Here is a 57,671-nt window from a genome sequence, read left to right on the forward strand (position 1 = left end):
CGATTAAAGAGTTGAGGATTTTCCCGTACTGGCGACGCATCCAGTGAGCCGAGGCCAACAGGTCTAATGCAGCACGTTTAGTCGGGACAGGTTTTGTATTGAATTTCTTTGCAGTAGAAATCGAGGCTGCGAAATCGTTGATGGCCGCGAACGCGCCAACTGGGTTAAGCAGAACATCGATGTTCCATTTTTTCAGTTCGACTTCTGAGCGATACCAAACCAAACCCGTGTTCGCGAGTTTCTGCTCAAGAGCCTTGTTGTAGATTCGCCAGTAAATACGAGAAGTACGAGAACCAATGGAGTATTGCTCTTTGGTGTAATCAGGACGGCCATCGCGAAAGCCCGCTATCGTGTGGTCAACATGCAGAACCGGATTGCGACCACGTTCAGCCGTTCGAAATGCATTGTCATTCCAAGCGGTACGCGCATATTCACAATCAAAAATACCGTCATAATCATCATAAGCGAGGTCAACACGCGCCAGAGTTTGAACGCCAAGCACGTTAGTGAGCCAATCATGCAGTGACCAAGGTTGGCGACGAGCAAAGACATGTTTGCAACCCGTACCATTGATCTGAAAATGCACGGTGTCATTGTTGCCGCCAATACCAACGAAGCCGCAGAAATCTTCACCATCTGGCGAAGTCAGTTTCATTGACTCAGAATAGAACTGAAAGCCAAGGCCACGTGGAGCAGAAAGCGACAATCCAAGCACCTGATTAGTAAAGATGCGAAGGCAATCTTCTAGGTAATTGCGGTAACAGATATCAAAGGCGTTGTTGTAAGCTTCAATCTCTTCAGCTGTGCCCGCAATGGTCGCATTAAACTTAGGTGGAGCAGGGAACTTGGGCGCTTTACAGTTACGCTGTAACAAAGATTTAGGCGCTAAACCTTTGTATTCCTCATGCTTATGCAGACGTTGAACAGCGTTATGACAATGGCGTAAGTCCTTGACTGCAAATGTAAAACAGAGGTAGTCGATATGAACGGATTGCTCATCAAACTTCTTAAGGATGTTAGTTGCAGTAGTCATCGAACACCCCCAAATCAACGCGTTCTTGGTAAGTCGTATTGGTGATGGACACCAACTCATAAGACACAAATTGAGACGAAGCCCAAGACTCAAGATGAGACATCGACTTAAGCAAATCCCATTCATCACAGCCTTTGACCAACACGGAAACCGTGTAATCAGGCAGCAAGTCGTAATAGATGATTTGAGCTTCGTTCATGGATTAAGCCTCTAAATTAGGCTTGGTGACGCTGTCACAGTTTTGATTGTTTTGGTTTTCAATCTGTGAGTTAACGGCGTGAATCAATCGACGAGTCATTTCACAATCAGCCAGTGCTCGGTGCGCCGTTAAGTCAGACACATCAACACTTTGTTGAGCACAGGCATTGGAAAGTGATTGCCACTTGTAATCTTCATGGTGTTCATTCCAAACACCGAAGAACTCGGCGTACCAAAGCATTGCACATTGGGGAACACAGAATTTGAAAAACAAATCGTGAACGGATTGGACGTAAGCAGCGTTACAGTGCTTATCCAAAGATTGGATGATTAAGCGCGTATCAAAATCTGAGTTGTAGATGATGATTGGACGACCGTTAAGAAGCGGAAGAAAGTGATTTGAAAAGACCAAATGAAAGTCGGGCGCGTCTTTAACGTCTTCATTGGTGATGCCATGAATAGCTGTCGCGTCAGCAGGAATAGAACAAGTTGGTTTAACAAGTTCGTTCACGATAACTTTGCCAGAATCAGCACAGATAGCAGTGAACTCAACAATTTCTGCGTCAGAGCCTAAGCCAGTAGTTTCTGTATCGATGATGATCGCATTTTCAGTAGACAGTTTTTTCATAGCAACACCTTGACCGTTGAGAGTGACCACCAAGACCAGACGCGAGCGTCAAGGGCAAACGCCTAAATCAAGGTGGTCAATACGAAATATTTCGTACAGTTAATACGAGATTCTTCATAGTGTAAATACGATAAATTCCGTACAAATGAGCTAGAATCGTTAATAACGATCTAAAGGCAGGATTCAAAAATGTATACAAACAAACTCATTGACGCTTACAAAGAGCAAATGAAGTATGTGCAATACAAGCAAATCGCCCCAGATTTAGGCATCAGTCCTCAAATGCTTACTGACGTGCGAAAAGGAAGAACATACTTAAAGGAAAATCAGATACTTATGCTTGCAGAAGCTATAGGTGAAGATAAAGAAAAGGCACTTGTTGGATTAGCATTAGATAAAGCGAAAACTTACGAAGCACAGACTTTGTGGACGAGCATAGCAAAAAAGTTTAATGGGCTTGGATTAACAAGTATTTCAATGGCTTGTGCAGGATTTGCCGTAGCATTTTCAAGCCCAGTGGAATCCTCAATTCAGTGCGCATTATGTATATTATGTTAAATGAAGTATCCACGTACGCCAATTCTTCTCTAGTTTGGTCTCCTATCCCTCTCAGATTTTAAAATACAGCGCTTTTTGTTGGTGTCATTAAACATAACCGTTATTTACCATAAAATAGCTAATATGGATCTATCAATCTACGATTGCTCGCTCTGCTATTAGCTGAGTTTCTTCAATAGACTTTCTGTGTTTGTTGTTCAGAGCTGATTGTTATCTGCTGTTTCGTTCTTCAAGTCACCACACAAACTACAGATACAAAAAGAGCGTCAATTGAGACGCTCTTTAAAATCTACTGAACAGTTTGAATTAACCACCGGCTAATTTTACTTTCATGCCTTTCTTCTCAAGATGTGCTTTGATCTTGTCACGAGCATCACCTTGAATTTCGATGTTGCCATCTTTTACAGAGCCACCGCAACCGCAGACTTTCTTAAGTTCAGCGGCTAGCAATTTAAGTGGCGCGTCATCCATATCCAAACCAGTTACGATACAAACACCTTTGCCTTTGCGGCCTTTAGTTTGCTTTTGAATACGAATAATACCGTCGCCTTTAGGACGTTCGACTTTTTCTTCTTCTGGTTTGATTCGACCAGTTTCTGTTGAATATACGAGAGTCATACTCTTATTTCTTTTGTTGTTGTGCTTGTAGCGCTTTTTGTTTCGCAACCAAATACGCTTCGATATGGCGTTGAATCGCAGGCTTCGCGCCCTTGATCAATTTGCCATTGAACATACAGTACCAAGCGTTGGGCTCGCCTGTATCATTCTTTATCGTGTAGCCGTTAAATACTTCAGATTGAGGACTGTTAGTGCTTTGCGCTCTTTGCCCAAGAGTTGCGAACTCTTTTGGGTCAATGATAGATGCTGTGTCACACCACCAATCTATGCTCTTTTTTACCGCCGTCAAACTGCCTTGTAAAACGTGGTTTTTGATCTTTACCTTCCAAACGCTACCGTCAGGTCCGCCTGATTGCAGGTTAAAACCTCTATAATTTGAAATTGCCATACCACTGAGCCATCTATTTAATGCTTTGATACAATCATAAATGCAACTGAGTAATATTCAAACTTTAACGCTGTCACATTACTCAGTTATGCTTAGGTTTACCACAAAATGAATGACGGTAACGTTAGTTAGATTGCAGTATGAATACAATCTGCTAGGAATTCGTGGAATTTGTGACCGTTGTTTTGCAGCATTTTAGGGAACATCGAAATCGGCGTCATACCCGGGAACGTGTTTACTTCGTTTAGGTAGATTTCATCATCTTCTGTTAAAAAGAAGTCGATGCGCGATAAATGACGTAAATTCATTTGCTTAAAGACGGTTTCTGAAGCTACGCGAATCGCTTCTACCTGTTCTTCCGTTAGGTTTTTCGCTTCTACTTCAGTCAATGAATGGCTCGAGCTGCTGTACTTTTCATCGTACGAGTAAAAAGCACCATCAGGCGCAATCACTTCACCAGGTTTGGTAATGAATAACTGGCCATTCATCTCATAAGCTGCAACTTCCAGTTCACGAGGTTTGACTGATTTTTCTACCAATACTTGCTCTGAGAATCCAAATGCATCGTTAACGGCTTGCGATAAAGCTTCCTTTTCGGTGACGCTGTAACAGCCAACTGAAGAACCTTGGCGAGCGGCTTTGACAAACACTTTACCCCATTTATCAAACGCTTGTGACGCTTGTTCATGGGCTTGTTCATCATTACGCGTTAAGAAAAGGTATGGTGTGTTTGGGATACCAATCGCATCGTACCAAAGCTTTGATGTGATCTTATTAAAGCTGTTGCTGCTCGCTTCAGGCCCACAACCTAGGTAAGGAATACCCGCGATTTCAAACATAGATTGGATATCACCAGTTTCACCCGGGAAACCGTGGATACAAGGGACAATGAAATCGATATCTAGGCTAAGGTTGTCTGAGCAAAGCTTTTTGGTATTAAGGTCCAAATAAACCAGTTCACCTTGGTTTGTCACCCAACCTTCATTTTTGATTTCTACGCGCGTCACGCTTACGTTTTCGATCAGATTTAACTGTTGCTCTACAAAGTTTGCAGAAAGCAGTGAAATCTCGTGCTCAGATGAGCCGCCACCGCATAGTAAAAGGATATTTTTGATCATGAATCAATCTTTCCGTGATTTCCAAAAGATACTATTCAGTATGATAAACCTTTGAGTAGTAACGTACAGTAATTTTACTGTGAGGAATACTGTTCGAATAGGAATTAACCAAAGAAAGAAGGGAGCATTTTGCTCCCTTCTCTTGTTCAATTAGTTTAGCTTGTTAAGCGTTGGATATGCCGAGTTTTTAATGGCATCAATGCTCTTAACGAAAGGCTTAAGTTGCTGGAAATGACCCGGCAATGTTGAAATCGCATTCTTCGCTTCTGCGCTTGTTGCGTAATCACCGTAAAGCACTGAGAACCATTTCGTGCCGTTTACCACTTTGTAGTTTTCCCAGATTGGCTGGCCGTTTTGAGGAAGTTGGCGTGCAAACTGGTCAACTTTCGCTTGGCTACCTACAGCAACAACTTGAATGGTGTAACCAAAGCGCTGGATACCCGCTTGTTTCTTGCTAGGCGGAATGATCTTAACTGGTTTCGCCTGATCTTTAGGGGTTAGTTTCACCACCTTTTTCTCTTCAGGCTTCGCAGTCATTTTTACAACTGTTGGTTCTACGTCTTTCTCAACCACTGCGTTCTCAGACGACATAATTGGTTTTGAAATTGACTGAGATTGGTAGTCTTCTCGGTAGCTTTCTGACGTTACGTCAGTGATGTAAGTTTCCGATGCACAAGCAGAAAGCAGTACAGACAAGCCGATGATTGCGATTTTTTTCATGAAGTAACAAACGCTCTGGATAAATATTACGATAAATCATGCCGATAGCAGGCTATTTTATCAAGCACCAAACACAATAAACTGTGATTTTGGTGTGATGAGTGACACAAACTCTGTACGCTTGGCTCAGTTTTAAGCCAATGTCTGGCCTGTTCATATTTCAACAGTGACTTATTCGTTTATGATTGTATGAGGAATGACCAACCGTTCTCGGTGTCAATGGCCAAGGAGTCACAATGAACAAACTACAAAAACTCTTTAAACCGAATTCTGTTGCAGTGATTGGCGCCTCTCAAAAAGAACTACGCGCCGGCCAAATCGTGATGCGAAATTTATTACAGAGTGGCTTTGGTGGCGCTATTATGCCCGTCACTCCAAAATACAAATCCGTCTCCGGCGTTATTGCTTATCCAAACGTGGCTTCCCTGCCCTATACGCCAGATATCGCCATACTCTGCACTAATGTTTCTCGCAATAAACAATTGTTGAAAGAGCTTGATGAACGCGGAACTGAGTTTGCGATTGTTATCTCTGACGATGCAGAAAGCTTAGATCTCTCACGCTTGAACATTCGCGTGCTAGGCCCTAACAGTCTCGGTATTATTCTACCTTGGCATCACTTCAATTGTTCCTTTTCTCCTGTTGCGGCAAAACCAGGAAAGATCGCCTTTATTTCGCAGTCCGCAGCGGTGTGTACCACCGTACTGGATTGGGCGAACGATAAAAACATCGGTTTCTCTTCATTCATCTCTATTGGACAAGGCCAAGATATCGACTTTGCTGAGCTGCTTGACTATTTGAGTATGGACGGCAAAACAGAAGCGATTTTGCTTTATGTCGACTCGATTAAAGATGCACGACGATTTATGTCTGCAGCACGAGCAGCTTCTCGTAATCGACGCATCTTAGTGCTTAAAGCAGGACGTTCGACTCAAGCTCGTACGCTTGGAGAAAAAGATATAGATTCTCTCGACGTTATCTATGATTCAGCAATCAGAAGAACCGGTATGCTGCGAGTTGGTAATACACACGAATTATTCGCCGCAGTGGAAACGCTCACGCATTCAGTCCCTCTAAGAGGTGAACGTCTCGCGATAGTAACCAATGGCGGTGGCCCAGCAGTCATGGCCGTTGACACCTTATTGGATAGAGGTGGCAAACTCGCAACACTAGATGAAGATTCAATTGCTAATCTACGAGGTCTATTACCGGATAGTTGGCGAGGTGTGAATCCAATCGACTTAGCTGGCGACGCGACGAAAAAGCGATACGTCGATACCATCAACGCATTAATGAACAATGACTGTGCAGACGCGATTTTGATTATGCACAGCCCTTCAGCCGTCTCAGATTCGTTAGAGACAGCAAGCGCAGTAATCGAAGCCATTCAAGCACATCCGAGGCACAAGCATTTTAATATTCTTACTAATTGGTCTGGCGAACAAACTTCTCGCGATGCACGCTTAGCATTCACTCAAGCAGGCATTCCTACCTACCGAACACCAGAGAGTGCGGTCGTTGCGTACATGCACTTGGTCGAGTACAGACGAAACCAGAAACAACTGATGGAAACACCGACCACGGCAGAACCGCTCCATTCCGGCAGTGTGAGTTCTGCTCGCGAATGGGTGAATGAACAACTACTGGATAAAAACACAGTCACCTTGGATACACACCAAACAAGCCCCCTATTTGAGCAGTTTGGTTTTGATATTCTCCCGACTTGGATTGCTTCAGAAGTCACAGAAGCCGTCCATATGGCAGAGAATATTGGCTATCCGGTTGCGGTAAAGCTTCGGTCTCCAGATATTGCTCATAAATCAGATGTACATGGTGTCGCGCTTAACCTGCGTAATAGCCAAGAAGTATCTAGCGCCGCACAAGCTATTTTAGATACCGCTAAGCTCAGTTATCCTTCTGCCAACCTTCAAGGCCTTTTAGTACAAGGGATGGCAAAGCTTGGTAGCGCAGAAGAGTTGCGTGTCAGTATTGCAGTGGATAAGGTTTTTGGCCCTGTAATCTTACTTGGACAAGGTGGTTCAGACTGGAACATTACTCAAGATGCTGTAGCAGCCCTGCCACCACTCAACATGAATCTGGCGCGCTATCTGATCGTCATAGCGCTCAAATCAGGTAAGGTGCGACTGCAAAAACACAAAGACGCTCTAGACATCACAGAGCTGTCAAAATTCTTGGTGCGAATCTCTCAGATGGCGGTTGAGTTACCAGAAATAGAAAGACTGGATATTCATCCAGTACTGGTATCTGGTAGCGATTTAACCATCATCGATGCGGACGTTACGCTGAAAAAATACGAAGGCGACGCGCAAGAACGATTAGCTATCCGCCCTTTCCCTGCCGAGTTCGTGGAGACGGTGACCTTGCGAGATGGCCAACCTATTTTGCTTCGTCCAATCTTGCCAGAAGACGAACCAATCCATGCGCAGTTCATCAATAGTGTATCTAAGGAAGATCTATATAACCGATTCTTCTCTGACGTCGGCGAGTTCAACCATGAGGCACTCGCAAACCTGACACAAATTGATTATGACCGTGAAATGGCTTTTGTCGCTGTCGCATTCGATGAAAATGGCCCATCAATCATCGGGGTGGCGAGAGCTTTAATAACACCGGATAATAGCGACGCAGAATTTGCCATTTTAGTTCGTTCAGATTTGAAGGGAAAAGGATTGGGTAAACTGTTGATGCAAAAGATCATCAGTTATTGCCAAATCAAAGGGACCAAACAGATGTCTGGTATGACTATGCCAACTAACCGCGGAATGTTGTCACTTGCGCAAAGTTTAGGTTTTGAACTAGATGTTCAGTTTGCAGATGGCACTGCCGATATGGTTTTACCTTTGAATTAATTGTGTTCATCTACGAATCAAACAACAAAAGAAGGACGCATCGACGCGTCCTTTTCTTTATTTTTGTATAAATTAGTGACAAGGTCACTTCATTTTCCAATTTTTCTTTAGATATTGTACGCACCAAGACTTCGCTTCACCCATCGTATTTCTACGCCACGCTAGAATGATATCTATCGGCTTACTTTCTGCGCCGTCAATGTACTTGAGCTGACCGCTTTCTACCAAAGGCTGTGCAACTTGCGTTGGCAAGGTACCGATCCCTAGTCCCGATAATAAAGCTTCAACCTTTGCTGAAAAGTTAGTAACCGTCAGACGGGGTTGTTTTTGCATTACATTGATCGACAGCGCTGGTTGTTCTCGCGCAGTATCTGCAATCGCGATGACTCGATACTTTTCCCTTGCCGCGTCATCAAACTCCCCACTGCGCTTATGAACATAATGATCAGCCGCTGCGACCCAAACCATACTTAGTTTGCCAATTTTTTCTGCTTTTACATCTTGTGGGAGCGTATCTAAAGCCGGACAAACCAATAAATCTGAACGCCCTGTATTCAATGATTCCCAGCAGCCAGCAAGAATCTCTTCTTGAAGTCGGATCCGTGTACTACTCACATTGGACAAGGCATCAACCATAGGGAAGAAATTGGCGATAGGAATAATGCCATCGAACGCAACGGTAATATCCAACTCCCAACCATTCGCTAACAAAGTAGCATCATTGACGAGTTTTTCGCTTGCTTGAAGGATTGCCCTGCCACGCTCAAGTATTAACTTACCGGCTTCGGTGAAATGTGCTTTATGACCAGAACGGTCGAAAATGATGATATCAAGGTCTTGCTCTAGCTTTTGAATCTGATAACTCAACGAAGACGGTGCGCGGTCTAACTCGTTGGCTGCAGCAGCAAAACTTCCTCTTCTATCAATAGCATCCAAGATATGAAGAGCTTCTAACGTGATTGGACTCTGCACAATAACTCCCTATTTATGTGATAGCTATCACAGTAGTGGTATTTGAAAAATCACTCAAAAAAACGACTTTAGACAATATAACACATTGATTATCAAAGACTAGGCGGTGCGTAGTACAAATTTCCGTTGATAAAAACAACATTAAACAACAATGGTAATGATAGTAATTACCATTTAGATCTACTAAGATACCGCACGTTGTTATTGCCTATTATGGATTTAAGGTATTGAAGCCAATGTATAAAAAATCAATTTTATCAGCCTCTATTGTCATCGCCCTCTCCCAAGGCGCTTACGCTGAAGAAACATCAACGTTCAATGAAGTCGTTGTTTCTGCCACTCGTACTAACCAAACTATGGATACTGTAGCAGCTTCTGTTGCCGTTGTTTCTGAGAAAGATCTCGAAGAAAACATGGCAAAAGATCTCAATGATGTATTCGAATACACACCAGGCGTTACTGTTAACGGTACTCAACGCCAAGGTGTTCAAAGCATTAACATTCGCGGCATGGAAGGCAAGCGAGTGAAAATCTTGGTAGACGGAGCGTCTCAGCCAGGTGTATTCGACGGCGGTCCATACTCTTTCATTAACTCTAGCGCCGTGACTGTCGACCCTGACATGCTAAAAAGCGTTGAGATTGTAAAAGGTGCGGCTTCTAGTTTGCACGGTAGTGATGCTATCGGTGGCGTTGTTGCATTTGAAACAAAAGATCCAAGTGACTTCTTGAAGGACGGCAAAGACTTTGGTGGCCAAGCTAAGCTTTCTTACTCTTCTGAAGATAACTCGTTTGCAGAGCACATTGCGGTTGCGAAACGATTTGATAATCTTGAAGCATTGGTGGCATACACACGCCGTGACGGTTCTGAGCTACAAAACTTTTCTAAAGCGCCTTACGACGACTACTCAGTGACGGACCAAGATTACTACAAGAACGACTTATTGGTTAAATTGCAGTCACAATTGAATGAAGACCACCGTTTGGAGTTTTTGGGTGAAGTAATTTACAACCAAACGGATTCAGACATCGCGAGCTCCTCATACAAAAACTTCAATGCTGAAGACCAAACTAAGCAAAACCGTCTTGGTTTGAAACACATCTGGTTTGCTGATCTAGCTATCTCAGACACCATCACTTCTCAGCTAACGTGGACAAGTAAAAAAGAAAATGGTGTAACAAACCGCTTTAAAGAAGCAAGTCCTGGCTTCCCACCGTGGGTTCCGCCTAATGGTGATAACCAGCAGAAAAAAGACTACGAATACACTGAAGACAAGATCGAATTTGAAACTCAGTTAGACAAAGAGATTCAAAACCACTACTTGGTTTACGGCCTGTCTTACAAACACAGCGACATCAGCAACACAAACCGCGAGTTTAACTCTGATCCAGGCACGCCTGACACGGTTTACATTTACACGCCAGATGCTAAAGAACAAAGCTTTGGTTTGTTCTTGCAAGATGAAATCGCACTACTTAACGACAAGTTAATCTTAACTCCTGGTGTACGTTACGATTACTTCTCTACTGATCCATCAGATACCTCTGAAGAGTCATTCAAGAAGTTCAGCGACTCTGCGTTTACTGGTCGTCTAGGTGCAACATATAAGCTGTCTCAGCCAGGTACGGTATTCGCTCAAGTAAGCCAAGGTTTCCGTGCACCATCATTTGATGAACTTTACTACACGTACGACAACCCAGGACACGGTTACACTAACCGCCCTAACCCAGACCTAGAATCTGAAAAGAGCTTGTCTTACGAATTAGGTTACCGTCACAACACAGCAGCGTCGGCAACAGAGTTCGCACTTTACTACAGTGATTTCACCGACTTCATTGATCAAACATCAACGAGTAATAATGGTTTAACTGAATACACCTTCATCAACATCAATGAAGCAACAGTAAAAGGTGTCGAGCTGTCTAATAGCCTTGACTGGCACGCTATTGCAAGCCTTCCTAAAGGTGTAACGACTCGCCTAGCTGCAGCGTACACTGAAGGTGAAGATGGTGATGGTAATCCGCTTAATAGTGTGAACCCTTGGAATGCTGTTGCTGCAGTAAACTACGATTCACCAAACGCACTTTGGGGTACAAGCTTAAAAGTTAACTACACAGCGAAGAAGTCTAACAGTGATATCAACTCAGATGGTGACAATGGCGGAACTCAAGACCAAGTTGCACTACCATCAGCGACAGTTGTTGATCTAACGGCCTACTACAAGCCAATGAAAGACCTAACCGTTCGCGCAGGTGTGATGAACTTGACGAATGAAGAGTACTACTTGTGGAACGATGTACGTGGTGAAACTGAGCTAAGCCGTGATATCACGCAAGCAGAGCGTAACTACAACATTAGTGTCAAATACGAGTTCTAAGTGTTACAAACACAAAAAAGCCAGCATTATGCTGGCTTTTTTTATGTGCTTTCATTTCAAAAATGTTAAGAAAAGAATGAAAAATGAAAGACTATTGTTTTGCCATCTCTTTTTTCACCATTACTGCTGCTGCAACGATGAATGCGATGATTAAACCAAGTTCCATGAACTACCCCGAATAGTTTAATGAAAATTTACGACCTAAATTAAGATTCGCACATAGTTTAGCATTTCTATTTATCGAAGCTACCTTTTAACCAGTAATTTACGAATTTTTCCGATTTAGATCAAAAAAGGCGCAGAAGCGCGCCTTTTTGTTACAAAAGTGTAAAACTTGAAGTTTTAAGCGTCTGGATAACCTTGAGGGTTATTTGACTGCCAGCGCCAAGTATCACTCGTCATCTCTTCAAGTGTACGGGTGGCCTTCCAACCGAGTTCGTTTGCTGCTTTTGAAGGATCCGCCCAACACTCTGCGATATCGCCAGGACGGCGATCCACCAGCTTAAACGGAACTTCTTTGCCAGAAGCGGCTTCAAATGCTTTCACCATTTCCAATACGCTGTAGCCATTACCTGTACCCAGGTTATAGATATGTAGGCCTGCTTTGTTGCCTACTTTATCAAGAGCAGCAACGTGACCATCAGAAAGATCCATTACGTGGATGTAATCACGAACACCTGTACCATCTTTAGTTGGGTAATCACTACCAAATACCGACAGGAATTCACGACGACCAACCGCAACTTGAGAAACGAACGGCATCAAGTTATTAGGAATGCCTTGCGGATCTTCGCCAAGCTCACCGGTTGGGTGTGAACCAACAGGGTTGAAGTAACGCAGAAGTGTGATACTCCAATCTGGGTTCGCTTTTTGGAAATCCGTTAGACACTCTTCTACCATCAACTTACTGCGACCGTATGGGTTGGTCGCACTTGTTGGGAAGTCTTCCATAATTGGCACAGAAGCAGGATCACCGTAAACCGTTGCTGAAGAGCTAAATACGATCGATTTAACGCCGGCTTCGCGCATAGCATCAACAAGAACAAGCGTACCGTTCACGTTGTTATCGTAATATTCAAGTGGCTTTTCTACCGACTCACCAACCGCTTTAAGACCAGCAAAATGGATAACGGCTTCAATGTTGTGTGTCGTCATTGCATCAACAAGCGCTGCTTTGTCGCGAATGTCTGCTTCAATGAATACTGGTTTTACGCCACAAACCTTTTCAATGCGCTCAAGCACAGTTGGTTTACTGTTGTAAAGGTTATCGAGGATAACTGGTGTCATACCAGCTTCGATCATTTGAATACAAGTGTGGCTGCCAATGTAGCCCATACCACCCGTAACAAGTACTTTCATTTTATCATTCCTTCTGACGCGAATCGGGCTAGTCTAAAGGCTTCTAGCCCGTTTTTAAACTGTATCTGGGGATTCGCAACCCATTAAAATTGCTTGGCCTTTGCCGGCTTTCTTCGCTTGATACATGGCAGTATCTGCGCTTTTAAGAATTCGGGTAGCGTCACGTTCGTTAACACCCACCAATTTCACACCGATACTAACGCCAACTTTTAACAAAGAACCACGATACTCTATTGAAGCACAAATCGTTTCTAATAACTGCTCTGCAATCCTAGTCACCACTTTTTGATTGGCAGGATTCACTAACATGACAAATTCATCACCAGACAAACGAGCAATCAAATCACTGTGTCTTGTGGCTCCGGTCATACGTTTAGCGACAATCTTAAGCACTTCATCACCAGCATCATGGCCATAAGTATCGTTGATCCCCTTAAAACCGTCCAAGTCGAGATAAAGTACCGCAAACTCATCACGCAGATAGCCTGATCTTTGTACTAATTCTTCCAATTCAAAATGGAACTTTGAACGGTTAGCAAGTCCCGTTAACGGATCGTGATGCGCTAAGTATTCTAAACGCTCCATCTCTTTTGCACTTGAAAGATCCGTTAGGATTATCACCATATCGAACGAGTTCTGATCTTCACTTTTAATGATACGATTCACTCTCGCAAACATTGGTATAAGCTGGCCTAGGTGGTTTTTTTCTATTACTTCACCTTGCCACATTCCATAGTTTTCAATCGATTCGATGATACTTGGCATCATTGCTTGCAGTTTCCGCCATCGAATTGATTTTATAAACGGCTGTCCAACCAGTTGTTCGGCGGTTAAACCAATCAACTTTGTCACCGCTGGGTTTACCATCGTAATAACACCTAGATGGTTGAGAACCACTAAGCCATCTTGACTGCTTTCAAATACACGCCCGGCAACTCGTTGTCGGTTCATCGCTTCTTCGATCTCGGTGATATCCTGAATCACAAAAAGAAGATAGCCGTGTTTTGCTAATCGGCGACTGGTTAAACTTAATTGCTGTTCATCTTCTGCATTTTGTAGATGGATGCCGTCACACTCTAAGCCTCGACTTAAAATTTGTCCTAATTCATTCGGTGCTTTAGTTTGGATCAAGTCGCAGATATTTGCCGTTTCTAATCCATGGTAAGTCTTTTCAAAAATCCTCTGCGTCGCCTTATTACAGTGAATTACGCGACCTAAGTTATCCGTTACGATAAGCGCATCTTGAATCGAATCTACCACTTCTTCTGCAAACGCTTTACGACGTTCCAGCACTTCCAAACTGTGTTTACGTTGTTTCTCTAGTCTTTTTTGCTTGTCTACCATCAGATTAAGCGAAGCAACGAGTTGCCCTACTTCATCTTTTGAACGGTGACTAATGCGGCCACTCAAATGATGGCCATTAGCGAAGTCTTGGAGTGCTTGATTGACTTCCACTAGAGGGCGAAGAACACGACGCTCGACACCGATATAGAAGGTCACGCCACCAGCAAGAAGAATGATTAGGAACAGAAGCCCATCTTGCAATAGCGCATCTCTTACCTGCATCAAAGGACGTTGAGACAATGTGACTCTGATCGTTCCAATCACTTGTCCGTCATGGATTATCGGTTCAAGCACATAAAGAAAATGAGCAGATAACGCATACCCCATTGCATGCAGATGACTTCGCTCATGTTTTGTTGGCGAAGGCGCTGAAAAACCGTCGAGAGCAAAAATCGCAAATGGTTGATTTTCTTTGTCGTAAAGCTTAACGCGTGATACGTTTGGCTCCTTCAGAAAGTCAGCCAAAATAGATTGAGCTTTTTGCTTGTTCTTTGTGGCCAGCGCATCTTTAATTGAGTGAGATACATCATTGATAAGCACTTTTGTTTGTTCAACAAGCTCATGTTTTGCTGACTGGTAGGTGATGTACGATGTGTAACTTTGAGATGTAACAAAGATGACCGTGATGAAAACGAGAATCGGCCATATTAGCTTTGCTCTTAATGACATATATATTCCTGTCGCAGAAAGCAACCAAAAGAACAAAAAGGTTGCTATGCAAACTATCACACAAAAAGAAGAGCCAAGACTAACACGACAGGCACTGAAATGAACCTGAAATTCTCAGATATTAGACTGATTAATCATGATTTTCTTGAAAATTCGGATCATTTCAAATAACCAGTCGATCATTTATGGCGTATTTTTTCGAACACCTGCATGAAAAATGACGTTAGTCACTGAACCAAAACGTAATTTCCTGCATTTTTAAGCATACTTTGGACACAATAAACGTATGACATTGAACAACCAGCAACTAACACTAAACTGCGATATGGGCGAAAGCTATGGCGCATGGACCATGGGTGCAGATGAAAGCGTAATGCCTTTTATAGACATGGCGAACATTGCTTGTGGCTTCCACGCGTCTGATCCTAATGTCATGCACGATACTATTACCCTCGCTAATCAACATGACGTGGAAATTGGTGCGCATCCTGGTTATCCTGACTTACAAGGGTTTGGACGCCGCAGCCTAAAGATGACCTACGAAGAAATCACTAATATGGTGATTTACCAAGTTGGCGCACTCCAAGCTCTGTGTAAGGCACAATATACTGATATTGGTTACATCAAGCCTCACGGAGCGCTCTACAACGATATGATGCTGAGTGATGGTATTTTCTTAGCGGTCGTTAAAGCCGCAGCCCTGTTTAAAGTGCCTCTTATGATATTGGCGTCCCAAGAAAACGAAAAATACCTAGAAATTGCCGATGATTTTGATGTACCTCTACTCTTCGAAGCGTTCGCAGACCGCCTTTATCAAGATGACGGGTTACTAACGCCAAGAACACAAGCTAATGCGGTACTAAACAGCGAACATGCAATACTAGAACAAGTCAGAATGCTGGCAGAATCAGGTCGAGTAAAAACGACATCAGGGCAATATATTTTGTTAGAGGCCGATACGATTTGTGTGCATGGCGATAATGATGAATCTATCGCGTTGATTCAAAAAATTCGTCAGAGTCTCTACACCGGAGGAAATTAATGAATCAAGGGCAGTTTTCGATCTCTCCTATATCTGAATGCAGCATTCTAATTCGCTTTGATGACACCATTACTGTTGAACACATAGGCGAGTTAGCGCATCAAATTGTGGATAAACTCAATCTCATCGTAATGAATGTGGTTCCTTCTTACCGAACCATTTTGATTGACTACCTGCCCTTTAGAATTCAAGAGTCTGTGATACTCCAAACGCTCAATGAGATCGTAAGTCGCTTTGATGTTCAGTCTATGGACAACAAACAGCCGAACTACATTTCTATTCCCGTTTACTATTCGAATGAAACGGCTCTCGATTTGGATCGATTTCAACAAAATGGGCTATCAATGGATAAGCTTATTGAACTGCATACCAAGCCTGTTTACACCGTTTCAGCCATTGGGTTCGCTCCGGGCTTTGCTTTTCTGTCGGATGTAAGTCCAGAACTTCACATGCCAAGACACCATACACCTCGTACCAATGTACCTGCCGGAAGTGTGGCGATTGCCGACAGTAAAACCGCAGTCTATCCATCCGACAGCCCTGGTGGATGGAACATCATAGGCCGTACGCCAATCTCGTTATTCACTGATACTCCACCCTTCATCCCTTTTGAAGTTGGTGACAAGGTCACGTTTGGTTCAATATCCAAACAAGAGTTTGTTAATTTAGGAGGCGTTTTATGAGCTTCGTAGGATTGTTAGTAGAAAAGCCGGGCCCACTCTCTTTGGTTCAAGATTTCGGCCGTTTTGGCCTTGCTCATATTGGGATAACTCAAAGCGGCCCTGTCGATGATTATGCTTACAGTTGGTCGAATCATCTTCTAGGCAACCCCGTTAACTGCTCTGTTATCGAAATCACATTGGGTAATGCGAGCTTTAAAGCCCTAGCCGATTGTCATTTGGCCCTTTGTGGCGGTGATCTTAATGCATCAGTAAACGGTGAGCCTATCTCTAATTGGTCTGACTTTTGCCTCAGAAAAGGCCAGACACTTAAGTTCGGAATGCCAAAGAATGGTTTACGCGCGTATCTTGCTGTTAAAGGTGGATTTAGTGTTGAGAAACACCTAGGGAGCACGTCTACGGTTGTGAGAGAATCTCTCGGCGGTATGACAAAAGATGGCGATCCTTTGAAAGCCGGAGATATTATTGGCTTTGAGCCACATTCGCTCCCAACGTCAAAACCCAAACAGATGACGTTCCGATTCAAACCAGATTACAACTTGCCATTAAAACTGAGAGTGATCGAAGGCTACCAGTTCGAAGATTTTTCCCAGCAGTCTATTGATGATTTCTATTCTGCTAGCTTTAAGATATCACCCAATTCAAATCGTATGGGTTATCGTCTTGAGGGTAAAACGATACAGCCGCCCTATGACGGCGTGCTTTCAGAAGGTATTGCACTGGGTTCTATTCAGATTCCAAACGATGGCAACCCGATCGTCTTATTGAACGATCACCAGACCATTGGTGGCTATCCGAAGTTTGGTTGTGTCGCAAGAATTGATCTGCCACGTTTAGCACAAGCTAAACCCGGGCAAGAAGTCAGTTTCGTCAAAGGAGACAGACAAGGTCTACAGGATGTGTGGTGTCAATGGGCTCAGTTTTTTGGTTACTAAGCCCATCTAAAGTCGTCATTAAATTGTGAGCGCTACATCCCGTAGCGCTCTGCCAATGCTTTTGGATAACCGCGCTCTTGAGTGAGTTTTACCGCAAACTGCTCTACGTCTTCTTCACTCCAATGTACCGTTACAGGATGTTCAAGTTCCACATTGGCATTCGGAGCTATATCAAACCAATATTGCGCCATTTTCTGAGCTGCTAGTAGCGTTGAAGAAGCTTTAACTACTTCAATTCGAGCATAGTTGTTGTCTTCAAATGTCACGTCTGCTGCACGCAATACAGGGTCAGTACCTGGGATTTGCTGCGCACCGAACAGTGCTTTCCCGCCTTTCACTGCACTTTGATAATCCGGAATGAATTGAGACATATGCTTAATCGCATTATCAGTACGCTCATCGAGGATCTCTTGTCGCCACCCGTTGCGTATTTTTGACAGTAAACTGGTTGGTAACTCAGGTTGTGCAGAGATTTTTGAGCTTTCCACCAAGCCATCATCAAACAATGTGATGCCTTTGGTCATTCCATGCAATTGGAAGTAGCCATCACCATATGGCGTTAACTGAGCCATCCCTTTGTCTGTACCGCGAGGACCATGGAAGATCACCTCTGGCCATTGCTGAGAACATTCGTTCCAACGGGTAACGTACGCCGCTTTGAATTCGACAAGTCGATCGCGCTTTACGCCAATCGCATCATCAACTGCGCCGGTCTCAAAGCCACAAGCATTGACTAAGTAATCACAACGTAGTGTCTTTTGTGCGCCAGCTTGGAGGTAAGCCAGTTCCCAATCAGAGCCACTCCAATGGGTTTGTTTTAGTTCTGCTTGCGTCAACACATCAACATTAGGAAGTTGTACTAGCGTCATGTTCGCGACAGCAGCAAGCCTAAATACACTCCATCCGTATTCCTGAACAGCGACCACTGGATACTTAAGCGCCTCAAGGTCTGCGTGCTGAGCAAAAGGGATAGTCCACTCGTCAATGCTTTGCGGGTGTTGTGGCTGTACAAGCTTAGAAAGCGCTATGAGCGCCTCTTTGGAGTACAACTTGTAATACTCGTCTGGTTCTCCCAACACCTGATTACTTGTGTCTTGTTCAACCAGAGATTGATAAGCACGTTTAATTACTTCTAATCGAGGTAATAATGCTTCTGGGTCTCCTCCATCTGAATGAGGCACAGCAATGATGGTAGGACGAATGTTCAGTGAATGTGGATACAATCGGATTGTGTCGATCGATTGAGTCAGAAGATCCAAACATTGCTGTTCGGAAATCTCACGATAAAGGTTTCCGCCCGCGTGTAGGTGGCAGATCGGAGGTCCATTTACTAATGAGACCCCTTTCTCGAGAATGGAGACTTTAAAACCTAACTCGGCAAAGTGGATTGCCGCGGTAGAGCCAGCGACACCGCCACCAACAATAGCGATGTGTTTATCTTTACGATTTGGAAACTCAGACTTCATTGCTTCACTGAAATTTTATAAGGAGAAATCTTTACTTAATGTGGATTCTACTCGGGTTTGACTATGATTAAAATCACAAAAAGTTCATGGGTTTGCATTTGTTAAAGGTATACGCGAAAAGTTACTTTCGAGAGCAAAAAATTTCCGAAAAAAGTGCTTGACGAGGTTGTTGGGAAAGCCCGATTTTGACCCTTTGTGAATAATAATTTAACGCTAACACCCATGGCGTAAAGCCTGCGGAAACACCCCACTTTATTAACACTTCAGTTATCCCAAAAGTTATCCACTGTTTTTGTGGATAACTAAAATAAAACTGTCATGGAGTGCTTCCGTTTTGGCTTATTACAAGCTAATTAAGTGTTTACTGGCGTTAACAATCTTTTCAAAAGACTCATAACGACCAAAGCGAGAACGGCAAACGTAGCAAATGGTAAAGCTATCCACAGTTCTGGGTGGATTTGCGCATTCAACTCGAAGCCATACTTCATCACCGCAGCGACACAAAGCTCAGCTGCAAATACCGCCACACCACTCGCGACGAGAGCCATAATTCCGTATTCCGCCCACAATGTCGTGTTAATCCGTTTTTTGCTAGACCCGAGAGTTCGATAAAGTCGAATCTCTTGCTGACGTTGAGACAAGCTCAATCGAAGCAATGTGAATATCAACAATAAGCCAGCGACAACACCTAACAACGCCAAGATGGTAATGGCTGACACAATCTGCTGAATAAGCGCTTGGATTTTATCGCCCATCGTTCGTATATCTAACACTGAAACGGTTGGGTGCTCACGTGACATAGACGCCAAGAGCGCTTCATTCTCTTCGCCAATGCGGTAACTAATCAGGTAAGAACCTGGCAAGCTCGCCATAACATCCGAAGAAAAAATAAAGTAGAAGTTTGGCTTCATATCTCGCCATTCAACATGACGAATGCTGTCTACCGTCGCATCGAAGTTCTGGCTGTTGATCACAAATCGTAATTTGTCGCCTAACTCAATGCCAAGCTCACTGGCCACTTCTGCTTCTACCGATACGCTACCTTTGTTTGTCCACTCTCCGGAAAGAATGTCATTGTACTCTGGTAAAGAACCTCCCCAAGTAAGGTTGAGTTCACGGCTTACTGCATCAGAGCCCTGACCTTCAGATTTGATCTCTTTGACGCTCACGTCATTAATCTCAGCCAACCGTCCACGAATAATCGGGAAAGCTTGTGACCGCGTCACGCCATTTTTATCTAACGTTTCCAAGTAGATATCAAGTTCGTAATCAGCAATGTTCAATGCAAAGACGTTAGGCGCATCCGCTGGGAGTGTTCTCGCCCAATCGGCAAGTATGTCACTACGTACAAGCCAGATAATAGAAAGCAACATCAATGACAGTGATAATGCACCAAACTGCAATCCGCTTGTCACGGGCGTACGGTTGATGCGGCTTAAGGCTAATTTCATCGCAGGTCGAGTTGAAACGCGAGCGAACAACTTGGTCAACATCACACTCATCATTGCGAGTACAACAAACAATGCGGCGATTCCCGCAAGTACAATCCAAACGAGTGTGTTGTTCGCGTAAAGGATAAGCAATGGCACCACAGGAACCAACACTAGCCACATACGCTTCCATGAACGTTTACCTGAACCTTGCTGCATAACTTCTAAAGCCGGCGTTTTGATCAAACCAAGTAACGGAATCCCCAGCGCAGGAACGGTAATCAGAACCGCTGAAACAACAGAAACTAAAAATGGAGTGACGCCGTAACTAGGTAGTGGATTTGGCAGTAAGTCCTTGAGTGGGATCCGTAACAAATACTCCAAACCGCTACCCAGCAACAAGCCTACAATACTTGCGCTAACCAGCAAAATGGTAACTTGAATCAATAACCACTTTTCAATCCAACGACGACTCGCACCTAAGCTTTTCAACATCGCGATAGTTTGCGTCCGGCTGTTTACGTAGCTTTGACACGTCAAAACCAACGTGGTTGCCGCCATGATGATGACAATCGCTACGGTCAAAGAAAGGTATTGCGTTGTACGTTCAAACACCTCATTGCTTCGACTTGCCGTATCTTGAGTACGCCAACGGTCGCTTGGCGAAAGCTCAGTGCTGTCTTGCAGTTGCGTCAGTGTTGCATCATCCCCTTTAAGGAATAAACGATACTGTACTCGGCTACCTACTTGAATCGCGCCTGTTTTATCAACGTCGCTGTTGTGGATGTAAGCCGAAGGCATTTGTTGGAAAGGGTTGAAACTCAATCCTGGCTCCATCAAAACGGCACCAGAAACCGTGAAATCGGCATCGCCTATAGTGACAACGTCACCCTTGTCAACATCCAATTGTGCCATGATTCGCTCATCCAACCATAACTGATTCGGCTTGATGTGCCCTGATGAGTCATTGTCCAAGACTAAGTCACCCATCAATGGGTATTGCTCATCGACTCCGCGTACCGAGATAAGCTGCATACCATTATCGCTGAACGCCATGGTTGCAAAACGGGTCATGGTCGAGCGCTCAAGCTCTTTAGTTGAAGTGAGAAGTGTATCCGGAATAGGGTTTGCTGAAACAAACACGGCATCGGCTGTTAATGCATCTTTGCCTTGCTTAACGATGACCTGCTCCATTCTCTCTGCCAACGCAGACAAAGCAAAAATACTGGCTATAACAAGAATGAGTGCGACACTTATCGGCCACAAGTTACCTTGACGTATTTCCCCAAAGCTCCAACGAACCAAGCTTTTATTCGGCGACTGATGAGCTTTTTTGTTTGATGCAGAGCTTTGTTCACTTGAGGAGATCACGGACATAGCACCTCCTCTTTTAGCTCACCAGCTTCCATACGGTAGACACGGTCACAGCGACTCGCTAAATGGCTGTCATGCGTAACTAAGATCAGCGTCGTGCCATGCTGCTCATTGAGGTCGAACAGAAGCTCAATGACTTTCTCTGCCGTTTGATGATCAAGGTTGCCCGTTGGTTCATCGGCGAATAACAGTTCTGGCTGAGTCATGAATGCACGAGCTAGAGCAACTCGTTGTTGCTCACCACCGGATAGTTGACTTGGCAAATGGTCAAGACGCTTCTCAAGCCCTACCGCAGTCAGTAGTTCTGTCGCTCGTGCATCATCTTCAGACTCACCACGTAAAAGACAAGGAAGAGTAACGTTACGCAGTGCGCTCAAACTCGGGATTAACAAGAAGCTTTGAAACACAAATCCCAGTGAATCTGCACGGATTTTAGCGCGAGCTTCATCGTCCAGTTTAGATAGCTCTTGTCCTAGTAACGTGATTTCACCAGACGTCGGCGTGTCTAGCCCAGCAAGCAACGTCATGAGCGTCGATTTACCGGCACCAGAGGTGCCAACGATAGCAATCTTCTCACCCTTTCTAATGTCAACATTTACATTTTTAAGGATTGTTAATTGTTCTTGATTAGTAGAGACTTGTTTAGAAACTAAATTAGCTTGAACAATAGGTGCTTTAAGTACAGGTGTTTGCATGATTCGTATACTTTCCTTAGTTCTCTTTTTCTGCCTTTCCGCCACCGCACATGCGAGCGAAAAGTTACTTGTTTTGGGCGACAGCTTGAGCGCTGGCTATCAGATGCCGATTGAGAAGAGCTGGCCTAGCTTACTTCCTGATGCCTTATTAGAACACGGCCAAGATGTAAAAGTTGTAAACGGCAGCATCTCCGGAGACACCACTGGCAATGGCTTGGCTCGTTTACCCTCTCTTCTTGAGCAACACACACCGGATCTTGTTCTTATCGAACTCGGCGCTAACGATGGCCTTCGTGGTTTTCCACCTAATGTTATTACGTCGAACTTATCGAAAATGATTACCATGATCAAAGATTCTGGTGCGGATGTTGTCATGATGCAAATCCGCGTCCCGCCAAACTATGGTAAGCGATACAGTGATATGTTCTACGACATCTACCCGAAACTCGCCGAGCATCAACAAGTCGCGTTAATGCCATTCTTTTTAGAGCACGTCATCGTCAAACCAGAATGGATGATGGACGATGGCCTGCACCCTAAACCGGAAGCTCAACCTTTCATTGCCGACTTTGTCGCCGAAGAATTGGTTAAACATCTCTAATTTTACTGGTCTAGCTCAATAAGTTTTACCTAACTTTACGTTACCCTGTCGAAAGTATTATTCACCAAGGTTAGATAATAAAAATGCAAATAGAACCGTTAATTCAAGGTGTTGTAGCTCGTTCGGCACATCCGTATGGGTGCCGCGCTTCCATCAAAGAGCAAATTGAATACGTTAAACAAGCACCGCAGATCAAAAATGGCCCCAAGCGTGTTTTGATCATCGGTGCTTCTTCAGGTTTTGGCTTGGCCGCCCGTATCGCCCTTACATTTGGTGGTGCTGAAGCAGACACCATTGGCGTGTCATTTGAACGCGGTCCGTCAGATAAAGGTGTCGGTAGTGCTGGTTGGTACAACAACATCTTTTTTAAAGAAGAAGCCATTCATCATGGCCGCACTGCAGTAAACATCGTTGGTGATGCTTTCTCAGACTCAGTTCGTAGCCAAGTTATTGAAGCCATTGAAACCTACTTTGAGGGTGAAGTAGATTTGGTGATTTACAGCTTAGCAACAGGCGTTCGCCCTAAGCCTGAATCTGAAGAATTTTGGCGTAGTGTCATTAAGCCAATTGGAGAATCGGTAACGGGTGCTTCAATCATGCTGGAAAACGATCAATGGGTAGAGTCCACATTGGCGCCAGCAACAGAAGAAGAAGCAGAAGCCACGATTAAAGTAATGGGTGGTGAAGACTGGGAAAGCTGGATAGACACACTGATCAACTCAGAATCTGTTGCCAAGGGTTGTAAGACGATTGCCTTTTCTTACATGGGCCCTGAAGTTACCCACCCAATTTACCTAGATGGTACGTTAGGCCGAGCAAAAGTTGACCTTCACCAAACCAGCCATGCATTGAACATGAAGATGGCGAACTTTGGCGGCGCTGCCTACGCAACAGTGTGTAAAGCGCTCGTCACCAAGGCAAGCGTGTTCATCCCTGCTCTGAGTCCTTATCTACTTGCGCTATACCGTGTAATGAAAGAGAAAGGTACTCACGAGCGTTGTATCGAGCAAATGCAACGTCTGTTTACGACAAAGCTTTACGACCAAAGCAAAGTACCCGTTGATGGCGAACGCTTGATTCGTATCGATGATCTTGAGTTAGAGCCTCAAGTGCAAGAAGAAGTTTCTGCACTTTTAGAGCAAATGAACGCAGACAACTTTGCTGATATCGGTGATTACGACGGCTTTAAAGACGAGTTTATGAAATTGAACGGCTTTAACTTTGAGGGTGTCGATTATGCTCAAGACATCTCAATGAAGACTCTGAAAGCATTAAAGCCTTAATTTAAAGCGTCTCACTATTGAGATAGTGCCAAGTAATTCAAAGTCCTGAAAGGTTTTCGGGACTTTTTTTTGTTTCCGAATCCGCCCCCCCTATACTTTAAATAAACGAGTGGTTAAATAACAAGCTCGCGTAAAAACAAAAGCGATATTCATTCACAGGACGTGAAATTACGGGAAAGGATGACCTATATGGGTACATTGCAAACATTAGATTATGAAATACCCGAATCCATGCGGAAAAGCTGGCAAAATATCGCCAACCTGCTCGCGCGCATCGCGGATGTCCCAACTACGCTGATCATGCGTATCCACCCAAACCACATTGAAGTAAATACCTCCAGCGAGACGGATAACAACCCTTATAAAGTCGGTGACAAAGAAGAACTTGGTCATGGCCTTTACTGTGAGCATGTCATTAATAACAAACGCGAACTCATCGTTCCTAACGCGCTCATTGATGACGAGTGGAAAGACAACCCTGATATTAAGCTCGGCATGATTTCGTATTGCGGCTTACCACTCTATTGGCCAAACGGGGAAACGTTCGGCACCATCTGTATGCTGGATACCAAAGAGAATCAGTACAATGACACCTACCGAGAACTGTTGAGCACATTTAAAGAATCTATAGAGGCTCAACTAGCCGTCGTTTTCCAACAACATAAGCTACTGCGCTTAAATAACGAACTGAAAAATAGAGTCGAGAATAGAACGACTGACCTCGCCCAACTTAGCTACTCGCTAACAAAAGAAATCGACCGACGTAAGGCCGCAGAAAAGCAAGTAAGCTACCAGCAAACCCACGATCATGGGACGGGCTTTTTAAACCGCGTAGCACTTGAAGAAGTGTTAGACCACATCTTAGAAACCATGAACCATGACCAACAATCTCTGGTGGTGATTAACGTCGGTTTTAGTAACGCGCGCAGTATCGAAACAAAATACGGATTTGAAGCCTTCGACGAGGTATTGAAAGAGTTTCGCTTCCGCCTAGGCCACAACGAATCCAGTTATTTTGTGACTGGTCGTCCAAGTTCAAACGACTTGGTGATTGTTGTCTCTGGTGAAGACATCGAATCGAAAGTCCAACACTTACTTGAAGACATCACCCATGTTAGCGTCGGCAACTTCAACATTGATGAAAACGAAGTCCACCTTCACTCTTATATTGGCGTCGTTCAAGCGCACAGAAGCAGTCACGCCAAACAACTGCTGCAAAACGCCTGTTATGCCATGTTGCTATGTAAAGAGTCTGGTGAATCGTACAACTACTTCTGTGAGAGCCACACTCAAGAACTGAACAATCACAATCAGCTTGAAAGCTACCTATTACAAGCCGTTCGCAACGACGACTTAATGCTTTACTTCCAGCCTAAGGTACTTCCACATACGCACAAATGGATAGGTGCCGAAGCACTACTGCGATGGCGTCATCCTGTCTTGGGTGATGTATCCAACGAAGCATTAATTCACATGGCTGAACAAAACGGATTGATTTTCGAAGTCGGCTCTTTTGTCTTGAGAACCGCGATTGATAAAGCCAAACAGTGGTCTGAGCTGGTGGACAATTTCAAGATTGCAGTGAACGTGTCTCCTATCCAATTACAAAACGTTAATTTCGCTGAGCAAATAGAACACCTACTTGAAACCTTCCACCTGCCGGCACACTTCCTAGAGTTAGAGGTGACTGAAAGTGCGTTGATTGCAGATGAAGTCGTGGCTCGTAACACATTGAATAAATTGCACAACCTTGGCGTGACACTGTCACTTGACGACTTTGGCACAGGATACGCATCATTCAGTTATTTGAAGAAATACCCTTTTGACGCGATTAAGATCGATAAAAGCTTTGTTCAGCAAATGGAGAAATCTGATGACGACAGAGCCATCATTTGTTCAATCATACACATTGCGAAAAAGCTCGATCTACAAGTGGTCATAGAAGGCATTGAATCAGCCCAACAAGAGCAGTTTTTGATCAATGAAGGCTGCGATATTGGACAAGGCTTTTTGTATGGTAAACCTATGCCGTGCAATGAATTTGAACAAAGTTTGTTTAATCAAAACCTTTTAGGTGGTCAATACACCTATTCTTCCTAAGCATTTCCTTTACTCTGCAGGCGGTGGTTTCTATAATCGCCGCCCGCTTCCAATAAAAAGGCCATTATCTTCATGGATCAGTTGACTGCCACGCTTAAGAAAATCGAAAAGCAGAACTACCGCGCATACCAACAAATCAAGGGTCAATACGACTTCGGTGATTTCGACTTGTACATTGATTACGTTCAAGGCGACCCATACGCATCTGCTTCTCGTCTACGTGCAACTCGCGCGTGGTCTTTAACCGGTCTTGAGTGGCTAAAAGACGAATCACCTGCATTTCAGCGTGCGGCTCGTGACTTTATTGCTCGAAGCTTTGATGAGTTTGCAAAACAAGAGAACGCAGTATCAGTCTCTTTAAGCGGCCAAACCGTTCTAGACAACACAGCAGTGCTATTCACTGAAGAAGGCATTGAACTTCGCTTCCGCGTTAACTTGCCTGCAGAAGGTCGTTCTGTTCTTGGTAAGAAAGCCAACAACATCCTTACTTTCTACTTGCCGAAGTTTATCCGTCGCGCGACGCTAGAGCGTGAGCTGAACAAAGATGCGTTGATTGAGCACTGTAAAGTGATTGAAGACCAAGCATCTCTGCGTGAACAGCTAGAAGCAAACAACTTGGTTGCTTTTGTGGCGAATGGCAGCATCCTTCCACGTATCGCAGGTAACTGTGACTTGCCGATGAAAGACGCGGTTGAGTTCAAAGCGCCAGAATCCCTTCAAGTTACGCTACACGCGCCTAACAAAGGCTACGTAACGGGTTTGGGTATCCCTAAAGGCATTACTTTGATTGTTGGTGGTGGTTTCCATGGTAAATCGACGTTGTTGAATGCCGTTGAACGCTCTATCTACGATCACATTCCTGGCGATGGCCGCGAATACATCGTGACAGATGGAAATGCGATGAAGATTCGTGCGGAAGATGGTCGTTGTGTTCATCACTTGAACCTATCGAACTACATCAATCACTTGCCAATGGACAAAGACACGGCTGATTTCTCTACACAAGACGCATCAGGTTCTACCTCTCAAGCGGCTTGGCTACAAGAGTCTATTGAAGCTGGTGCAAGTTCTTTGCTTATCGATGAAGATACTTCAGCAACCAACTTTATGATCCGTGATGAGCGCATGCAGGCGTTGGTAGCAAAAGGTGATGAGCCAATTACACCATTAGTTGACCGTATCGGCCAGTTACGTGATGAGCTAGAGATCTCGACCATCATCGTTATGGGTGGTTCTGGCGACTACCTAGACGTTGCAGATACCGTAATCCAAATGCACGACTACCAAGCGGTTGATGTAACTGAAAAAGCAAAACAAGTGATTGCTCAGCACCCTACTCAGCGTCATAACGAATCTGAAGAAAGTCTGCAAACGTTTCGCCCTCGTGCGTTGAACCGAGTAGCACTGATGAACATTCTGACAGACGGTAAGTTCCGCGTTAACGCGAAAGGCAAAGATTCTCTTCGCTTCGGTAAAGAGTTCGCAGACCTAAGTGCACTTGAACAACTAGAGTCCGCGGATGAAGTAAACACGATTGGTTGGTTGTGGTTCCAAATTGCCCAACTTCCGGGTTGGTGTAACCACCCAGCAAAAGAAATCGAAGACATGCTTTCTGGCGAATGGCACGCGACACTACCTAAACAAGGTGACTTAGCAAAACCACGCACATTAGATGTAATGGCAGCGCTAAACCGCATGCGTAAGTCTCAGTTCAAGCCTTCTCGTTAGTACTGGACAAGACAAACAGAAAAAGGCAGCGATGAACGCTGCCTTTTTTTATCTAGCTGATAGGTCGAAGGATAAATAACGTTACACTGTGACTAATGTTTGTTTTATCCGCTACGCAGTACATTCCAAGCATCGCAGAGAATTCGAAACCTATCTGCATCACCGTTCTCTCGATCTGGGTGCCACCGTAATGCAAGCTTTCTCCACTGCTTACGAATATCTGTCCGAGTCGCCTCCGCCCCCAACTCAAATAAACTCAACGCCTTCGCTCGGTCCAAGTCGCTAGAAGTGTTTCCACCAATGTAGCGTTGATATCGACTCCAAAAGTCATTGAGTAGTCTACGTACTTCGCCTTCATCGGCTTCGTAATTTTTCCAATCAAGGTAGTATTCTCTGAGTGGATCATTGATGTCGATGCTGTGACGGGAAGCTTCAATTGCAGACATTAGCACAATGTTCATCGCTTCAACTTGTAGCCAGCCGTCAGGGTAAAGTGTTTCTTGCAGTTGATAGAGCGCGTTCATCAACAAGAAATTGCGCTTAAAGAGGTCTTTATCCGGAGATGGATCTAACTGAGGAATATAATCGTGCTCACTGAGCTCTTGCGCAAGTGTGTGCACCTTCCAGCTCGTTGGTTGTTTGCGGAGAATTTCTAGAATCGGCCACAACAATGGGTTTTCCATGTATTGCTGTCCGTTTTGGCAAACGTCGAATTGTTCGTCCATGTATCCCCTAACCGTTTTAAGTACCTGTTATTAAAGCTAGTCAATTTGTACCATAAAGACAAAAAGGCTGACAGTCATAAACCGTCAGCCTTTTGAAGGAGGATCTCGTTAGCTTAAATTACGCCAAGCTCTCTTAGGCGCTCCATTAGGTAGCTATGCGCTGTGTAACGCTCAGACAGAACCGTATCTGGCTTCGGGTGTAGGAACAATGGAAGCGAGATACGAGACTTCTCTTGACGACCACCTGTTGGGTTAATTACACGGTGAGTCGTAGATGGGAAGTAACCACCTGATGCTTCTTGTAGCATGTCACCGATGTTAATGATCAAGTTACCAAAGTCACATGGCACATCTAACCAATCACCTTCTTTACTCTTTACCTGAAGGCCAGGTTCATTCGCTGCTGGCAAAACAGTCAGCAGGTTAATGTCTTCATGTGCTGCAGCACGAATCGCGCCTGGTTCTTCTTCACCCGTCATTGGTGGGTAATGCAGAACGCGCAGTAGTGTTTTGTCGCTGTTGTTGATCATTTCAGACAACGCAATAGAGAATTTCTCTTGTACCTCTTTTGGTGCGTACTCTTCAACCCATCCAAGAAGCTCTTGAGCAAAGGCATTTGCGCGCTCGTAGTACTCAAGAATTTCTTCTCTAAGTTGCTCTGGCATTTGACCCCAAGGGTAAACATGGAAGTACTCTTTAATGTCTTTAACTGAGTGCCCCTTCGCGACTTCAGAAACTGATGGTGGAAAATAACCGTCTTGTGTTTCAACATTAAATTGGAAATCATTCTTTTGTTCAGAGCAGAAGAACTCGTACCAATTTTTGTAAATTGACTCGACGAGCTCTTGTGGAATTGGATGGTTCTTAAGAACACCAAAGCCCGTTTCGCGCAGTGAGGTGACGAACTGTTGAGCAGCATCGTCAGCAAGATAATCGACAGTTTCCAGTTTCATGACTTTACTTCTTTTTTATTAGACTGAGCGGTGAATTCTATGGATGGCTATGTTGTAAATCAAACTTTAATGAAATGTTTACGCGCAAACGTTTTATTGTTGAGCAGTTTGGCAATATATCAACATAAAAAGTAAGCATCCCCCCGACAAAATAAACAATTGCACACTGTACAATTAAGTGTAATCATAACCACAGTTTTCAATTGAAGGATCAATTTCTCTATGAAAAGTACTTCTACCTTATTGGGTTTAACGATTTTCTACGCCGTTGTATTTTTGTTTTCTGCCTTAGAGCCAAGCTCTCGTGCGGTGTGGTTTGCAGAGATCGTTCCTGCCATCGGTATTCTCATTGCCATTTGGGCGCTTTCCATTCGTTACCAATTCAGCAATACTGCTTATGTACTGATGTTTGTCTGGCTTTGTCTTCACACCATTGGTGCCAAATACACGTTTGCAGAGGTTCCATTTGATTGGTTCAACAACTTAATTGGCTCAGAGCGCAATAACTTTGACCGTGTTGCTCACTTCTCGATTGGCTTATACGCTTACCCGATTGCTGAATATCTAATTAATAAGAAAAAGATCAGTGTTGGATTTGCTTGTTGGTTTGCTTTGTTTGCCATTATGTCTTTGGCGGCCGGCTACGAGATCATCGAGTGGTGGTATGCGGAAATTGCAGGCGGTGATGAGGGAATTGCCTTTCTGGGATCGCAAGGCGATATTTGGGATGCCCAGAAAGACATGTTATGTGACACCATGGGTGCGATACTGTCGTTGCTTCTACTGACAACTCAACGTCGATTGGCGAAGCCACTCTAGATAAGGGTTAAAACCTTCTACAATTGGGACCTGTACGATCTGAGCCACCTCATATTCGTGCAGGTCTTTTATTTTGTCTTCGACCAATGCGTATAAGTCTTTACGTGTCTTAATGATCAACAACCACTCATTATCGCTACACACTTCCCCTTTCCATACATAGTGGCTCTCTATTGCCATGGTCTGTATACAAGCAGCAAGTTGGCCTTCCAACAAACCTTTGATGATCTCGTCTCGGTTCTTCTGCGTGCCTGCGGTACTCAATACCATGCAGTATTCATGTTGTTCGCTCATAACTGACTCTTATTTCATCGTCACCTTGCCGCCAATCATCTTGTAGGCAGGTGTTCCTCTTACTAACGTGTCTCTTGCAAACTCTTGTTCACAACCCGGGCAAATGCAAGGTGTGTTGGTGAAGTCTTCAACAATGCGTTCTTTAAAGCACTTCACTAATGCCCCTTTACCGCCTTTGCGATATTTAAACAGCTGCGTTTTACATTTTGCACAAAATATCTCGACCGTTTTGGTCGGTTGCTTCTTATTCGGTTTCGCCATCTTTTTCTATCTTCGGTTTTACCCACACGGTACTGAAATCAAACCAACCTAAGGCGTTACATTTGGCGTTTTGCAGCGCACCACTGTGGTCTTTGTTCACGCCTAACCAACAATGGAACATCGGGATCACTTGGCAGCTCTTTACCAGTTGTCTACCTAACTCTCGTGCAGGAAAGTCCGTATGTTGCCCTGCTCTCCATTGATCCACCAGCGTTGACCAACCAGAGAAATCATAACCCGCACTAAATTTATCAATATCGCTGTAATCCAACAGCCAACCGGCAAGTGCGTCGTTACGGTTGGTCGCAATGCCCATTGCTTTGATCCAGATATCCACTTCTTCTGGTGAAGGCGGCTGAGTATCGTAACGAATGAACTCCACATCAATGCCATGTGGCTTGAGCAAGGTTTTGATCGCTTTAGCGATAACAGGAAACATAGGGTGCTTCTTTTGGTAAGCGACACAAATGGTTTTGTCTTCCTGGGGCGCGTCACCGGACATTGTCGGTTTAAGATCAATCCAACCAGGCTTTAATCCAAATGCTTGCAGCACTCCCAACTCAATGACCTTGTCTTGAGGAACATGGGAATACACTTGGTAGCTGTTCAAGGTTTGACTCAAAAATTCCGCCCATCTTGGGTCTTTTGCTATACCTGTATTTTTATTCAGTAGTAGGAAAGTGCAGCCGGGATCGAGCTCGACTTCGTCCGTCGAGGCTTGTTTATCCATTTGTGGCTTAGTCAAACTTGGGTACACCATCGACGAGTAAGCCTCGTCGATCACCCACACTTCAACTTGATCCAAGAGCGGGCGCAGAGCAAAGTAGCCATCAAACGCCGTCAGAATTAAGCGTTTGTCATCATTGACTTTAACTTGGAATGGCCCTGTGCCAATTGGCTTTCTATCAAATTCTTCTGAACGTAGATTGCTTGGTAGTAAAACTTTGGCTTGTGACTCACTCAATGCAAGTGGCAGGTACTTATCAGGGCGTACTAGGTGGATGTCTACCGTCCAAGGCTCTGGAGAGATGACCTTTTCTATGTGAGAGAACAAGTTGAGTTCGCTTAACGCCCCAATACTTTCGATAACACAGTCTGTTGTCAGGAGTTCACCATTATGAAAACGAACCCCACGACGTAGATAGAAGCGCCAATGTGTATCTGAAAGTGCTTCCCAGTAATGCGCTAAATCGGGTTGAAGCTGCTCGTTGTCGTCGAGTTTTGTAAGACCACTGAACACCTGACGCGCGATATGCTGCTCTGAACGGCGCATTGGCTTTTGCGGGTTCAACATAGAAAGCGGTCTGTAATAAGGCAAACGAACGACCTGCTCACCTTGTCGATGTTGCAGACCTAAATAGCCCTGAATAACCTGAGTGAGCTTAGCTGCATCGTTGTCGAGCGCTTCTAGGGCTTGACCTATTTTCCCTTCGTCTAAGTAACGACGTGCAAGATTCTCACTTACATCGCTACGATTGCGCTTGAAGATCAGTTTAGAGAGCTTGCCTCGGCCTGCAGCAGGATGCCATTCGATCCACCCTTCTTCCTCTAGTTTATTGAGGACGATTCGAGCGTTTCGACGAGTACAAAAGAGTGCTTCGGTAATGTCTTCGAGTTGAACATCCGTGTCATTACCAGAAAATTTTTCAAACAGCGTTTCGAACTGAACGCGTAAACGAGGGCTACTCATAAAGAGGAAATTTTAGTTTTCATAACGATAAACTAAGTTTCCTCATTTTTCGTGAAAAGTGCAAACTCAGACGTGCAAATTATTGAATGTCGATACCAATTTCTTGCGCTAGTTGGCGTAATTGATCTTCATCGTCGAGTTTGATCGACCATTTCGTTTCCGCACCATGAGCCAAAACAACATTTGCTCCACGTCCAAGTAGCTGAATTGCATCAGTTTGTGCTTGCAAAGTAACCATCGCACTACCCGCTAGTTTGATAACAATTTCACGCTGCGTTGCGATGATTTTTCCTAAAGAGAATTCAATGACCATATGAGTATTCTCTTACTAAACTTGTTTTTCTTTCGGATGTTTTACTGCGATCGTCAAACGGCTCGTACAAACCAAACGTCCGCGTTCATCCGTGATTTCGATTTGCCACACTTGAGTGGACACGCCCAAATGGACAGGTTTTGCGGTACCAATAACATGACCACTGCGCATCGCACGAACATGGTTTGCATTGATGTCCAAACCAACACAGTAACTGCCTTCCTCAACACAGAAATTCGCAGCAAGTGAACCAAGCGTTTCCGCAAGTACAACAGACGCACCACCATGCAGCATACCCAATGGTTGGTGGGTAAAGCTGCACACAGGCATGGTCGCGCTCAGTGAATCATCAGTGAAATCGGTATAGACGATTTGCAGATGCTCCATCATGGTATTTTTTGACGTGGCGTTAAGAATGTCTAAGTTAATTGGCTTTTTCCAAATACTCATTTTTCGCTCTTATCTCGTCCCGTATCGCACTGGACGGTTTATCTATGAAAAGTGCGCCTAGCATAGTCCTGATCGCATCGCGACTTCAAGGTCAAACGCAAGTCTCAACGTGAACAACATAATGACTTAACGTTTCTTTACTAAGCGTTATACTATTGGTACAAAACAAAAAATATTTATATGGACCCCGCTATGAGAACATGGATTAAAGCCTCAGTACTTTTGACCGTTGCAGGTCTAACAGCGTGTAGCTCTTCGCCCACTGGCCGTAACCAAATTTTGATGTTTTCCGACCAAGAGATGTCATCGCTCGGCGCAAAGTCATTCGACCAAATGAAGAAAGAGATACCAATCAGTAAAGACAAAAAGACCAATGCCTACGTTCAATGTGTTGCGAAACAAATCACCGACACGATTCCGCCTCAAGCAGGCTTCAAAGAATGGGAAGTGGTTGTGTTTGATAGCCCTCAGGTAAACGCCTTTGCTTTACCGGGTGGTAAAATTGGTGTTTATACCGGCTTATTGAAAGTGGCGAAAAACCAAGATCAACTTGCAACAGTCATCGGCCATGAAGTTGCACACGTTTTAGCTGATCACAGTAATGAGCGTTTGTCTCAAAGCCAGTTAGCCAATGCAGGGCTATCACTTGCTAATGTTGCAATCGGTGCGTCTGAATACAAGCAATACCAGCAGATGACGATGGCGGCGCTTGGTGTGGGTGTTCAATACGGTGTGATTCTTCCTTATGGACGAACGCAAGAATCTGAAGCCGATATTGTTGGCCTTGGGTTTATGGCAAAGGCCGGCTTCGATCCTAACCAAAGTGTCGATCTTTGGAAAAACATGAGCGTTGCAGGCGGGGCTCAACCACCAGAGTTTTTCTCAACTCACCCATCGCACAGCACTCGTATTAGAGATCTACAGGCAACCATTAAAACGCTGCCAGCATCTAACGTTAAAGCCCCTAAGTGTGGTTGATTCAAAACCTAAGGCATTCTAGCTAAGAACTGTCCTTAAATTGCAAACAAGAAGAGCTCCATTTCGGAGCTCTTTTTATTCGTATCTGTTATTACTTATTGCGTCTACGTACCTAAGATCTGCAAAGGCAAGCCTAACAAGCTGTCTCCTAACCCAGCGAAGTACCAAATGATGGCAATAAAGCCACCAATGGAAACTACGTACCAAGCAAACGAGAACAGTTGCCCATATCGGGTTAATGGCAGTAAATGGCTGTGGTGTCGAGTTCGCCATTCCATCACCACTTCTAGCATCCCCATCAATAGCAAGAAACCTAGCAACGTTAAGCCGAAGGTGTAACTGATGTAGATGCCGAGCAAAGCCGTGACAATACTCCCTGCCAAACCAATCCATGTATTCATTGAAAAGGTGATACTTTTAAGAACATGTCCGCCATCTAATGGCAAGATCGGCAGCAAGTTGAAGAGGTTTAGCAAGGCGTTAAACACAGCAAGGCCCGCAAAGATCATCTCCCCTGTCATCCAATATAAGACGGTGAATAGAATGCTGAGGACTAACCCAAAGAACGGTCCCATGATGGAGATAACCACATCTTGCCAACGTGTGTTTATCTTTTCATCGCTTAGCGCTAAGCCACCTAAAAATGGGATGAGGTAGATGCCTTTGGTCTTCATACCAAAGTACTTCATTGCTCGGATATGGCCATATTCGTGAAAAACTAAACACGCCACCAATGCGAGGGCGAACTCAATCGAAAACAGCCATGAGTATGCCGCAAGACTTGCAGAGGCTAACGCCACTTTAATGACCTTCGCGCTTTTCAACGCCTTCATGCCGAGCGACACAATACCAATGAGACTAAAACGCTTTTCTGCCGGTGGCGGTTCTACCGGTACTTGGCGTTCGATGTCTTTTTCGTCACGAGTCCCTTCGACAACCAGTGAGTCATTTACTGTCGCTTGATACTTAAAATCAAATGGTTGCCAGTTTAGTTCACAGCTCAATTGGCAATGTAAAACATCCTCTCCAGCAGTGAGCTTGAACTCATGCTGTGTCTTGCCTGAGTCATCATCGCTCGCAGCAATCTGCGACACCAAGGTGTTATCCCAAAACAGTTGTTGCCAACCTGCCATAGAGCCTTCAAGCCTGAGCGACTTTCCTAAAAATTCAATGTGTAATAATTCCAACGCGATTTCCAATGCGATAAACACAAAGTTCGAATTATGCCTGCAATGGCATCGAACGAAAAGCATGTTAACAACACGTATTTGATTAGCTTTTAATCATAAGATTTACAAAACAACTCTGGTCATACCATTCTTTACAAAAATATCACCATAATACATGGCCTTATTAATTGCGGTTTGACCTATGCATCAAATTTAAAACGCAATATACGTCTGATCTTTGACAAGTTAATAAACATACAATTAACATTATATTTACATTGCAGTTGTAAATCGAACCGACAGCAACTGGTGTAAAAGGCACACAACAAATACAAAGACTTCGGTCTAATATAATGACACCCTAGGAGGGTCAAGGATGAACAAGAAGCACTGCTCTCTGCTTACAATTTCAATATTGTTTGCGTGTAATGCCCAGTCTGCGGGCTTTCAGGTGGCCGAACACTCGGCTTCTGGTCTTGGTAGAGCATTTTCAGGTGAAGGCGCAGTAGCCGACAATGCGAGCGTATTAGCACGCAACCCAGCTGCAATGACACTTTTTAAAGAAGCTCAATTTTCAGGCGCGCTATCTGTCGTCGATCCTGAAGTTAACGTCTATGACACTTTCCATAAAGAACACGCGAATGACGTTGCCCCACTACAAATCGTTCCGGCTGGCTACTACATCAGCCCAATCAACGACAAATGGGCTTGGGGTATTGGCATGTTCACCACTTACGGTGTCGCGACCGATTACCCAGATGACATTTCTGCGGGTGACATGGCGGGTGATACTTCCCTACTTTCGGTTAACATTAACCCGAATATTGCTTACCGCATCAACGAACAGTTTAGCGTTGGTGGTGGTATTAACATTGTTTACGCGCATGCAGAGCTTACTCGCCACAAAGGCGCATTGGCGCCGTTATTTGGCCCAGGAAGCAAAAAATCTGACAACCTAATCGGCATGGAAGGCGATACTTTCGCTTTCGGTTGGAACATTGGTGCCCTTTACGAATTGAATGAAAACAACCGTTTTGGATTCGGTTACCGCTCCAAAGTGGATTTAGACTTCGATGAAGGTGAATTCAGCAGCTATGACTCTGGCATCGCTAATGCGTCAAAAGTCGATGGCCGTTTACAAATCTCTCTCCCATCCATTATCGAATTGTCTGCATTCCATCAATTAAATGATAAATGGGCGATCCACTACGGATGGCAACAGACAGACTGGAGCACATTTAAAGAGCTAAAAGCAACCAGCAAAGACTGTGTTGATGGCGTGTGCTTCTTTAAACCTGAGAAATATGAAGACAACAACCGTTACTCCTTCGGTGGTACATACACACTAAACAATCAATGGACACTTCGCGCTGGTATCGCATACGACGAGCAAGCAGGTGAAGCAACATTGAGTATCCCTGATAGCGACCGTTTCTGGTACAGCGCAGGCGTGACTTATGCAATGAAAGAGAACCTAACCTTCGATGCAGGTTTTGCTTTTGTTAAGAGTAAGTCCGGCTCGTTCACTGAAACCAACGCAGCAGATCAAGAGATCACATTCGACTCAGAAGGTACTGCTTACATCAGTGCTGTTCAAGTGAACTACACCTTCAAATAATCAGGATTAACGGAGTAAACCAATGAAACACACGTTTAAACTATCACTGCTTTGTTCTGCAATCCTACTTGCAGGTTGTGGTGACGATACCTCTAGCTCAGGCACATCTGATACCGTCACGTTTGAGCCAGCAGTTCAAGCGCTTCTTGACCGTAACACGTCTATTAGTTTTACACTTCAAGGTGCCAATGCGGATGTTCCTGCGCCATCTTACCTATTGATGGATACAACAGACGGAACACTCGGTCTTCCTACCGGTGGTGATGATGCTCTAACTAACCCGTTAGCGGCAATGAACACGATGGATGGTTGGTCAACATCAATGCCTATCGTCCTAAACTTCAACGGCGATGGTTTCGCTGATGGACTTGTTACTTCAGGCGTTAGCATTATTAAGATCAACCAACGCTTGACTGATTGGGATGGTGCTTCGAACCCAATTGAAAAAGTACTAACGCTTGGTACAGATTTCGTTGTGCAAGCAAGTGGTAACTCGCTTTACATCCAATTCATGAATTCTCTCGATGAATCTGGTGAATATATCTTCGCAGTGACTCAAGCGATTCAGGATGTTAACGGCAACCCTATCGGCACTTCAGGCAGCTACGCGACTGGTAAATCAAAAGAGATTGTCTACGAGACTGGTGACCTAGCTTCAGTACAAGCGGCAACAACCGCTGTAGAAGGCATTTTCGGTCTAGCAAGCGTGAACCCAGCTGACATCGTCTACTCTTCATGGTTTAGCACCCAGTCTGTCGGCGATACGCTTGCTGCAGTAAAAGGCGTGACAGCAACAGGCTTTGCTACAGGTGCAAATACGCTAAACACGGTTTACAAGAACGATGCGAATGAAGGTTCTGTAGATCTAGCAACAGCATACACAATGACGTTAGGTACAACGCAAGACTTTATTACTGCACTAGATGCCGATGAAGACTTCAACAAGTACATCAGCGATCTGGATGCAGCTAAGACGGCGATCAAAGGCTTGTACGCTGGCGCTGCTGTCGATGTGAATGTCACTCAGGGTGTGGTGCGACTACCACATTACCTAGAGAAAGGCGCAGATTGGAACATGCAGCCTATGGTTTCTGCAATGCCTAGCCTAGCGAAGCTAAGTGCTGCCTTGGCAGATCCTGCTGAGCAAGCGAACATGGTTCAACAGCTCTCTACTGGTGTCTTTGCTGATGATCCTGTTGATGTGACCAAGCTAGCAACTGATCCAACTGAGCAGTTGAAACTGGTTGGCTCTACGCTGTTCCTATCAGATGGCACTCAACTCGATAGCGACCGCATTATTACTCGCTACTCTCCAGTTCCTGTGGTTAAGTCATTAGAAGACGTGGAGTTCCTACTGTTTACGCCAGAAACTGGTACTCCTACAGATGTTGTGATTTACCAACACGGTATTACGTCAGCCAAAGAAAATGCTTATTCTTTTGCGTTCAACATGGTGAAAGCCGGTGTTGCTGTTATCGCGATTGACCTGCCTATCCACGGTACTCGTAGCCTAGATGACCAACGCTCAGCAAATGCGGATGTACTGGCTTACCTAAACCTGTCTAACCTAGCGGTAGCGCGTGATAACCTTCGCCAAAGCGTACTTGATGTTCTTGGTCTACGTGCAAGCTTAGTGGTTTCAGCGCAAGCTGGCCTTCTAGCAAGCAGCCCACTTCAAGGCTTTAACCCAATGATGGGTTCAAAAGTGAAGATGCTTGGTCACTCATTGGGTGGCATCGTTGGTACTTCTGCTGTAGCGGCGGCGAACAACACATTAGGTAGCCCAACGGCAGACGCACTGTACACATTCAGCGGCGCATCAATTCAAAACGCAGGTGGCCAAATTGGTAACCTACTGCTTGGTTCGTCTAACTTTGGTCCACAGATCAAACACAACTTGGCTTATGCAGCATCAACTGACTACGCGAGCTATGCTGATGCATCCTGTGCGGATCTATCAGATAAAGCGTGTTACGAAGCATTTGAGCAAGTCGCAACAGAAGCACAATTAGCGGCACTTGAGTCTGGCTTCTCTAGCTTTATCTACGCCGCGCAAACCACGCTAGATACGGTTGATCCATTTACTAACGCAAGTGACCTAATGGCTTCAGGTTCGCTATCAACACCATTCCTTATGACAGAAGTCGATGGTGACGATACTGTGCCAAACAACGTAGCCAATGCACCGTTTGCGGGTACTGAACCTCTAGCAGCGAAACTAGGACTAACAACGGTGAATAGTTCGAACACAACCGTGTCTCCTTCTGCAAGCTTTGTACAGTTCAATGCAACTGCGACACACAGTACATTCGCTTCTCCTGGCGGTACGTTAGCGGACCTAGACCATCATGTAGAGATGCAGATGGAAAATGCTGACTTCCTAATGGACGATACGCTAACAGGTGTAACTAACACCGCTGTACTTAAATAAGCATCGTTACCAAACCAAAGCCCAGTTTCGACTGGGCTTTTTCGTTTCTGTTCTATTCAAACCCACTCATATTTCCTCTGCTATAGTTAAAACGTTGTCTTTGTCTAACTTACTTGTTTAAAAAGGAAAACTCTATGCGCGTATTGACCGTTATTGCTACTGCACTGCTTCTTGCCGCTTGCGGCAGCAGCCAATACCTAATGTCAACGAATGAAGGGAAAATCATTACCTCTTACGGCAAGCCGGACTTAAATGAAGATACTGGCATGTACGAATACGAGGACGTGGATGGCAAAGAAATGAGCATTTCTAAAGACCAAGTTGTGCAGATTATTGAACGATAAAACGACATGCCCTCTGAAAATCAGGGGGCACTTTCCATTCATTTTGAATAACTTTACCCTTCAGCAATAACATTCATCAATGCAACTGATTCATCATTCAAAACAATCAACACCCTTATTTATATTCTAGATATTATTTGTTTAGCCAATATTTTACATCTTCACCTCTTTCAGGTTGGAATATTGTAAAATCTCGCCTTTAATTCTCTAACACCCTTTTATTTCTCAGGATAAAGTGGATAATACCGCCACCAAAAAACATTACTAAGGTGAGTCCTTATGTCTATCGAAGCTACTCTGCTTGCTCGCTGCGAGTCAAAATGTGAACTGTGTTCTTCTGAATCTCAACTAACAGCATTTGCTGTTCCACCACACGGTAACGTGACGGTTGATACTGCTATCATGGTTTGTGATAAGTGTCTTGGTGAGATCGAAGATCCTAAAGACATTAACCACTGGCGCTGCTTGAACGACAGCATGTGGAGTCAGGTTCCTGCGGTACAAGTAACTGCATGGCGCCAACTTACTCGCCTAAACACAGAAAGCTGGGCTCAAGACGCTCTTGACATGATGTACATGGAAGAAGAGCAAATGAACTGGGCTATGAAAGGTATGTCTGCTGACGATAAAACTGTTGACTGCAACGGCACTGAACTTAAGAAAGGTGACGATGTAACAGTAATCAAAGACCTACCAGTTAAAGGTACAAACCAAGTAATCAAACAAGGTACTGTTATTCGCGGTATCAGCCTTGGTGATGACCCTAAACTTGTTTCAGGTAAGGCAAACGGTGGTCAGTCAATGTACGTGATCGCTGAATACTGCCGTAAGAAGTAATCTCAACATTACTTTCGAATTAAACGGGGTTCCAATCGGGGCCCCGTTTTCGTTTCTGACGTTCCGCACCTTTCGGTTATTTAACTCACTACTTATCTGCCTACTTACTCGCCTATCCTTTTCCGTTCATCACTTTCGCTCATTGCTATTTTCATTTAAGGTTCAACCAGGAAGAATTTTGATGGATTGTAGTATGAAGAAGTTAACCATCCTTGATGGCGGTATGGGAAGAGAACTGAAACGAATGGGTGCCCCATTCTCTCAACCACTTTGGAGCGCACAAGCTCTGATTGAATCGCCAGAATTCGTTTACCAAGCGCATAACAACTTTATCCACGCCGGCGCAGAGATCATCATCGCCAACAGTTATGCCTGTGTGCCATTCCACCTTGGACAAGCACTTTACGACCAGAAAGGCAGTGAACTAGCACGCTTTGCAGCCCAAATTGCTCGTGAATGTGCAGATAAGTCATCGTCACTCGTTCAAGTAGCTGGTTGTATTCCACCAGCGTTTGGTAGTTATCGACCAGATCTGTTCGAACCCAAATTAGGTGAAATCATTTTCAGGACTTTGTTTGAAGCTCAAGAGGATTACGTTGATCTTTGGTTAGCAGAGACCATATGCAGCCTAGAAGAGCTAACGTGTTTACAAAGAGTCTTCACAAGCAGCACCAAACCTACTGCGTATGCCTTTTCTTTAAATGATGACTCATTGGAAACCGCATTATTGCGCTCTGGGGAAACCGTTATCCAAGCCATTGAGCATATTGCCCAAAGTGCAGACAATACCAATACCATCAGTGTTTATTTTAACTGTTCAGTACCTGAAGTAATGGCAAAAGCTGTCAGTGATACCAAAGCAGTTTTAAACCAACATAAGCTCGACATTGAAATTGGGGTTTACGCGAACAACTTCACCGCGATCAAATCTAACCACAAAGCCAATAGCGCATTACAATCGATGCGAGAGCTATCACCAGAAGAGTACCTAGCTTTTGCGCAAGAATGGCATCTGCGCGGGGCTACCATTATAGGTGGATGCTGCGGTATTGGACCAGAACACATCAAAGCGCTTTCGGATTGGAAGGCATCCCTCTAGTTGATTTAACGAATCTCACCCGCGACAGTCTGCACACGATTAAAGGTCCCTGGCTCAGTCACCCACGCAGCAACAGCATCAATGTTCTTGATGGGCTGATTGAGCTTAAACATCCACTCTCCGTTCTTTGAGCGACCTTGTTGCTTCTCTAATGCGACAAAATCATGTTCTAGTACTTTACCTCGGTTTTCACCGCGCTTAACCGGTGTCGTTTCATTACTTGAGAGAAACACAATCGTTGCGTCATACGTGCCATTCTCTTCAAATCGTAGAGTGAATTGGTTGCCAGAACGTTCTAGTGCTAGTGATTGAGCTTTCTCATTGTCGTTGTTGGGTAATACACGCTTGCGCCAATTGAAGAATCCGCGCCATTCTTCACTATCAACGACAAATGCCGGAGTATAAACACTCCCTACCGCGCCATAAGCACGATACAAACGTTGCAGCTGAGAGAATTCAGGCTTTGCGAATTTGTCTTTCCAGCCAAGATAGTCCCAATAGTCAACGTGGTAGGCAACGGGAATGTACTTTCCCCACAAATCAGGATTGGATTCGAACGTGGAAAGATATTTGTCTGCTGGTGGACAACTTGAGCAACCTTCGGAGGTAAACAGTTCTATCACTTGTGCGGGCTGTCCTTCATGAACCCAACTTTGTGATGCTGAAAGACTGGTAATAGCAGCAAGTGCAATCGCGTTAATCATAGACAGCTCCTTTTCTTTGATACTGACTATGACCGTGCTAGCGACAGATAGCTTTCAATGCGGTTTTAGATGTGGCGATTTCAGATACAAAAATGCCGGCGATTAAGCCGGCATTTCGAATTCGCTTTCCATTCAGATTAACGGTACATACCGATGTCTTTCTGGATGTGTGCAGATAGGTCTTCTGCGTAGTAGCTGCGGGGTGCAGAGTTGTCTACGAAAAGAATATCTAGTAAGTGAGCAATCAATCCTTTGAAGTTAACCGCGTAGGTCTTCTTATCCATAGAGGTTGGTAAAGCTACATTTGTCATTTGCATTGCTTGTGCCATGATTGCCTCTCTTTAAAAGCAGTAAATTGTTTTGTTGGTTGTATATTAGTCATTTTTTCTCTGAGCAAAAAATGACAAAATTTGGTTATTCAGATTAGTTTTTCTTATAAAACAAATCCGTTACAAACCATAAGAATACAAAATCCAACTAACCGCATAGTTATTCAATAAAGCGAATCTTTAGTTGAATAACTTGGATTTACACAGGTAAACCCAAGTTTATTTGCAACATTTAATTAACCAGATAATCTTTTAAAGGATTTTGAATTTACAAAATACTTAAGAGTTTTGATTAGTAATTTTAACGCTAGAGCTATTGGTTTCTTTGTTCTTATAGATAGAAGCAATAACCGCTGTCGTCATCACTGTCACTAGGAAAGTTAATGACCAAACCGTTGGGATTTCGTATTGCGTGCCAACCAGTAGCATCTTCACACCAATGAACATCATGATCACTGACAGCGCTGGTTTTAGGTACACAAACTTGTCCAACATTGCTTGCAGTACAAAGTACAGAGAACGTAAGCCAAGCAGAGCAAACACGTTAGCTGCTAACACCAAGAACGGTTCACGCGTTACTGCAAAGATTGCAGGGATCGAATCCAGTGCGAACATCACGTCCATCACCGCAATCACACCAACAACGATCAGCATTGGCGTTGCAACCCACTTACCTGCTTGTTTCAAGATCAAGTGATTACCTTGATACTCTTCTGTCACTGGTAAGAATTTACGAATGAACTGCTCAGGGTATGGGTTCACCTCTTCTTCTTCGCCTTTATCTCGCGCCAGTTTAATACCAGTCCAAATTAGGAATGCTGCGAATAGGTAAAGCACCCAATGGTATTGAGCAAGTAATTGAGCACCTACTGCGATCATGATTGCACGTAGAACTAACGCACCAATCACACCCCACAATAGAGCGCGTGGACGCAAATGCTCTGGCACCTTGTATTGCGCAAAGATGATTGCGAACACAAACAAGTTATCGACACTTAACGATTTCTCAAGCAAGTAACCAGTTAAGAATGATATGGTCGCTTTTTCGTGAGTATAAACGCTATGAGGCGCGTAATAATCCCAAAAGAAATAGATAGAGCCTGCAAAGACAAACGCTAATAAGAGCCAGAATACGCTCCAACCAATTGCTTTTTTCATGGTAATCGCGCCGCCACGAGTCTGATAGATATCGAGAGCGACTAAAACCAAAGTAAATAGGCCGAATACACCGTACATTGTCAGTGATTCTTGCAGTGGAACAGACTGGGATAATTGGGTGGTATTTTCGATAAGAGACATGCTTCCTCCCATGCGGAAGGACATTATTCGGGCTGACCTTCCGCAAACAATACAAACCAACAGTCACATTACCCATGTGTCTGCTAGTCAATGAATGCGTTGGTCTCGTTGAAGTGATCACATGACGAATCAAGTGACACCTTTATTTACCGGATAAGCTGATGCTTAACGAGATGACGATAAATAAACTTGCGCTAACTACTCCCCAAACGCCGCCATCATACCCCTGCTTGCGTCGATATCCAACAAAAAATCGTTATCGATAACAACAAAGTATTTTGTGAAGAATGTTTATCAATGTCATGAATTTGAAGCAGTTCAGATACAAAAAAGGAGCACTTATGCGCCCCTCATTTGTTGAATAGTTGGTCTTTAAAATCCAGTTAGCGGTACAAAGTAAACCAGTGTTGACCAAACTGCGACCCAAGCAACGACAACCGCTGCGTCAACCCAATCTTTTTTCCACATACTCTCTTCCCTCTTAATCGCATGTGCATCAGGAAAGGAGCAAAAAAGATACCAATAACGGTTATTGATTCTTCTGTGAGTAAAGTTTGTGACCTTGGTTCAAACAGTTTGGTTCATCCGTAAGTAATTCAATAAAGCAATCCGCCATGGAGAGGTTGCTAACGAAGCCTTCGCCTTTCATATCCAACAACGCCTCATAGCCCTCTTTGCCTTTCATGGTATAAGCGGACGAAGCACCACGATACCATGCCTCATCGTCAATCTGACACCAACGCTTACCATCAAAAATTTCTAAGTTTTTAATACGTTGGCCTTTTGGAGCGTCTGCTTGGTATTCAAAATTCAAGTTATGTGTATATGGGTAGCTACCAGAACCGGTACCTTCAACGCCGTTATTCAGTGCATTATTGATCGCGCCTTCCAATGCTAGGCGAACCACTTTACCCTGCACGTCATAACAACCGATCGGAACGGCAAATGGCAACAATCGTCCGGCAACATCTGCCACAGTAATATTTCCCGGATTGAGAGAAGTACGCACGCCTCCCGCATTATGAATTGCAAATTGAACGTTGTGGCCACGCTTGTTAAGCGCATACAAGAAAGAGTGTGCGACTGCCGGAGCAAGTTCGCTTCCACCAAATTCATCAGGAACACGCACATGACGTTTCTTCTCTGCCACATTGGCAATCACTTGTGACTGAAGCTTACGTACTCTCGGGATGTATTTGTCGCTTAAGATAGCTTGTGTCTCTGGGTGCTTTTTACAAACGACCACGTTTGGTTGACCATGAATAAAGTCACACGCTTCTTCGAACACACCTTGGTCGAGCTGCTCATTTAGTGTCGAATCCCAGAAAATGCGTCTTCCGAGTAACAACTCATTTTGACCACTTAACATGTTCGCTTTGCCGTTTTCATCAAATTCAAGGACACAATGCCCCATGGTTAATGCGTGATAACCGGCTTGGACAACATAAGTATCATTCACTTTGACACCATAAGGGTCGTCTTCGCCCAAACCGATTGCTGTAAAGTTACCTTGTAACCTATGACTATGGCCTCCCACAATAATACCAATGCCATCCACTTGCGCTGCGAGTTCTAAATCCCCTTCATAACCTAAGTGACTCAAAAGGATGATGTTTTTGATGCCCGCCTGATGAATTTGTTCAACAGTATGTCTTGCCGTTTCAATAGCAGAGATGAATGGCGTATCGGCATCTGGGTTGGCAATGTCACTCATCTTGTCGATAGACAGACCAAAGATGGCAACTTTCTCTCCGTGAAACTCTTTCACCAGATATTGCGCGCTTTGAGTCGTCGTATCGAAGCTCAATACGTTATTGCAATCACCCATGCGGTGATCTTTTGTTGGCAATTCATTTGATAGGTCCCAGTTACCCGCAAGCAACGGGAAGTTGGTGCGCTGACAAAACAAAGCAACGGGTTCATTACCCATATCCAGCTCATGATTGCCCAGAGCCATCGCATCGATATTTAGCGCGTTTAATAAGTCGGCGTTTGCTTTGCCTTTGAATAACGAAAAATACAACGTACCTTGGAAACAGTCGCCTGCATGAAGAAACAACATGCCCTGACCTTGGCGCTGTGCATCATCGCGAAGCTGCTCTACGCGCGTTGCAATACGTGAAAATCCACCAGCACTCACGTAAGGCTCTAGTGTACGTTCGTTATCAATATTGAGTTTTAGCTGTAATGACGTTGGCTCAAAGTAGGAATGAGTGTCATTGATGTGTGCCAGTTTGATTCTGACTGGCTTATGATTTTTATTCATTGTCATCTTCTCTCTTTTCATTCCTTTTAATTATTAGAACTGAATCATGACAGAATCATGAATTTTATGAAACAGAGAAATTGTCATTTCATTTTAACGTGATCAAGATTCATCTTACGTACGAATTTGAAAGTGACTGTACGCCTAAACGGTCTGTATTCATAGGTTGATTGCTCTTAAATTTGTGAACTGAGCTTAACTTGCCTAGATCAATTTCATATATGCTTAGGAGAAGCAAAAGAACCCTCGATAATTCAAATAATTGCAAGGAGGAGTGAGATGAGACTAGAACGCATCGAAATCTCTGGGTTTAGAGGCATCAAACGCCTTTCACTCTCTTTTGACGAGCTGACAACTCTGATCGGCGAAAACACTTGGGGTAAGTCTTCCCTTCTTGATGCCCTATCCCTCGCACTGCCCGCTGATGGCTCGCTTTATCAATTTGAAATGACTGATTTTCACGTCGACTACGCCATTTCTCATCCACAGACGCAACACCTTCAAATCGTCTTGTGTTTCAAAGCTCAAGATAAGCAAGAAGTGAACGCGGGGCGCTATCGCCGGATCAAACCAACTTGGTGTGTAAATGCTGATAACGAGAACGTCATCTACTATCGCTTAAGCGCGACGCGCGATGGGCACCATATTACCACCAAATATGCATTTTTAGACTGTGATGGTGAACCTAAGCAGCTTCATCATTCAGAAAAGCTCGCAATTGAGTTGATGACGTTACACCCAGTGATCCGATTACGCGATTCGCGTCGATTCCCTCAGCCCAACCACATTAACGGTGAAAATAAAAACGCCCGCATTGAGAAGCGCATTAACAATACATGCCGTCGCTTGTTTGCCATGCCTGGCCATGTAAATAAAGGTGAAGTACGAAGCAGCTTAGATTCAATGCAAACCTTAGTGGAGCATTACTTCGCTTTCAGAAGCGTAAAAAAAGGCAACCCTCGAAAACCACGCGATGGACTTTTTTACGCCAGCCCTTCTTCAGACAAAGGCTTACCGCAGTTTTTGAAAGAGACAAACAACAAACAATCACGTCTATTGTTAATGGGCTTGCTTAATGCTTACCTTCAAGCAAAAGGGCCGACCGATTTAAGACGTTGTGCTCGACCGATTTTGATCATCGAAGATCCAGAAGGACGTTTGCACCCTACCCATCTCTCTCGTGCTTGGAGCTTGTTGCAACTTCTTCCGATGCAGAAGATTCTAACGACAAACAGTGCAAGATTGCTTGGCTCAGTTCCTCTCGCCTCAATACGTCGTTTAATGCGTCTATCAGACCGTACCATTGCAAAATCACTCAACACGAATCGATTCAGTGTCGATCAATTGCGCCGCATTGGCTTCCATATTCGCTTTCACCGTGCTGGCGCTTTATTTGCACGCTGCTGGCTTTTAGTCGAGGGCGAAACCGAAGTCTGGTTGTTCAACGAATTAGCGCGTCAATGCGGATATGATTTGGCCGCAGAGGGCGTGCAGATTGTTGAGTTTGCTCAATCGGGATTGAAATCACTGGTCAAAGTTGCGAAGGAATTCGGCATTGACTGGCACGTGGTGACAGATGGAGACCCTGCAGGTAAGAAATACGCCCATACTGTTCGCGCACATTTGGAAAATGACCAAGAACGTCATCGATTAACAGAACTTCCAGACAGAGATATTGAGCACTTCCTTTACAACAATGGCTTTGAATTATTCTTTAAGGACATTATCAAAGTTCCTCATGATCACCCTATGCCCGCCAAGAAAGTCGTAAGTCGTGTTTTGAAAAAACAGGCCAAGCCAGATTTAGCCTTAGCGATAGTCGCAAACTGTGAAGAGAGAGGCATGGAATGCATTCCTGTTCTCCTTCGCTGGACGCTCAAACGCGTGGTAACCATGGCAAATGGCAATACGTGACAACTCGAAGACAAAAAAAAAGCACACCAATTGGGTGTGCTTGTATCAAGAATCAGTAATTTTGATTAACGGTATTGAGCGGGATAAGTCTCAACACACAGCGGATACAAATAAGATCGGGGGTTCACTACTGTACTTGCTCAGCAAGCGAAGAAGTAGCGGCTGATTTCGCATGCAACCAAAGTCCTGTTGCTTTCATTAGGTAACCAAACACACCACCTAAAATCAGCGATGGCACTACAAGTTGCCAATTGCCGTCTGCAGCAAAGGTCGCGCATGAGCCAATGAAAGTACCAGGGATGTACGCCAACCAAGCTTGCTTAGCTTGAATACACATGAAAAACGCAACCACAGCAGTAATTACATAGCCAAGAATCTCAAGCCCTGCATAAGTCGAACCGTAGATGATCACCATCGCCCAGAATACACCACTCATGTTGGTGATTAAGCTAATTCCTAAGCCTTTCAAGCCACTTGTCGGGGATGCAAAGTAACTTGTACAACCAAGAAAGCCAGCCCAAGATAGCAGGCCTAGGGAGATCGCGATCCAGCCCCACACGCCAGAGAGAATGCCAGTGGTAATAGAGATTGCTAAAAGTGTTGTCATGGTATTCTTACCCGCTTGCTAGTTTCGTACCGTTATGGTTCGAAAACTGCCTTCATACATTGAAATCAGGCAATCAATACTAGGCATATAGGCCGAACACTTCGGTGATTACGATCACATTAAAGTTTATATCGTTTCATTTTTTACACGTTAAATTTGACGCAACCGATAAATCAACAGATTTCGAAAATAACAAAGTCACAATAAATTGGGCGAAACGAGCAATAAATGACAAAAAAGGCCCTGCGAAATGCAGAGCCTTTTCTAAGATACGATCATTTTGTTTCGAATATCGCTTAAAGCACTGAAGGTTTACCCTTCATCATGCGTAAGCCTTCACGCTTAATGCAATCAACCAGCGGGTTTTCCGCCATATCGGCACGCCAGATAAATGACAACGTTCGATCCATTTTTAGATCAGGTACGTTCAATGCAACCAAATCACCTGCTTCAATGTAACGCTCTACATCAAGGTATGGTAAACACGTTAAGTATTGGCCATTCGATACTAAACTTCTGAGTACTGGCACGTGTTCATATTCGCGCCATACATCCAAATCTTCAATAAGATGGTGAATTGAGCTATCAAAAATCTTGCGAGTTCCAGAGCCGTGTTCACGCAATACCCATTTTGCTTGCTCTAGTTGCGCTAGGCTCACAGACGAGTTACGTGCAAATGGATGGTGAGACGCTGCAACTACGGTAAGATGGTCACGACACCAAATCTCTTGGTGTAAACGGTTGTCATCGCAGCGACCTTCAATAACGCCTAGGTCGTATTTGTAATCTAGAACACCATCAATAACCGCTTGCGTACTTTGCACGCCTAACGAAATTCGCATCTCTGGAAAGTCGTTATCAATGATACTGATAAGGTCAGGAACCAAGTGTTCTGCCGGCGTTTGACTCGCACCTAATCGAATGTGTCCACTCAGCAAATGTTGCTCATAAAATCCCATTTCGATTTGCAGTGCGTCTTGTAACAAACGCTTTGCTTTCGGCCTTAACCACATCCCCCAATGCGTTAACGCCATTTGCTTGCCTTGCCTTTCAAATAAAGGTCTGCCAAGCATTTTTTCTAACTGAGCAAGCGACATACTTGTCGCTGATTGTGTCAGAGCCAGTTTATCTGCTGCCTGGCTTACACTGCCGGTATCTGCAACTGCGTCAAAAACCGCTAATTGCTTAAGTGAGTAGCGCAAAGTTTCCTCCCTAATTGGCGAGTATTCACCATACTCTCGCAACCCCAAAAATACTGCGTTAATACGCAATGAAGTTCATTTTACCCGCCTTGAAAAACTTATCAAATAATTTGATGAGGATTCTAAATATTATCAATTTTACCTGTACCACTCGTCCGCTTAATCTGGATATGCGGTTCGGGAACACCGCAACAAAAAACAATAACACCTTCTCTTTCGAGTGCATTAAATGCCTCGATTTCATTAACCAAGGAGTTTCTATGGAACCACAAACTAAGGAGTCAATATGGCGGTGACCAGCTCTCAAAATCATCAGTATTTCTCACCAAAAGAAATGATGGCTGAAGCTGAGAAGTTTGCCCTTAGCAAAGCAAACAAAACCAGCGGCATGACACTGGGTTTGGCAATTATGGCAGGCGCATTCATCGGTTTAGCATTCTTGTTTTACATCACAGTGACAACAGGTAGTGCGGATGCAGGTTGGGGGCTTAGCCGTCTTGCAGGTGGTTTAGCATTCAGTATGGGTTTGATACTCATCGTCATTTGTGGTGGTGAGTTGTTTACCAGCTCAGTGCTTTCGAGCATCTCATGGGCAAACAAACAAATCTCATTCGGCAAAATGTTGTCGATTTGGGGCAAGGTTTATGTAGGTAACTTCATCGGTGCGATGTTCCTACTTGCATTGGTAAGCGCTGCTGGTTTGTACCAGATGGATGCGGGTCAATGGGGTTTAAACGCACTAAACATTGCGCAGCACAAGCTACACCACACATTGGTACAAGCATTTGCACTGGGCATTCTATGTAACTTATTGGTTTGTCTTGCTATTTGGCTAACGTTCAGTTCTGCAAATGCAATGACAAAAGCAGCGATGACTATCATGCCAGTGGCAATGTTCGTCAGCAGTGGCTTTGAGCACTGTGTAGCAAACATGTTCATGGTACCGCTAGGCATCGTAATCGCGAATTTCGCACCAGAAACTTTCTGGACTTCGGTTGGCGTATCGGCTTCTCAATACGCAGACCTAAATGTTGGCCACTTTATCACTGCAAACTTAATTCCAGTGACTCTGGGCAACATTGTTGGCGGCGCTGTGTTAGTTGGCTTAGCTAACTGGTGTATCTACCGCCGACCAGAACTAAAAGCAGCAAAAATTTCATCCATTACAAACACTACAACACTAACGTCAGTTAAGGAAACCACTATGAAAAACGCATCAATTGTAAAAGAAATCATGAACCCGAGCCCAGTTACTCTGAGCGTAGAAATGCCAGTTTCAACTGCACTAGATACCCTATTGGACAACAATCTAATCAGTGCTCCTGTTGTTGACATCGACAATCGTTTGGTTGGTTTCTTCTCAGCGCACGACGTAATGGTTGAGTTGTGGTGCCAAGATTACATCCCTGCTCAAGAACAAAAAGTGGTAGATTTGATGAGCCGTGACGTTGTAGCGATTGATGCTGGTGACCGTTTGGTGGATGTAGTTGAGTTCCTATGTATCGACAAAGAACAACTTTACCCAACAACAAGTATGGGCATGGCGACGCGCTTTACTTCTCTTTCTCTTGAAGAGCGTGCTAAGAGCATCAAAGTAAGCAAGCCACAAGTGCTTCCTGTATTAGAAAACGGTTTGATGGTTGGTGTAGTAACACGTAACGAAGTACTAAAAGCACTACGTCCAGTTTACGGCGAACGTCTAAACCTAGTTGAAGACAAAGTACTAGAAACTGCATAAGACAATAAAAACTAGCAAGACAAGTTGGCACCAATAAAAAAGCGCTCTAATTTAAGAGCGCTTTCTTCATTTATGTCGTTAAGAACGAGGTATAGCGAGAGGAGCTAGAAGTTACTTCTTAACACCTTCGATGTGCAGTTCCATATCAACATAGCTTGAAGAACCCATTACTGGGATTTCAAAATCAGCAAGCTCAAGACGAGTTTGACCGATGAAGCCTGCACGCTCACCACCCCATGGGTCGTTACCTGCACCAACAAATTCCGCTTCGATTGTGATTGGTTTCGTTACACCGTGAAGAGTAAGGTCACCCGTTACGTCTAGTTTACCGTCACCTTTGTCTACAACTTTTGTACTCTTGAACGTCGCTTCGCTGTATTTGCCCGCGTCGATGAAGTCGCCGCTACGGATGTGCTTGTCACGCTCAGCATGGTTTGAATCCAGGCTTGTCGTATCAACCACTACGTTTACTTTAGAGTCAGCGATGTTATTTTCATCAAAAGAAAAGTCACCAGAAAATGTATTAAAACGACCTTTGATGAAACTGTAACCTAGGTGGCTAACTTTGAAGTTGATTGATGCGTGAGCACCTTTAGTATCGATAACATAATCTGCAGCGTTAGCACCAAACGGTAGTGCCATAGCGATTGCTAATCCTGTAGCGAAAAGTGACTTTTTCATTTTGAAGCTCCTAACATTTTTCTTAATGTGTTGTCTTTATCGATAAAGTGATGTTTGAGTGCAGCAGCAGCATGCAATCCTGCCATTAGGATCACAGCCCAAGCTGCATAAAAGTGGATTTCACCTGCAATGTCTGATTGACCAGGGAATAACTCTCCTGCGCTTGGTACGGTAAACCAGTTAAATACTTCGATACCGCGACCATCAGATGTTGAGATGAGGTAACCTGAAACAAAGATAGTAATAAGCAACAGGTACATAACCCCATGTGCGGCTTTTGCTGCAACTACCTCGTAAGGTTTACCTTCTACTTTTGGTGACGCCGTCACATGTTTCCATACGATGCGACCTAAAGTGAGTATTGCCAGTAAAATGCCCACAGAGCGGTGATAATGTGGCGCGGTTTGGTACCATTCACTGTAGTAGCTTAAATCGACCATCCACAGACCCACAGCAAACAAGCCGATAATGCAAAGCGCTGAAATCCAATGCATCGCTCTCGCCGGCACGTTGTAGTTCTTTACCAGTGTTTCCATCTCACGTTCCTAGATATCTTCCTAAGTTGATGTTGAGCAAGAAACACAACATTAACTTATTTGCCTTGTATGCAACAGATTATTTACCATCCTTTACATCAAACCAATAATACCTTTTTAAACAACTTGTTCGAAAAATTAGAAGGAACTTCAAACCATTTAAAAATCGGACACTTAGAGTTGAACTTCTTGCTCTATCTCATACAGTTCATCCGTCATTTCTAACATGCGTCGTTCGATCACGGTTTTGGCGTCTTCGATGCCCTTGTTGTAGTAGATAGGCGCTAATTTTTCAGTGATGAAATCAATCAAAAACTCACTGTCGAACTGGCCTATTTCCACTTCCAACTCGTCTTGCATGTAATCTTGTATAGCTGTCGCCAATGCTTCTTTTTGTGCTCTTTCTAGTTTGATCATATTTTACCTGCGGAACTCTATTCTCAATTTTGATGTTTAGATCAAGAAGTTGCCTATCTAAATTAGTCTATCCTAAAAGGACTATGCTAACCTTTCGCCGTTCAATTTGTTAACCGTTAAGGGATATTCTTTGCTACTCGACTTAGTCATCCAAAGTGTCAATGATTTTCAGGACGATTGTCTCAAACTGTGTGAGAAGCATTATCCTGCGGTACATAACCAAGGTATGAGTGAACACCATCTCGGCCTCGCATTTGCTCGACGCATGGAGCACACTTTTCGTCACTTTGGTCATAGCAGTACCATCAAACCTATTGAAGTACTTGATGCCCCCGACCTGCCACACCACTACCGCATCTCATCTGAAATTGGAACGGTTTGGGTATTGAGCCACCATTTAGTCAGCGCTGGTAACTCATGCCGAGAGAACCTGCTCTCTTCGATAACGGAATGGCAAAGTGAATATGGTTATGCCCTGCAGCCTAACGACCTATTGTTTTTAGTCAGCGATCATTGGATCAGTCGCAGCAAAACCAGCCGTGAGCTGTTGCACTGGTGGATGGGAGAATTACCAGAACCGATTAACGAGTATACAGAGCAAGGCATTACCCTCTTTACCAGCGAATCGCAGCTGACTCATTCATTAGATACACGTTTTGGGATCAGCCCTTGTTACATCAAATTCGGCCACCCTTTACGACGTTCCAATAAACAACAGCAGGTGAGAAAGTACATTCAACTGTATGCGGTTTTACAGTGGTAGCATCAAATAGCAACGGGTAGATTATCAGTTCATTCAGCGATTTGTTTGAGGCGGGTCGATATTTCTGAGTGTGTTAAGCTATCTCGCTTGCCTTGCCTACGCTCCCCGCTTAGATTCAAGAAACTAAAGTAAAACTAGATGCACAACAATCAGTTAAGCATCAATACAGTGTCTTGGTCTAGGTTACAACAATAATGATGAGTATCTCGCAGCTGCTTAGCTGCATTTTAAAACAAGTAGATGGTCAGTACATCGCGCAATATAAGCAGCTGACATTGCGAAGCGTGTTTCAACCTATTTATCAAAAAGATCTTTCCATTATCGGTCTAGAAGCCTTGGTTCGTATCAGTAACCAAGACGGCTTAATGATTCGACCTGACCAGTTCTTTCAATCCACTACGATTCCTACAGAAGATCAAATCAACGTTGAGAGACTAAGCCGCCTTATTCACATCAGTAACTTTGGTCAATCCAAATTCCGCAATAAAAAGCTCTTTCTCAACGTTCTGCCAAAAGCGGCAGAAATGCTCGCAAAAGACATTTCGTATAGCAACTTATTAAAGCAATCCATTATTGAAGCGGATTTGTGCCGTGAACAGATTGTGATGGAATTGGTAGAGCTCGATGCGAGCGACGAAAACTTCTTATACAAAGCAACAAAAGAGCTAAGCGATAACGGCTATTTATTGGCAATAGACGATTACGGCATTGATGCTTCAACAATAGAACGCGTTAGGTGTGTAAAACCCAACATCATTAAAATCGATCGTTCGCTGTTATTGAGATATGAGAATGGTGATTTTTCTTGTTTGATGGAAGCGTTGTCTTTGGCAAAAGATATTCGCTCAAAAACCGTTATAGAAGGAATTGAAACCGAGCATCAACTTAACTTAATGAAAAAGCTCGGTTTCGATATGTATCAAGGATACTTATTGGCAATGCCACAAACGCTTGAAGCCTACCGGGAAGCAAAGACGGCATAATCAGAGTTACTGATGAATGCCATCATCTTTTTATTTTCGGTTCTTACCACGGTTTTTATGAATCGCCAGTTTCGCCTTCATCTTTCGTTTTTCTGATGAACGACTCTTACGACGACCACCGCCATTACGCTCCGGTTCAACCTCTTCGATCAAACTCGGTTCAAAGCCTTCTAACCATTCTTGCGGCAAACGTTGGTCAAGCAGGTTTTCGATAGCATGCAATAGATACTCTTCATCGCGGCTCATCAAAGAAACGGCCAAACCAGACTTACCTGCACGGCCAGTACGACCGATGCGGTGAACATAATCTTCGGCTTTGAATGGCATGTCGAAGTTCACTACTTGTTCTAACTCTTGAATGTCCAAACCACGAGCCGCTACATCTGTCGCGATCAGCGCACGTACTTTGCCTTCTTTGAATTCATCAAGCGCACGTTGACGAGCACCTTGTGATTTATCGCCGTTAATAGAAACCGCTTTAATGCCATCCAGCTTAAGCTCTTTGGCCAACTCATCGCTGCCTTGTTTGGTTTTAGTAAACACCAACACTTGCTGCCAGTTACGAGAACCAATTAAGTAAGCAAGTAGCTCACGCTTACGCTTTTTATCAACTGGATAAACCATCTGCTTAACGGTTTCTGCGGTCGTGTTTGCTGGCGACACTTCCACTTCAACTGGAGAATCCATCAGTTTGTACGCGATGGTTTTGATGCGCTTCTCAAACGTTGCTGAGAACAACATGATCTGTTTATCTTGAGGTAGACGACGAAGAATGCGTTGCAGATCTGGCCAGAAGCCCATGTCTAACATGCGGTCTGCTTCATCAAGCACAAGAACACCAGTTTTAGAGATGTTTACATTGCCGTTAAACAAGTGGTCAAGTAAGCGGCCAGGCGTCGCGATCAGAATGTCTGCGCCCTCTTCCAGCTTTCTCTTCTGTACGCCAATGCTGGTACCACCATAAACACAAACAATTTTAAGGTCAGTGTTTGCTGAGTACTGCGTCAGGTTATCCATCACTTGTTGTGCGAGTTCACGCGTTGGCACGAGAATCAGTGATTGCGGTGTTCCGTTTCGTTTCTTTTGCTGAACCGTCTGAATGATCGGCAAACCAAATGCAGCCGTTTTACCTGTACCGGTTTGAGCGGCAGCCAGTAGATCTTTACCTTCCAACACATGCGGAATCGACTTTTCCTGAACAGGTGTCGGGGTAACGATATTCATACCGCTTAGGGTATCAACCAACTGTTGTTCAATGCCAAGATCAGCGAAATTAACGGACATGATAAACCTCTTAATTTTTGGAGCGCAGAGTTTACCAGAGCCCCTTTGGTCATACTACCTTTAGCAGTCAAGACGTTATGAATTAATTAACTGTTGATGATACTCAGCGGATTGACTTAACACATCTCGATATAGAGCAGCAAATTTCGCTTCCAATTGCTCATATTCATTGTCCAAAACTTCGAACGTTGTCGTTAAGTCAGCCATTCTTGGGCTTCTTTGTGACATTCGATGAAGGGCAAACTCGATGTTTTCTAAGTCTTGATATGACTGTAGCCAACCGCCACTCCACATTCGGCTGTGAAGCATTAAAAATCGCGGTGGAAGGTCGTCAGAGATTTGTTTGTTCACTTCGCTATACGCATAACGAACGAAGGAATCTAAAGATTGCGGGCTGAATGTTCGCCAGTGTTTCGCTAAACAATGGTCCCAAAACATATCAAGTGCGATGGGTGCGAAACGTCGAGCAACACCTGTGAAGTGCGGTTTGCATTCTTCAACAAGAGCATGATGGTCGGTAATGCGATCAACGAAACGGTGGAGTTTGATGCCATTGGAAATATCAGTCTGATATTGCTTGCTTGGATCTCCCTTTACGAAATCTCCAAGCAAGTTTCCCATTAAATGGCTATTACAGTGATCTGCAATATGCAGGTGGGCTAGAAAGTTCATTAGACGCTGTGAGTGGCCTTTTGGCTCGTCTTACATGAACTTAGTATAACGTCTGTTGTGACGCGATGAGAGTACTAATTGTACTTATTCGGCTTCGTCTTCTGAGCCAAT

Annotated in this window: 53 protein-coding genes; 21 read left to right on the top strand and 32 right to left on the bottom strand. The window is 44.2% G+C overall.

The features are described from left to right. The 3 genes from VCHENC03_RS23125 to VCHENC03_RS23115 all read right to left on the bottom strand — a co-directional run. On the bottom strand, nucleotides 1–1,033 hold a 1,033-nt coding region (locus VCHENC03_RS23125; protein ID WP_009704430.1), incomplete at its 3' end, for a replication initiation factor domain-containing protein. Then, nucleotides 1,017–1,232: a hypothetical protein gene (locus VCHENC03_RS23120; protein ID WP_009704431.1), complete on the bottom strand. Its 216-nt coding sequence runs from the start codon at nucleotides 1,230–1,232 to the stop codon at nucleotides 1,017–1,019. The genes VCHENC03_RS23125 and VCHENC03_RS23120, both read right to left, overlap by 17 nt. Before the next feature lie 3 nt (nucleotides 1,233–1,235). Then, entirely contained in the window at nucleotides 1,236–1,859 is a 624-nt protein-coding gene (locus VCHENC03_RS23115) for a 3'-5' exonuclease (protein ID WP_009704432.1), read from the bottom strand. 189 nt (nucleotides 1,860–2,048) lie between these two features. Between VCHENC03_RS23115 and VCHENC03_RS0125310 the strand changes: the two genes are divergently transcribed. Beyond that, entirely contained in the window at nucleotides 2,049–2,417 is a 369-nt protein-coding gene (locus VCHENC03_RS0125310; RefSeq protein WP_005445767.1) for a DUF3693 domain-containing protein, read from the top strand. A 306-nt stretch (nucleotides 2,418–2,723) separates the two neighbouring features. Here the strand turns inward: VCHENC03_RS0125310 and yciH are convergent, their stop codons facing one another. The 4 genes from yciH to VCHENC03_RS23095 all read right to left on the bottom strand — a co-directional run bounded on the left by yciH (nucleotide 2,724) and on the right by VCHENC03_RS23095 (nucleotide 5,261). Next, entirely contained in the window at nucleotides 2,724–3,035 is a 312-nt protein-coding gene (yciH, locus tag VCHENC03_RS23110) for a stress response translation initiation inhibitor YciH (protein ID WP_009704433.1), read from the bottom strand. A 4-nt stretch (nucleotides 3,036–3,039) separates the two neighbouring features. After that, a complete protein-coding gene (locus tag VCHENC03_RS23105; protein WP_009704434.1) occupies nucleotides 3,040–3,423 on the bottom strand; it encodes a DUF3319 domain-containing protein in 384 nt (127 codons plus the stop codon). 128 nt (nucleotides 3,424–3,551) lie between these two features. After that, on the bottom strand, nucleotides 3,552–4,541 hold the full coding sequence (locus VCHENC03_RS23100) for a D-alanine--D-alanine ligase (RefSeq protein WP_009704435.1): 990 nt from the start codon (nucleotides 4,539–4,541) through the stop codon (nucleotides 3,552–3,554). A 150-nt stretch (nucleotides 4,542–4,691) separates the two neighbouring features. Continuing rightward, the gene (locus tag VCHENC03_RS23095; protein ID WP_009704436.1) at nucleotides 4,692–5,261 is read right to left on the bottom strand and encodes an SPOR domain-containing protein; all 570 of its coding nucleotides are present in this window, start codon (nucleotides 5,259–5,261) and stop codon (nucleotides 4,692–4,694) included. 236 nt (nucleotides 5,262–5,497) lie between these two features. Between VCHENC03_RS23095 and VCHENC03_RS23090 the strand changes: the two genes are divergently transcribed. Beyond that, on the top strand, nucleotides 5,498–8,131 hold the full coding sequence (locus tag VCHENC03_RS23090) for a bifunctional acetate--CoA ligase family protein/GNAT family N-acetyltransferase (RefSeq protein ID WP_009704437.1): 2,634 nt from the start codon (nucleotides 5,498–5,500) through the stop codon (nucleotides 8,129–8,131). Nucleotides 8,132–8,215: 84 nt separating this feature from the next. Here the strand turns inward: VCHENC03_RS23090 and VCHENC03_RS23085 are convergent, their stop codons facing one another. After that, nucleotides 8,216–9,103: a LysR family transcriptional regulator gene (locus VCHENC03_RS23085; protein WP_009704438.1), complete on the bottom strand. Its 888-nt coding sequence runs from the start codon at nucleotides 9,101–9,103 to the stop codon at nucleotides 8,216–8,218. Between the two features lie 236 nt (nucleotides 9,104–9,339). Between VCHENC03_RS23085 and VCHENC03_RS23080 the strand changes: the two genes are divergently transcribed. Then, entirely contained in the window at nucleotides 9,340–11,478 is a 2,139-nt protein-coding gene (locus VCHENC03_RS23080; RefSeq protein ID WP_009704439.1) for a TonB-dependent hemoglobin/transferrin/lactoferrin family receptor, read from the top strand. A 342-nt stretch (nucleotides 11,479–11,820) separates the two neighbouring features. On the opposite strand, the gene galE is transcribed toward VCHENC03_RS23080, so the two are convergent. Continuing rightward, nucleotides 11,821–12,837: a UDP-glucose 4-epimerase GalE gene (galE, locus tag VCHENC03_RS23075; protein WP_005435155.1), complete on the bottom strand. Its 1,017-nt coding sequence runs from the start codon at nucleotides 12,835–12,837 to the stop codon at nucleotides 11,821–11,823. 54 nt (nucleotides 12,838–12,891) lie between these two features. Beyond that, complete coding sequence (locus VCHENC03_RS23070) at nucleotides 12,892–14,850, bottom strand: sensor domain-containing diguanylate cyclase (RefSeq protein ID WP_009704440.1); 1,959 nt, start codon at nucleotides 14,848–14,850, stop codon at nucleotides 12,892–12,894. Between the two features lie 286 nt (nucleotides 14,851–15,136). Between VCHENC03_RS23070 and VCHENC03_RS23065 the strand changes: the two genes are divergently transcribed. From VCHENC03_RS23065 to VCHENC03_RS23055, 3 genes are read left to right on the top strand one after another with little or no spacing between them, the layout of a single operon-like run. Further along, nucleotides 15,137–15,892, top strand: a complete 756-nt coding sequence (locus VCHENC03_RS23065; protein ID WP_009704442.1) for a 5-oxoprolinase subunit PxpA — start codon at nucleotides 15,137–15,139, stop codon at nucleotides 15,890–15,892. Then, a complete protein-coding gene (locus tag VCHENC03_RS23060; protein WP_009704443.1) occupies nucleotides 15,892–16,575 on the top strand; it encodes a 5-oxoprolinase subunit B family protein in 684 nt (227 codons plus the stop codon). The genes VCHENC03_RS23065 and VCHENC03_RS23060 overlap by 1 nt, the downstream gene beginning before the upstream one ends. Further along, a complete protein-coding gene (locus VCHENC03_RS23055; protein WP_032802021.1) occupies nucleotides 16,572–17,507 on the top strand; it encodes a biotin-dependent carboxyltransferase family protein in 936 nt (311 codons plus the stop codon). The genes VCHENC03_RS23060 and VCHENC03_RS23055 overlap by 4 nt, the downstream gene beginning before the upstream one ends. A gap of 32 nt (nucleotides 17,508–17,539) precedes the next feature. Here VCHENC03_RS23055 and VCHENC03_RS23050 read toward each other — a convergent pair whose 3' ends face one another. The 3 genes from VCHENC03_RS23050 to VCHENC03_RS23040 form a co-directional block, all read right to left on the bottom strand. Next, nucleotides 17,540–18,973 carry an FAD-dependent oxidoreductase gene (locus VCHENC03_RS23050; RefSeq protein ID WP_009704445.1) on the bottom strand — a complete coding sequence of 478 codons (1,434 nt, stop codon included), beginning with the start codon at nucleotides 18,971–18,973 and terminating at the stop codon, nucleotides 17,540–17,542. Nucleotides 18,974–19,326: 353 nt separating this feature from the next. Further along, the gene (locus VCHENC03_RS23045) at nucleotides 19,327–21,780 is read right to left on the bottom strand and encodes an ABC transporter permease (RefSeq protein WP_009704446.1); all 2,454 of its coding nucleotides are present in this window, start codon (nucleotides 21,778–21,780) and stop codon (nucleotides 19,327–19,329) included. Further along, the gene (locus VCHENC03_RS23040; RefSeq protein WP_005435141.1) at nucleotides 21,771–22,472 is read right to left on the bottom strand and encodes an ABC transporter ATP-binding protein; all 702 of its coding nucleotides are present in this window, start codon (nucleotides 22,470–22,472) and stop codon (nucleotides 21,771–21,773) included. The genes VCHENC03_RS23045 and VCHENC03_RS23040 overlap by 10 nt, the downstream gene beginning before the upstream one ends. Here VCHENC03_RS23040 and tesA point away from each other — a divergent pair. The 4 genes from tesA to VCHENC03_RS23020 all read left to right on the top strand — a co-directional run bounded on the left by tesA (nucleotide 22,471) and on the right by VCHENC03_RS23020 (nucleotide 28,184). Next, nucleotides 22,471–23,073 carry a multifunctional acyl-CoA thioesterase I/protease I/lysophospholipase L1 gene (gene tesA, locus VCHENC03_RS23035; protein WP_032802023.1) on the top strand — a complete coding sequence of 201 codons (603 nt, stop codon included), beginning with the start codon at nucleotides 22,471–22,473 and terminating at the stop codon, nucleotides 23,071–23,073. The genes VCHENC03_RS23040 and tesA overlap by 2 nt on opposite strands. Nucleotides 23,074–23,156: 83 nt before the next feature. After that, nucleotides 23,157–24,356, top strand: coding sequence for an enoyl-ACP reductase FabV (fabV, locus tag VCHENC03_RS23030; RefSeq protein WP_009704448.1), 1,200 nt, complete (start codon nucleotides 23,157–23,159; stop codon nucleotides 24,354–24,356). Nucleotides 24,357–24,545: 189 nt separating this feature from the next. Next, complete coding sequence (locus VCHENC03_RS23025) at nucleotides 24,546–26,456, top strand: bifunctional diguanylate cyclase/phosphodiesterase (RefSeq protein ID WP_009704449.1); 1,911 nt, start codon at nucleotides 24,546–24,548, stop codon at nucleotides 26,454–26,456. 72 nt (nucleotides 26,457–26,528) lie between these two features. Further along, a complete protein-coding gene (locus tag VCHENC03_RS23020) occupies nucleotides 26,529–28,184 on the top strand; it encodes an ABC-ATPase domain-containing protein (RefSeq protein WP_009704450.1) in 1,656 nt (551 codons plus the stop codon). Between the two features lie 104 nt (nucleotides 28,185–28,288). Here VCHENC03_RS23020 and VCHENC03_RS23015 read toward each other — a convergent pair whose 3' ends face one another. Further along, nucleotides 28,289–28,909, bottom strand: coding sequence for a DNA-J related domain-containing protein (locus VCHENC03_RS23015; protein WP_009704451.1), 621 nt, complete (start codon nucleotides 28,907–28,909; stop codon nucleotides 28,289–28,291). A gap of 113 nt (nucleotides 28,910–29,022) precedes the next feature. Then, nucleotides 29,023–29,862 (bottom strand): isopenicillin N synthase family dioxygenase, encoded by an 840-nt coding sequence (locus VCHENC03_RS23010; protein WP_009704452.1) that lies wholly within the window; start codon nucleotides 29,860–29,862, stop codon nucleotides 29,023–29,025. 222 nt (nucleotides 29,863–30,084) lie between these two features. On the opposite strand from VCHENC03_RS23010, the gene VCHENC03_RS23005 reads away from it, so the two are divergent. Beyond that, the gene (locus VCHENC03_RS23005; RefSeq protein WP_009704453.1) at nucleotides 30,085–30,681 is read left to right on the top strand and encodes a DUF2238 domain-containing protein; all 597 of its coding nucleotides are present in this window, start codon (nucleotides 30,085–30,087) and stop codon (nucleotides 30,679–30,681) included. On the opposite strand, the gene cutA is transcribed toward VCHENC03_RS23005, so the two are convergent. From cutA to VCHENC03_RS22980, 5 genes are all read right to left on the bottom strand, one after another. After that, nucleotides 30,643–30,975 carry a divalent-cation tolerance protein CutA gene (gene cutA, locus VCHENC03_RS23000; protein ID WP_009704454.1) on the bottom strand — a complete coding sequence of 111 codons (333 nt, stop codon included), beginning with the start codon at nucleotides 30,973–30,975 and terminating at the stop codon, nucleotides 30,643–30,645. The genes VCHENC03_RS23005 and cutA overlap by 39 nt on opposite strands. Nucleotides 30,976–30,984: 9 nt before the next feature. Beyond that, nucleotides 30,985–31,236, bottom strand: a complete 252-nt coding sequence (locus VCHENC03_RS22995; RefSeq protein WP_009704455.1) for a hypothetical protein — start codon at nucleotides 31,234–31,236, stop codon at nucleotides 30,985–30,987. Then, nucleotides 31,220–32,926, bottom strand: coding sequence for an SgrR family transcriptional regulator (locus VCHENC03_RS22990; RefSeq protein ID WP_009704456.1), 1,707 nt, complete (start codon nucleotides 32,924–32,926; stop codon nucleotides 31,220–31,222). The genes VCHENC03_RS22995 and VCHENC03_RS22990 overlap by 17 nt, the downstream gene beginning before the upstream one ends. A 79-nt stretch (nucleotides 32,927–33,005) precedes the next feature. Continuing rightward, complete coding sequence (locus tag VCHENC03_RS22985) at nucleotides 33,006–33,239, bottom strand: DUF3389 domain-containing protein (protein ID WP_009704457.1); 234 nt, start codon at nucleotides 33,237–33,239, stop codon at nucleotides 33,006–33,008. A gap of 15 nt (nucleotides 33,240–33,254) precedes the next feature. Further along, nucleotides 33,255–33,689, bottom strand: coding sequence for a hotdog fold thioesterase (locus VCHENC03_RS22980; protein ID WP_009704458.1), 435 nt, complete (start codon nucleotides 33,687–33,689; stop codon nucleotides 33,255–33,257). A 192-nt stretch (nucleotides 33,690–33,881) separates the two neighbouring features. On the opposite strand from VCHENC03_RS22980, the gene VCHENC03_RS22975 reads away from it, so the two are divergent. After that, nucleotides 33,882–34,667, top strand: coding sequence for a M48 family metallopeptidase (locus tag VCHENC03_RS22975; protein WP_009704459.1), 786 nt, complete (start codon nucleotides 33,882–33,884; stop codon nucleotides 34,665–34,667). Between the two features lie 104 nt (nucleotides 34,668–34,771). Here VCHENC03_RS22975 and VCHENC03_RS22970 read toward each other — a convergent pair whose 3' ends face one another. Beyond that, complete coding sequence (locus VCHENC03_RS22970) at nucleotides 34,772–35,800, bottom strand: site-2 protease family protein (protein WP_009704460.1); 1,029 nt, start codon at nucleotides 35,798–35,800, stop codon at nucleotides 34,772–34,774. A gap of 412 nt (nucleotides 35,801–36,212) precedes the next feature. On the opposite strand from VCHENC03_RS22970, the gene VCHENC03_RS22965 reads away from it, so the two are divergent. From VCHENC03_RS22965 to VCHENC03_RS22945, 5 genes are all read left to right on the top strand, one after another. Continuing rightward, a complete protein-coding gene (locus VCHENC03_RS22965) occupies nucleotides 36,213–37,454 on the top strand; it encodes an outer membrane protein transport protein (protein WP_009704461.1) in 1,242 nt (413 codons plus the stop codon). Between the two features lie 22 nt (nucleotides 37,455–37,476). After that, nucleotides 37,477–39,885: a VolA/Pla-1 family phospholipase gene (locus tag VCHENC03_RS22960; protein ID WP_009704462.1), complete on the top strand. Its 2,409-nt coding sequence runs from the start codon at nucleotides 37,477–37,479 to the stop codon at nucleotides 39,883–39,885. A 134-nt stretch (nucleotides 39,886–40,019) separates the two neighbouring features. Then, nucleotides 40,020–40,229: a YgdI/YgdR family lipoprotein gene (locus tag VCHENC03_RS22955; RefSeq protein ID WP_005435119.1), complete on the top strand. Its 210-nt coding sequence runs from the start codon at nucleotides 40,020–40,022 to the stop codon at nucleotides 40,227–40,229. Nucleotides 40,230–40,508: 279 nt separating this feature from the next. After that, nucleotides 40,509–41,066 carry a PhnA domain-containing protein gene (locus tag VCHENC03_RS22950; protein WP_005441869.1) on the top strand — a complete coding sequence of 186 codons (558 nt, stop codon included), beginning with the start codon at nucleotides 40,509–40,511 and terminating at the stop codon, nucleotides 41,064–41,066. 193 nt (nucleotides 41,067–41,259) lie between these two features. Beyond that, a complete protein-coding gene (locus VCHENC03_RS22945; RefSeq protein ID WP_009704463.1) occupies nucleotides 41,260–42,165 on the top strand; it encodes a homocysteine S-methyltransferase family protein in 906 nt (301 codons plus the stop codon). Between the two features lie 5 nt (nucleotides 42,166–42,170). Here VCHENC03_RS22945 and VCHENC03_RS22940 read toward each other — a convergent pair whose 3' ends face one another. The 4 genes from VCHENC03_RS22940 to VCHENC03_RS22925 form a co-directional block, all read right to left on the bottom strand. Further along, on the bottom strand, nucleotides 42,171–42,869 hold the full coding sequence (locus VCHENC03_RS22940; RefSeq protein ID WP_009704464.1) for a DUF1223 domain-containing protein: 699 nt from the start codon (nucleotides 42,867–42,869) through the stop codon (nucleotides 42,171–42,173). 137 nt (nucleotides 42,870–43,006) lie between these two features. Further along, entirely contained in the window at nucleotides 43,007–43,198 is a 192-nt protein-coding gene (locus tag VCHENC03_RS22935; protein ID WP_005451745.1) for a hypothetical protein, read from the bottom strand. A 279-nt stretch (nucleotides 43,199–43,477) separates the two neighbouring features. Beyond that, nucleotides 43,478–44,497 carry a TerC family protein gene (locus VCHENC03_RS22930; protein ID WP_009704465.1) on the bottom strand — a complete coding sequence of 340 codons (1,020 nt, stop codon included), beginning with the start codon at nucleotides 44,495–44,497 and terminating at the stop codon, nucleotides 43,478–43,480. A 529-nt stretch (nucleotides 44,498–45,026) separates the two neighbouring features. After that, nucleotides 45,027–46,769, bottom strand: coding sequence for a bifunctional metallophosphatase/5'-nucleotidase (locus VCHENC03_RS22925; RefSeq protein WP_032802029.1), 1,743 nt, complete (start codon nucleotides 46,767–46,769; stop codon nucleotides 45,027–45,029). A gap of 273 nt (nucleotides 46,770–47,042) precedes the next feature. On the opposite strand from VCHENC03_RS22925, the gene VCHENC03_RS22920 reads away from it, so the two are divergent. Then, entirely contained in the window at nucleotides 47,043–48,677 is a 1,635-nt protein-coding gene (locus VCHENC03_RS22920) for a DUF2813 domain-containing protein (RefSeq protein ID WP_005441885.1), read from the top strand. A 127-nt stretch (nucleotides 48,678–48,804) separates the two neighbouring features. On the opposite strand, the gene VCHENC03_RS22915 is transcribed toward VCHENC03_RS22920, so the two are convergent. Both VCHENC03_RS22915 and VCHENC03_RS22910 read right to left on the bottom strand, forming a co-directional pair. Beyond that, nucleotides 48,805–49,284, bottom strand: a complete 480-nt coding sequence (locus VCHENC03_RS22915) for a DUF1097 domain-containing protein (protein WP_005441887.1) — start codon at nucleotides 49,282–49,284, stop codon at nucleotides 48,805–48,807. A 296-nt stretch (nucleotides 49,285–49,580) separates the two neighbouring features. Further along, nucleotides 49,581–50,486: a LysR substrate-binding domain-containing protein gene (locus VCHENC03_RS22910; protein WP_005441888.1), complete on the bottom strand. Its 906-nt coding sequence runs from the start codon at nucleotides 50,484–50,486 to the stop codon at nucleotides 49,581–49,583. Nucleotides 50,487–50,772: 286 nt separating this feature from the next. On the opposite strand from VCHENC03_RS22910, the gene focA reads away from it, so the two are divergent. Continuing rightward, nucleotides 50,773–52,224 (top strand): formate transporter FocA, encoded by a 1,452-nt coding sequence (focA, locus tag VCHENC03_RS22905; protein WP_009704467.1) that lies wholly within the window; start codon nucleotides 50,773–50,775, stop codon nucleotides 52,222–52,224. Nucleotides 52,225–52,335: 111 nt separating this feature from the next. On the opposite strand, the gene VCHENC03_RS22900 is transcribed toward focA, so the two are convergent. The 3 genes from VCHENC03_RS22900 to VCHENC03_RS22890 form a co-directional block, all read right to left on the bottom strand. Then, entirely contained in the window at nucleotides 52,336–52,905 is a 570-nt protein-coding gene (locus VCHENC03_RS22900) for a YceI family protein (protein WP_009704468.1), read from the bottom strand. Then, nucleotides 52,902–53,441 carry a cytochrome b gene (locus VCHENC03_RS22895; RefSeq protein ID WP_005441891.1) on the bottom strand — a complete coding sequence of 180 codons (540 nt, stop codon included), beginning with the start codon at nucleotides 53,439–53,441 and terminating at the stop codon, nucleotides 52,902–52,904. The genes VCHENC03_RS22900 and VCHENC03_RS22895 overlap by 4 nt, the downstream gene beginning before the upstream one ends. A gap of 174 nt (nucleotides 53,442–53,615) precedes the next feature. Next, nucleotides 53,616–53,858, bottom strand: coding sequence for a DUF2164 domain-containing protein (locus VCHENC03_RS22890; protein ID WP_005441892.1), 243 nt, complete (start codon nucleotides 53,856–53,858; stop codon nucleotides 53,616–53,618). Nucleotides 53,859–53,988: 130 nt separating this feature from the next. On the opposite strand from VCHENC03_RS22890, the gene VCHENC03_RS22885 reads away from it, so the two are divergent. Both VCHENC03_RS22885 and VCHENC03_RS22880 read left to right on the top strand, forming a co-directional pair. Continuing rightward, nucleotides 53,989–54,621 carry a hypothetical protein gene (locus VCHENC03_RS22885; RefSeq protein ID WP_009704469.1) on the top strand — a complete coding sequence of 211 codons (633 nt, stop codon included), beginning with the start codon at nucleotides 53,989–53,991 and terminating at the stop codon, nucleotides 54,619–54,621. A gap of 194 nt (nucleotides 54,622–54,815) precedes the next feature. Then, the gene (locus tag VCHENC03_RS22880; RefSeq protein ID WP_005441895.1) at nucleotides 54,816–55,604 is read left to right on the top strand and encodes an EAL domain-containing protein; all 789 of its coding nucleotides are present in this window, start codon (nucleotides 54,816–54,818) and stop codon (nucleotides 55,602–55,604) included. A 30-nt stretch (nucleotides 55,605–55,634) separates the two neighbouring features. Here VCHENC03_RS22880 and VCHENC03_RS22875 read toward each other — a convergent pair whose 3' ends face one another. After that, nucleotides 55,635–56,888, bottom strand: a complete 1,254-nt coding sequence (locus VCHENC03_RS22875; RefSeq protein WP_009704470.1) for a DEAD/DEAH box helicase — start codon at nucleotides 56,886–56,888, stop codon at nucleotides 55,635–55,637. A 75-nt stretch (nucleotides 56,889–56,963) separates the two neighbouring features. Beyond that, complete coding sequence (locus VCHENC03_RS22870; protein ID WP_032802031.1) at nucleotides 56,964–57,560, bottom strand: acyl carrier protein phosphodiesterase; 597 nt, start codon at nucleotides 57,558–57,560, stop codon at nucleotides 56,964–56,966. Nucleotides 57,561–57,671 lie beyond the last annotated feature (111 nt).

The sequence above is a fragment of the Vibrio sp. HENC-03 genome, assembly GCF_000305755.2.
Classification (GTDB): Bacteria; Pseudomonadota; Gammaproteobacteria; order Enterobacterales; family Vibrionaceae; genus Vibrio; species Vibrio owensii.

Bases quoted from the DNA above. Each gene is read 5' to 3' on its own strand.
- VCHENC03_RS23120 (WP_009704431.1), bottom strand. From the start codon at position 1,232: ATGAACGAAGCTCAAATCATCTATTACGACTTGCTGCCTGATTACACG.
- VCHENC03_RS23115 (WP_009704432.1), bottom strand. From the start codon at position 1,859: ATGAAAAAACTGTCTACTGAAAATGCGATCATCATCGATACAGAAACT.
- VCHENC03_RS0125310 (WP_005445767.1), top strand. From the start codon at position 2,049: ATGTATACAAACAAACTCATTGACGCTTACAAAGAGCAAATGAAGTAT.
- yciH (WP_009704433.1), bottom strand. From the start codon at position 3,035: ATGACTCTCGTATATTCAACAGAAACTGGTCGAATCAAACCAGAAGAA.
- VCHENC03_RS23105 (WP_009704434.1), bottom strand. From the start codon at position 3,423: ATGGCAATTTCAAATTATAGAGGTTTTAACCTGCAATCAGGCGGACCT.
- VCHENC03_RS23100 (WP_009704435.1), bottom strand. From the start codon at position 4,541: ATGATCAAAAATATCCTTTTACTATGCGGTGGCGGCTCATCTGAGCAC.
- VCHENC03_RS23095 (WP_009704436.1), bottom strand. From the start codon at position 5,261: ATGAAAAAAATCGCAATCATCGGCTTGTCTGTACTGCTTTCTGCTTGT.
- VCHENC03_RS23090 (WP_009704437.1), top strand. From the start codon at position 5,498: ATGAACAAACTACAAAAACTCTTTAAACCGAATTCTGTTGCAGTGATT.
- VCHENC03_RS23080 (WP_009704439.1), top strand. From the start codon at position 9,340: ATGTATAAAAAATCAATTTTATCAGCCTCTATTGTCATCGCCCTCTCC.
- galE (WP_005435155.1), bottom strand. From the start codon at position 12,837: ATGAAAGTACTTGTTACGGGTGGTATGGGCTACATTGGCAGCCACACT.
- VCHENC03_RS23070 (WP_009704440.1), bottom strand. From the start codon at position 14,850: ATGTCATTAAGAGCAAAGCTAATATGGCCGATTCTCGTTTTCATCACG.
- VCHENC03_RS23065 (WP_009704442.1), top strand. From the start codon at position 15,137: ATGACATTGAACAACCAGCAACTAACACTAAACTGCGATATGGGCGAA.
- VCHENC03_RS23060 (WP_009704443.1), top strand. From the start codon at position 15,892: ATGAATCAAGGGCAGTTTTCGATCTCTCCTATATCTGAATGCAGCATT.
- VCHENC03_RS23055 (WP_032802021.1), top strand. From the start codon at position 16,572: ATGAGCTTCGTAGGATTGTTAGTAGAAAAGCCGGGCCCACTCTCTTTG.
- VCHENC03_RS23050 (WP_009704445.1), bottom strand. From the start codon at position 18,973: ATGAAGTCTGAGTTTCCAAATCGTAAAGATAAACACATCGCTATTGTT.
- VCHENC03_RS23045 (WP_009704446.1), bottom strand. From the start codon at position 21,780: ATGTCCGTGATCTCCTCAAGTGAACAAAGCTCTGCATCAAACAAAAAA.
- tesA (WP_032802023.1), top strand. From the start codon at position 22,471: ATGATTCGTATACTTTCCTTAGTTCTCTTTTTCTGCCTTTCCGCCACC.
- VCHENC03_RS23040 (WP_005435141.1), bottom strand. From the start codon at position 22,472: ATGCAAACACCTGTACTTAAAGCACCTATTGTTCAAGCTAATTTAGTT.
- fabV (WP_009704448.1), top strand. From the start codon at position 23,157: ATGCAAATAGAACCGTTAATTCAAGGTGTTGTAGCTCGTTCGGCACAT.
- VCHENC03_RS23025 (WP_009704449.1), top strand. From the start codon at position 24,546: ATGGGTACATTGCAAACATTAGATTATGAAATACCCGAATCCATGCGG.
- VCHENC03_RS23020 (WP_009704450.1), top strand. From the start codon at position 26,529: ATGGATCAGTTGACTGCCACGCTTAAGAAAATCGAAAAGCAGAACTAC.
- VCHENC03_RS23015 (WP_009704451.1), bottom strand. From the start codon at position 28,909: ATGGACGAACAATTCGACGTTTGCCAAAACGGACAGCAATACATGGAA.
- VCHENC03_RS23010 (WP_009704452.1), bottom strand. From the start codon at position 29,862: ATGAAACTGGAAACTGTCGATTATCTTGCTGACGATGCTGCTCAACAG.
- VCHENC03_RS23005 (WP_009704453.1), top strand. From the start codon at position 30,085: ATGAAAAGTACTTCTACCTTATTGGGTTTAACGATTTTCTACGCCGTT.
- cutA (WP_009704454.1), bottom strand. From the start codon at position 30,975: ATGAGCGAACAACATGAATACTGCATGGTATTGAGTACCGCAGGCACG.
- VCHENC03_RS22995 (WP_009704455.1), bottom strand. From the start codon at position 31,236: ATGGCGAAACCGAATAAGAAGCAACCGACCAAAACGGTCGAGATATTT.
- VCHENC03_RS22990 (WP_009704456.1), bottom strand. From the start codon at position 32,926: ATGAGTAGCCCTCGTTTACGCGTTCAGTTCGAAACGCTGTTTGAAAAA.
- VCHENC03_RS22985 (WP_009704457.1), bottom strand. From the start codon at position 33,239: ATGGTCATTGAATTCTCTTTAGGAAAAATCATCGCAACGCAGCGTGAA.
- VCHENC03_RS22980 (WP_009704458.1), bottom strand. From the start codon at position 33,689: ATGAGTATTTGGAAAAAGCCAATTAACTTAGACATTCTTAACGCCACG.
- VCHENC03_RS22975 (WP_009704459.1), top strand. From the start codon at position 33,882: ATGAGAACATGGATTAAAGCCTCAGTACTTTTGACCGTTGCAGGTCTA.
- VCHENC03_RS22970 (WP_009704460.1), bottom strand. From the start codon at position 35,800: ATGGCAGGTTGGCAACAACTGTTTTGGGATAACACCTTGGTGTCGCAG.
- VCHENC03_RS22965 (WP_009704461.1), top strand. From the start codon at position 36,213: ATGAACAAGAAGCACTGCTCTCTGCTTACAATTTCAATATTGTTTGCG.
- VCHENC03_RS22960 (WP_009704462.1), top strand. From the start codon at position 37,477: ATGAAACACACGTTTAAACTATCACTGCTTTGTTCTGCAATCCTACTT.
- VCHENC03_RS22955 (WP_005435119.1), top strand. From the start codon at position 40,020: ATGCGCGTATTGACCGTTATTGCTACTGCACTGCTTCTTGCCGCTTGC.
- VCHENC03_RS22950 (WP_005441869.1), top strand. From the start codon at position 40,509: ATGTCTATCGAAGCTACTCTGCTTGCTCGCTGCGAGTCAAAATGTGAA.
- VCHENC03_RS22945 (WP_009704463.1), top strand. From the start codon at position 41,260: ATGAAGAAGTTAACCATCCTTGATGGCGGTATGGGAAGAGAACTGAAA.
- VCHENC03_RS22940 (WP_009704464.1), bottom strand. From the start codon at position 42,869: ATGATTAACGCGATTGCACTTGCTGCTATTACCAGTCTTTCAGCATCA.
- VCHENC03_RS22935 (WP_005451745.1), bottom strand. From the start codon at position 43,198: ATGGCACAAGCAATGCAAATGACAAATGTAGCTTTACCAACCTCTATG.
- VCHENC03_RS22930 (WP_009704465.1), bottom strand. From the start codon at position 44,497: ATGTCTCTTATCGAAAATACCACCCAATTATCCCAGTCTGTTCCACTG.
- VCHENC03_RS22925 (WP_032802029.1), bottom strand. From the start codon at position 46,769: ATGACAATGAATAAAAATCATAAGCCAGTCAGAATCAAACTGGCACAC.
- VCHENC03_RS22920 (WP_005441885.1), top strand. From the start codon at position 47,043: ATGAGACTAGAACGCATCGAAATCTCTGGGTTTAGAGGCATCAAACGC.
- VCHENC03_RS22915 (WP_005441887.1), bottom strand. From the start codon at position 49,284: ATGACAACACTTTTAGCAATCTCTATTACCACTGGCATTCTCTCTGGC.
- focA (WP_009704467.1), top strand. From the start codon at position 50,773: ATGGCGGTGACCAGCTCTCAAAATCATCAGTATTTCTCACCAAAAGAA.
- VCHENC03_RS22900 (WP_009704468.1), bottom strand. From the start codon at position 52,905: ATGAAAAAGTCACTTTTCGCTACAGGATTAGCAATCGCTATGGCACTA.
- VCHENC03_RS22895 (WP_005441891.1), bottom strand. From the start codon at position 53,441: ATGGAAACACTGGTAAAGAACTACAACGTGCCGGCGAGAGCGATGCAT.
- VCHENC03_RS22890 (WP_005441892.1), bottom strand. From the start codon at position 53,858: ATGATCAAACTAGAAAGAGCACAAAAAGAAGCATTGGCGACAGCTATA.
- VCHENC03_RS22880 (WP_005441895.1), top strand. From the start codon at position 54,816: ATGATGAGTATCTCGCAGCTGCTTAGCTGCATTTTAAAACAAGTAGAT.
- VCHENC03_RS22875 (WP_009704470.1), bottom strand. From the start codon at position 56,888: ATGTCCGTTAATTTCGCTGATCTTGGCATTGAACAACAGTTGGTTGAT.
- VCHENC03_RS22870 (WP_032802031.1), bottom strand. From the start codon at position 57,560: ATGAACTTTCTAGCCCACCTGCATATTGCAGATCACTGTAATAGCCAT.